We start from the raw sequence: 49887 nt of genomic DNA on the forward strand, positions 1-49887 counted from the left end.
GTAAGTCAGGTTTGCCTGATAGAAAGTCCCGAACATCCTGATTCCCTTCGCTTGGTTGCAAGGTTTGCAGGCAAGGCAGAGATTTGAAACGCGGTCGGAGCCACCCTTTGAGCGGGCAAGAATATGCTCGACTTCTAACGGTACATTCTCAGCACCACAGTATGAACATTTCCGTTCCCATTTCTCTAGAAGATATTCTCGGACTTCGTAGCCCTGCAATTCGCCTTGCTGATACTCAACCCCAGACACCTCGGGGTTCTGCATCTTTTGCATGTCAAACCGCACCAGTTCCATCGCAATTGAACCGATAGGTGCAAGCTTGCGGAGCCGATTCACCCAGGTCATCGTAGTCAAGACTCGGTGTTGCAAACTGGGTGCAAGCCAACCAGCAGGGCGTGCCCGATTCAAGAATCGTGCCTGCCGATAGCGAGTTTTGCGATTCCGTCTACCGCGCCGCAATTGACGGCGGGATAGTAATGCAGCTTTAATCTGCTGCCCTCGATGCTGCAACTGAGCACCAAAGATGATTTGATTCCCTTGTTTCAGGGCAATTCCAGTAACTTTAGAGCCTGGGTCTAACTTAAGTTCGACAGGCTCGGGGTCAGCCTCAACCTCCTTTTTCAGGATGATAGTGAATGGATAACGGCGAAATACCGCCGCTTTCCCAACCTTGAGTAGTGACCGCGCTACCCCTGGCTTACAGGGTGTGAGCGGCTTACGGTTGGTATCTAGAACAAAAACATGGTTAGACATTGTTGCGTCTCTTCTGATTGCCCGTAATGTTTGCTTCGCCAATGTTCAGAGTCGGTACTTTCCAAATTGCACGTCCTTAAACCCCTTAGAGATGTTTAACAATTCAGTTCTAGAGCCTGGAACTAGCAAGCATTCCAGGGTAGGACTTTAACTCTTGCTCTGAACGTAGCCAGTTAAGGCGATAGCTGGTCAGCTACCTGAAGGGGGGCACGAAGCCCCCGTGCTTCAGCCGGGGGTGCTGACGGTCTTTCCCTCAATTCTTTACCCAACGCGATGACGAACGTAATACCGAACGCGATCGCGTGCGTTTGCCCCGATGATACCAACGGATTCAGAAAAGAGGGAATTCGCACAAAAAACTATACAGACGAGAGTTCGCGGGGTGTTTTCAAACTCTCAAAAAAGCCGTTCCAATCCTGAATTTTGCCGCGATCTGCCGAGGTTTGTTTCACCTCAAACGTTGCGTTCGTCGCTTCAGGACGGTCTAAGGCCCGCACGCAGAGTTCGGCGATATCGTCGCGGGTACATTGTCCCTTAATCGTGTCTCCCGTGGCGGCGACGAGAGGTTTTCCCCCCGGTTCTTCTGTCAGCGCACAGGGGCGAACGATCGCATAGGGAATCCCGCTGTTACGAAGGCTGTTTTCTCCTTCGAGTTTCCACGTCAGTAGTCCCCCCAACTGGTCGTTCATCCGCACCGCTGGCGGTTCTTCCTCTAAATTCAACCCCGGTTTACCGGGACGCGTCACCCCCGCCGAACTCACAATGACGAACTGCGGCACCGTTTCGCCACCGTAAGCACTTATCGATTCGAGTTCCAAGCGAAACGAACCGGGTTTGAACTTAGGATTGAGCGCTCCGTCGAACTCGAACTTACTCAACATGATTTGAAATGCCGTGATGCGATGGGCGGGAAAGGGTTCGTCCGTCTCGAGGGTTTTGGCGCGAAAGGTGGGGACGAGGTCGGAAAACGGCACGCGTACGGTCATCGGGATGTTATACACCGTATCGAAGCCGTAAACGTAGCTGATACCGTCCCATTGGTTATCGCTGCGAAGAATGAATTTGTAGCGGTTTCCGTCTCCCTTCAGGCGCAGTTGAATGCCTTCGTATTGCGATAAGTCTAACGGCGTTTCGAGGACTTGGGTACGCACGGAGGCGAAGCCGCCAGAATTGGCAGTAGACACGTTTCCACTAAAAACTGCCGCACCGGGAATTTGGTGAATGTCGCTGTTACTGACGCCGCCCATGACCACGTCGTCTACGGCTCCCCAGAGGTCGTTGAAGCGAGGAATCGGTCGGGTGAAGTCAAAAATCGTTTTTTCGTTTTGGCGGCGGCAGAGGTAGGGTTTCGCGGCGTTGACGAGGTTTTCGATACCGCGATATTCGATATATTCGGGGGTTTCGACGACTTCGGGAAGGTAGAACTTCACTCCTTGATAGTATTTTTCGCGCGTGGGGGTGTCCCCTTCGACGGGCTGGACGCGGGTTCCGGTACAGCAGATGACGGCGCGAACGTTCTCGAACACTCGGAAATTCAAGGTTTCGGGAACGGTGATGTCGGCTTCGACGAGTTCGACGTCGGTTCCGAGGAGTTCCCGCCCCCGTCGGGCATCGCGAACGAGACCGCGAACGGGGATGTTGCGCTGTTGCAGTTGTTTGACGACGCGCTTTCCGACGCCTCCCGTCGCCCCGACGACGAGAACGAGACCGGGGGGTTTAGGGGGAGTCATGGCGGTGTCGTCGCGCATACCGAGTTTTTTCTGTATCCATCTAAAGTTGCCGAGGAAGGGAATTTCGCCGAAGAATCCGAGGGTTTGTAGAAACCGCCCGAAATCCCAGGGTTCGCGGGGTGGGTTGGCCATAATTACTGTGGTGAGGTGCGATCGACTGTGGGGTCTCGTTATGATAGCATTCTGAATAAATGGTGTTGTTTTTATTCAGAGAAAAGAGAAAGCCGTCCTTCCAGGGCGGGGCTTGTATCCCATTATTTTTGGTCATTTAATGTAGGGCTTGCTGAATAACTTCAAAAAACAGGGTATGGAAAGTTGACCAGAAATGGAACAGAGTTAAGCATAAGGGCTCTTCCGACCTTGGTATGTAGGGTAAATGCCTGTAGTCTCCATCTGGAAAGGGATTTCGCGATTTGAGTTTCCTTTTTATACAGTTTAGCAAAAACTCTTGCTCTGTAAGAGTTTCAGCGATTTCTCGCATAGTAACTTCGGAAGAGCCAGCATAAGCTGTTTTTCGAGTATAAACTAGCTTGACATAACTCATCCTAATGATTGGAGACGCTAACTCGGAGTTTTGGGAAATTTGACACAAAAAAAGACAGTAAAACTGCCTCAGCAGCTTCACCAAATTCATCACTAAAAATGTGAGGGAGATTGAGGTTTCTGATGTTTGAGCCAGTTTAGTCATGACTCGCCCCAAACCAAATCTCCGTTTTCCTTGTCCAAATTTACCCTCAATTTCGTTCCGAACTCTCTCATCTTCTCGTTCTTGTCTTTTCTGTTCTTTGCTCACCTTTTTAGGCGGTCTTCCCAAAGGCAGACCACTCAGACGAATTCCTCTTTTTCGGGCTCTTGACGTCACATCTAGACTCCTCTAAGCCCTACTCCGTAAGCTTTTCACTTCTTTTCATCAAGCCCTACATATTTGATGTGTTTTGTCAATCCCAAATCTCGAAAAATTTTCTGCACCACAGAGGCACAGAGAACACAGAGAGAGGCTTGTAGAGTTGGGCGCACAGTTTGAGATTCGGGTTCCTGCGCTGTTGACTGCTCGTCGTTCGCTGAAAAAAAGCCTGCTCTCCCGAACAGGCTTTTCTGGAATATCGGAAATTGCCAACACAAACCGTTTATCTGAAACCCACGGCGGCTTGCCAAACGAACGCTAACAGCAGGAAGAATACCGGAATAATCGGAAGAACGTCCACGAGGGGATCGAAAATTTGATACGCTTCGGGCAGTTTGGCAAAAAGCAGAGCTGCTTCCATGTTGTTAAATCCTTCGATCGACAGGTTTTCTCATAATTCAAACAAATATTAACATAAGTGCTTCCTGTCGCTGGAAATGTAACGTTACGTTAAGCCGAACTCGACAACCAAGGGGCGAACTCCGTGGCGAATCGTCCTTCTAGAATGGCTTGGCGAATATGTTGGGTAAAGCGAATCAGCTCCGTAACGTTGTGTAACGAAAGCAGCGTATACGCTAACAGTTCCTGAGAGCGCACCAAGTGGCACAGATAAGCCCGCGTGAAATTCTGACAAGTATAACAGGAACAGGTTTCGTCGAGAGGGCGATAATCTTCTCGGAACTTGGCGTTTTTGAGGTTCCACCGCTCGCCCTTGACGAACGCCGCCCCATGTCGCCCCAACCGCGTGGGAATGACGCAATCGAACAAATCGATCCCCGCTGCGATCGCCTGTGCCATTTCTCGATAGGTTCCCACCCCCATTAGATAGCGGGGTTTGTTTTCTGGCAGTAAAGGGGTCGTCGCTTTCACGATCTTCTCGATGAGTTCGGGGGGTTCCCCAACGCTGACACCGCCGATGGCGTAACCGGGTAAATCCAAGGCTTGCAGCGACTGCGCCGCTTTCGCCCGTAACTCGGGGTACACCCCACCTTGTACGATCCCGAACAACGCTTGCTCTTCTGTATTTTTGTGTGCGTCGATACAGCGTTTGAGCCAGCGTTCGGTGCGTGCGGTCGCCAGTTCCACGGCTTCGGGGGTTGCTGGGTAGGGGGGGCATTCGTCGAAGGCCATAATTACATCAGCACCGAGGGCGTTTTGGATAGCGATCGATCGTTCGGGAGTCAGGTGAATTATCGAACCGTCGCGGGGCGATCGAAACGTCACGCCGTCTTCCGTAATCGATCGCATCTCGCTGAGGCTAAATACCTGAAATCCGCCCGAATCTGTTAAAATCGGGCTGTCCCACGCCATAAACTGATGCAGCCCCCCCGCACCCGAGACAATTTGCTCTCCCGGTTGCAAGTGCAGGTGATAGGTGTTCGCCAGCACCATCTGCGCCCCCGTCGATTGCAGTTGGTCGGGCGTTAAAGTTTTGACGTTGGCCAGCGTTCCCACCGGCATAAAGCGCGGCGTTTCCACAATCCCGTGAGGCGTGACGAACACTCCGGCTCGCGCCCCCGTTTCCGGACACTGGGCTTGACAGTGATAACTAAATCGATCGCTCAAAAGTTAGCCTTTTTCTACAAAAGTTTACAAAAACGACGCCTATTCTAGCGCGAAAGCCACAGAGACCGTTTCTGCGATCGAGACTCCCCAATACGAACGAAACGGGTAGTCGCCGCTTCCCTAACGAGTTGCTATAGTTTAAGGGAGCGAACGGTAACTTCAGTTTACGTTTCTTTCATCGCTCGATTTCGGATACTTTTTCCGCGATCGCAGTATCATGATGCGATAAGCATGATAAGTTAATATCGTGGGGATTGCTGTGACCCAATCGTGCAACCGTCTCGAAAACCGACTCAGAGTAGGTCTCGTATGTTGTCCTGCTGCTGAGGTCGAAGGGGGCTAACCAAACCATGGCTAAATCCGACGATTTATACGCTTCCGAGCAAGCGCTTTACGAGCATTTGCTCGATTTAGTGAAGGTCGAGCAACCAGACCGGCTTCTCGATCGTTTTCGCTCCCTGTTCGTACAAGGGTCGGGATATCCCGATCCCGAAATTTCAGCGATCGTCCATCAAATTTCTAAAATCGACGAAGCCGAGCGAGAATTTAACAGCGTCCTCAACCGTTGCTGCCACATTCTCATCAACCACTGGCAGATGGACACGAAGTCCCAAGCTGCCATTCCTCAGCTCGTGAGCGCCATCGATCGCTCGGGAGAACGTCGGATGCAATCGCGAGACGCCCGACGGTTGCAGTTACTACTAAGTCAATTCAAACAAAGCGAAGAGTTCGTCACGCTTCAACGGCTCGTTCGCGTCGTCGATCGCACCGAAGATCGTAGCCAACCCCCCGAACAGCGACCCCTCAGCAGCTTGATCGGGCGGTATCCCTATCTCTACAACCACTCTCTGCTCAGCGACAGCAGCAGCTACGAACACCAACAAACAATCAAACAGCTTCAAGCCCAGAAACAACGACAGTACGAAATCCACCTGTCAAAGTACGTCACCTACAAGGTTCGACGGGCGCAACTCGCTCGTCAAAACCCCAAACTGCTCTACAACAAGCGCATTATCAAGCCCGTTCGCAACCCGACGTTACTCGACGATCGCGAACTCTATCTAGCGGTCAAGCAGTTCGCCGGACGCGCCGAAGGATCTTACACTTACAAAGACTTGGCGCAAAACTTCCGCACCCACACCAGCCAAACTCGCACCTACAGGGAGTTCAAAGAAGACTTGTTCGAGTATCTCATCACCACGGTCGATGAAGAATACGGCAAGCGGCAGTTTTACGAAAAACTGTACCAACATCTGATGAATACGCTACCTCAGTGCGACAACCAAAAACCGACAGACTTTTTGATTATTCGCACCTGTAGCCAGTTGTTGAACTTCTTGGTGGTGGAAAGCCCCCAAAATCCCAACCACTACGTTTTGATCGACCTGTTGTCAAACATCGGGCCGACGTTCGTGATGGCGTTACTGCTCAAAATTCTGCTGATTTGCCGAAAAGTGCGCCCTCACCTGGAAAAACGTTTTTCTATCCTGTTCGATCACTACGATCGCTCGACGCGCGAAGCCGTTCAGTGGCTCATCAAATCCCTCGAAAACCTGCAAGTGGCACTGAGTACCAACTTCGGCTCGGCAGACTTGTCGGTTCTCAGTCAGGCATCTTAAGATCGAACACAGAAACTCGATTCCAAACAGAGCCGTTCCCTCGAAGGTTAGGACTCCCCAATCTTCGATACTCTCCCCTCTCCACTCTTCCCTCTCCACTGATTATGTCGTCTCGCCGTTCATCAGACTTCGAACGAGAACTCGACGAAGCCATTTTTAGTTTTGCCGATATTCAAGCCGAACTGCACTACAAACAGGCTAAAAACGCCCTGCACGAGTTGGTCGATCGCTTGGATTTGAGCGATCGCGAACGAATGGGGTTAGAAGAACAAATTCGCGGCTTAGAATCGACCCTCGACAAACTCGAATCCGACGTGGTACAAATCGCCGCTTTCGGAATGGTGGGACGGGGAAAATCTTCGCTGCTCAACGCTCTCGTGGGAAAACCCGTTTTTGAAACCGGGCCGTTGCACGGCGTCACTCAAACCAGTCAAAGCGTGGATTGGACGCTGACGCGGGACAGCCTCGGCGATGGCTTAGACGACGTGTTACAGGTGTCGCTTCCGAGCGTGGGAACCTCCCGTATCGAACTGGTAGATACACCGGGACTCGATGAAGTCGATGGCGAAACCCGCGCCGAACTGGCCCATCGCATCGCCAAACGCGCCGATTTGATTTTGTTCGTCATTTCCGGCGATTTAACGCAAGTCGAATACGACGCCTTGGTGCAGATACGCGAGGCGGGGAAACCGTTGATTTTGGTGTTTAATAAAATCGACCAGTATCCTGAAGCCGACGCTTACGCCATTTACGAGCAAGTTCGTAACAAGCGGGTTCGCCAACTGTTAACGCGCGATCGTATCGTCATGGCCGCCGCTTCGCCGTTGGTGGCGACGGCTGTGCGTCGTCCCGATGGAAGTACGGGGGTGACGCTGCAACCGGGAACGCCTCAAGTGGACGAGTTGAAGCTGAAAATTCTCGATATTCTCGTTCGCGAAGGAAAATCGCTCGTCGCGCTCAATAGTATGCTGTACGCCGACGAAGTGAACGAACAAGTGGTACGGCGCAAAATGGACATTCGCGATCGCAGCGCCAATCAGATTATCTGGAACGCGGTCATGGCGAAATCCTTGGCGATCGCCCTCAACCCGGTGACGGTGGTAGACATCCTCACCGCCGCCACCATTGACGTGGCGTTGTTGCTCTCCCTGTCGCGGTTGTACGGACTTCCCATGACGCAAACCGGGGCGATCGACCTGCTTCAGAAAATCGCCCTGAGTATGGGGGGAATTAGCGCCAGCGAACTCCTGGCGAACTTGGGGTTAAGCGGCTTGAAGAGCGTGTTTGGCGTCGCCACTCCCATAACTGGAGGGATCGCATTCGGCGGTTACGTTTCCGTAGCCGTGACTCAAGCCAGCGTTGCGGGAGTGTCGACTTACGGAATCGGTCAAGTGGCGAAAACCTATTTCGCCAACGGCGCGTCTTGGGGGCCAGAAGGACCGAAAGCCGTGGTGCGTCAGATTTTGGATTCCCTTGACGAAACCTCGATTCTCAGCCAGATTAAGGACGAGTTACAGCAAAAATTAGTGGGGTGAGGTGCGGACAAGGAGGAGAATTGAACTTTTCATTTCCTTGATGCTGGGTTTCAACAAATCTTTCACCACAGAGACACAGAGGACACAGAGGGGGGCATCTCACTGTGGTAAAACTCTAAGTTGGGGATAGGTTGAGTAGGTGCGACCTATTCCATCAAGACAGTCGCTACGAATCGAACTCCTGTTTCAATAAGCTCACGACGCGATCGAGTAGAACCGAACGAGATGCCTTAAACAAAATGCGATCGCCCGGCTTTACGAACTCCCGCAATCGTTTCGCCAACCGCTCCCGAGCTTGCTTCGAGTCTAAATTTTCCCAATCCACGAAGGGAGTCCCCTGCGCTCCCGACACCATCGCCTCGGCTTCTGGGGCTTCCGCCAACACGAACAGCGCGTCTAGATTTAGCGCCTTGACCCGTTCTCCAACCTCTCGGTGAAACTCCAAAGCGCGATCGCCTAACTCCCGCATCGTTCCCAACACCGCAATCCGACGCGTTCCCGGTGTCTGCACCAGCATTTCCAACGACGCCAACATCGACTCCAATCCGGCGTTATAACTTTCATCGAGAAGCACGATATCGTTGGGAAGTTCGTACCGTTTCGCTCGCCCTCCCGGTAGATCTACCGTCAGTCCGTCTCGCAACGGGGCCAGATCGATCCCCAGAACTCGCGCCACCGCCAACGCGGCCAGCATATTCAAGGCGTTGTGACGGCCCGGAAGCGGTAGTCGATAGCGATCGCCCTCTAATTTCAACGTATCCATATCCACGAGGGTTCCGCACAAATCGCCTCCCTCTAAGCCAAACGTCACCGTTTTTCCCGACCAAACCCGCGAAGCCGTTTCCATCAACAACGGATTGTCGTAATTGAGAACCGCCACCCCATCCGAAGGCATTTCTGCCAACAGCTCGCATTTCGCCTCAGCGATCGCTTCCCGCGACCCCAACAAGCCGATGTGTGCCGTTCCCACGTTCGTAATTACCGCGACCGTCGGACGTGCAATGTGCGTCAGTTCGGCAATTTGTCCGCGCCCCCGCATTGCCATTTCAACGACCGCGTAATCGTGTTGGGGCGTTAGTTGCAACAGGGTTTTCGGAACGCCGATTTCGTTGTTGTAATTCGCTTGAGTTTTTAAAACCTGACCCTGCGTCTCTAAGATGGCTGCAATCAGTTCTTTCGTCGTGGTTTTTCCCACCGAACCCGTCACCGCCACCACAGGAATCGCATGAATGTCTCGCCACCAGCGTCCTAACGTTTGATAAGCGGTCAGAGTATTAGAAACGACCAGTTGAGGCAGACTCGGATCGGGATTGCGACGGCGAACCACGACGGCGATCGCGCCAAGCTCGATCGCTTTCCATACGAAATCGTGACCGTCAAAGGTTTCCCCTTCTAACGCCACGAATAGATTCCCCGGTTCGACACTGCGACTGTCGGTGGAGATTCCCGTGCATGGCGTCTCGAAGCGGGCGTTCGTTATCCCGTGCGACTTGGCGGAGAGAACGTCTGCGATTTGACAGAGGGCGATGTGCATGGTGACAGGGGAGAGGGAACGGGGAAGAGGAGAGGGTGAGCAGGGGAGAAACTGTTAACTGTTAACTGTCTTCACTGGTGACTGGTGACTGTAAAAGTGACTGCTACAGGCGATCGGACTGTTTCGGCGTTAAGATTTTAGCTTGGAGCGCGAACACGATCGACCCACCGAGGAGACAACCGAGGAGATAGTGAGGAAAATCCCACCAGGCGAAGGTACTCCCCAGAAATAGTTTACCGATAACCATCTCTCGCAACGCAGCCAGTAGCGGTGGATTCCACAGTTGCAAAAACTCTAACAGACAAGTGAGGACAAACACTGCTACGGCGATCGCCCAGGCTTCGAGTTCGGGAAACAAGAAGGAAATCAGAAAAATGAAAAACATCTCGTACACGATCGCTCCTGCAAACCCGTTTATCCAGGCTTGCCAGACTCCTCGATGGGCTTTTGTCCACAGTCCCAAGGGAACAGATACCGCTAAAGCCACAGCGAGAGCTTTGCGGTAGTTATAGAGTCTTCGGTTGCGGTCGGTACGAAATCTCATGTTGGCGACGATCTCACTGGCGATCTCCCCTCTCCATTCAAAACCAAATTCGGGATTTCCGCAGAGACCCTCTCGCACCTGAGACTACAACCGCGACAAATCGCGACAACCCCTTAGAAGGTGAAGGTCGTTCGCAGCGTCCCGATGAAAATTCCTTCATTATCGCTGTTCTGGTTCGGATTCACCAACCAGATAAATCCTGGCGTGACGGCAAGGTTTTCTGAAAGCTGAATTTTATACAACCCTTCGATATGCCAGGGTACGTCGTTCTCGAAATCCGTATCTCCCGGCACGTCCAGACTCCCGAGATAGGGTTCGGCACCGACGATAATCGCGCCCAAATTCCCCGGAAGTCCCAAATCGGGGAACGACAGCGCGAGGGCGTAGTTCCAGATTTCGGCATCTCCCAACCCCACTAAACTCGCATCGGTGAACCCTCCCCAGGCACTGATACGGAACTGCCGAGACGGGTTCCACGAGGCTTGGAGACCGTAGGAGTGGCTGACAACTCCCGTCGTCAGTTGAGATTCTGTCAGGCCCGAAACGGCTGCATCTAACGCACTCGGCGACAGGATTCCTAAATTCGTTCCCGTTCCGCCCCATCCAAACCGCCGTCCCTCCGAAACGTCGTAGGCGTGGACGTAAGTGAACCCGAATTTCAAGCGGTTTGTCGGCTCGAGGACTATTTGACCCAAGGCGGAGTAGTTCCCGTTAAAGAGTCCCGATCCCGCGTTGGGATCGTTACCGCCTCGGGCCAGATATCCCGCTGAAATTTCTAAAACATCGTTAAGGCGGTAGCGCACGCCGATCCCTTTACCGCCAGCACCGCTATTGTAGATGGCGTTGCGTTCGGCAAATCGGGAAAGCGCCCCCGTCACGCCGTTTCCGCTGTCGAGTCCTGGGTTGAAGGTATCGGAGTAAAACAGGTGTGCGCCGACGTTGGCCATGAGCGTGACGTGGAGGTCGTCGGTGACGGGGAAGGCGTAGTGCAGTCGGTGGAGAATGGCAGCGTCGTCGTTGTCGCCGTCGAAGGTCAAGCGGCCTTCGTTGGTGTGAAGTTCGTCGGCGAAGGTGTTGCCCAGGTTGCCAAATTGGATGCGGGTGGTGAGGCGATCGCGCCCCGTAAAGCTGGTGAAGAAGTTGAGACGACCCCGGTTGTAGAAGACGGTTTGGACGTCGTTGTCGTCGTCGGAAATGCCGTTTCCTCCCCAAGCGTCGGCCAGGACGAAGGCTATTTCGCCTTGCAGTTTGGTGGTGGTGGAGAAGGTATCGGACTCGAGTTGACTGATGCGGGATTCGAGACCCTCGACCCGGCCGCGCAAGGCGGACAGTTCGGCTGCGAATTCGTCTTGTAAGCGGCGTACTGTGGCGAGATCGGTCGGTGCGATCGCCTCGCCGTTTCCGACGGTTCCCACGATGCGATCGAGACAGGCGTTCAATCCGGCCGCGAATTCGTAGCGCGTTATCGCGTTGTGACCGTCATAGGTGCGATCGGGATAACCCGCGATACAACCATAGCGTTCGGCAAGGGATTGCAAGGCTTGAAATGCCCAGTCCGTCGGCTCTACGTCGGATAGTTGCGAAACTGAGGTCACTTGGGCGGCCGCCAGGTGAGTCGAGGCGAGAAGGGTAGCCGTGACGATGAAAGGCTGGGCGAGGAAACGTTTAAAACGAAAGGGGTTCACCGAATAGAGTTCTCCAATCGATCTATACTTTTTAAGTGATGTTTTGTATAACTGTATAACGAAATACAGCTAATTTGAAAGCCATTGGCATAAATCGCAACAACTGTTTACCGCCAAGCGCGAATAGCGAATTGCGTGCAGGGGGAATGGTTAACTGGGTCTTTTTTGTCGGAGTTTCACCAGTTCAAACGCAAATCCAAATTTTTAAATCGCACAATTTATAATAAAAAAATAAGCACAAAAAATATCGCATTAAATTGAATTAATGCGTCAATTTAAATAGTTTGAATGAATTTAAAATAATGTTTATAAATTAACAAAAATGTATAGCAACTCTAAATTAGTTGTATAACTAAATTGAGACAAAAAGGGAAACAAAGAATCATATTTTTTCTGGTGTTATAATTTTGATGACTCATTTGGGACTGCTATAGCAAATTAAATATTAACACAAAACGCAAAAACTCATATAAAGGACTGTTTTACAAGAATTGTCCCTCTTTTGTTAGATCGGGGTGAGTTCCGATTAGAAAAAAACTCCGAACATCTTGAAGGGTTCAAATTTGAGAGATTTTATAGCAGGGGTGCATCTCAATTTCGTAGAACGACCCCTCCGCGCCTCGACTGAGCGCTCGCCGAACGTCCTTCGGAACCTCCCCTTAGTAAGGGGAGGATGGGTGGGGTTCCGGGTGCAAAAGTGAGATGCACCGTTTTATAGCAGTCTCAAATGGGTCGTCAAAAATTAAAACACCGGAAAAAATCTGATTTCCCGTTCTCCGTTCCCGATTCCCTTTTTGTCTCAATTTTGTTACACAACTGATTTAGAGTTGCTATAGTAGCCAAAAGTCTACAAATTGTAGGATTCGAGTTGAAAGATCTCTCAAACCTCCCCTTGACAAGGATTAAACGGCTGCGATCGAAATTTTCATTCCGAAGATGACAGAAGAGGGATTAAACGTGGCGAGATGGCAATTTTAAAGCTGAAGTTCCCCAACCGACCCATGTTTTAACGAACGGGAATTTAAACCGAAACCTGTTCGACGGGAGAGGAGGCGAAAAAGTCGCCGATGAGATATAACGAACCGCACAACACGGGAAGCCGCGAAGCATCCTCACACGCCGCCACTAACGCCGTTTCTACGTTATCGTCGATCGCACCAGTGAGGTCGAGTTCGAGATCGATCGCCATCCGTCGCAAGTCTTCCGGCGGCGTGAAACTGTGGCCCGGAACGGGGACGAAACGAACGCTGTCGCGCGATCGCAACAGGGTTTTCAAAATCCCTTCCGCGTCTTTCGTCGAAAGAATTCCCATCACCCACGTTACCGGAGTGTTCAACGTCTCCACATAGCGACGCAACACCTCAGCCGACGCCAGGTTATGCGCTCCGTCTACCAAAATACGACGCTCTCGCCAGGTTATCCACTCCAACCGTCCTCGCCAACGCGCCTGTTGCATTCCCCGACAAATCGCGTCGTCGGAAATTTCCCAGCCTTGCTGTCTTAACTGCTTGATGGTGGCGATCGCTAAGGCAGAATTGAGTAACTGGACATCCCCCGGAAGCGGAAGCGGATAGCGTAATCCCTGGTAAATGGCTTCGGTTTCCGAGAGTGGCGTCGCTGGCTGAATCCAAACCGCCGGACAGTTTAATTCCTCAATTCGGGGTTCGAACACTGCAACGGCGTCGTCGGGGAGCGTTCCCAAAATGACCGGACGTTCGGGTTTGAGGATTCCCGCTTTTTCAAAGGCGATTTCAGCTAAAGTCGATCCTAACCGCTGCCAGTGATCGCGACTAATGGACGTAATAACACAAGCCAGGGGGCGATCGCAGACGTTGGTGGCGTCGAGTCGTCCGCCGAGTCCCACTTCCAACACGGCGACATCTACGTTAGACTCAGCGAAATAGAGAAAGGCGGCGGCGGTAACGATTTCAAATTGCGTCGGCGTGGGTTTAGCGGGATCGATCGCCGCTGCAACGCGTTTGACGGTAGCGATAAACTCAGATTCGGATATTGGCGTTCCGTCAATGCAAATTCGTTCGCACCAACTGGTAAGGTGAGGCGAGGTATAGCGTCCAGTTCGGTATCCGGCGGCGGTAAGAACGGAACTGAGATAGGCGCAAACTGAACCTTTTCCGTTAGTTCCCGCCACGTGAACGATAGGAACCCGGTGATGGGGATTGTCTAAGGCGGCGAGAAGTTCCCGAATGCGATCGAGTCCGAGATGAACGCCGAAGCGAGCGAACTGTTGCAGTAGCGAATCCAGCATGAAGCGATAATGGAGATCGGATAATGGGAATTGTATCCCGTTCTCCTCGACTTCTATGCGCTACGTTCTCGGGTTTCTCGGCGTTCTCTGTATCGTCATGTTGGCGATCGTACAGATTTTTTCTCATTCTTCCACAGTACGAGCGTCGGACGTTCGCCTTCCCATGTGGCAACCCTGCGATGTCTATCTGAATTCTCGCAGCTACGAGGCTTGCGTCGATTTGGTCGATCGCTACGGAATCGATATCGGACGCGCAGACGGAACGGTTCCCCAACCGGAGGAAACAGTAACGTATGAAGACTTTTTCTATATGCTCGATCGCAGTCTCGATGTGATGGTAGAACTCTTAGAAACCCTCGATGCCGATCGACTGTGATGGGGTTTTCGTATGAGATTCCCGGCATCTTGGAGATGCCGGGGATCTGGAGAGGAGATTTTTATGAAACTAAAAATAGCAGGTTGTTACCGTGAGTTACCACAGGGAGATGAAGATGGAGTTAAGCTTTCTGACCTAGTATCAGAATCCGTCCAACCTCATGAAGACGAGATTATTGCCTATCTTCAGAGTGGTATTATATTCATCACATGCTTGGGTTTCGTGGGAGATGTGCTGAATCCAGATTCTGACTTTGAGGTTGCTCCTCATCTCTTAACAGATGGTTCTTGGCTCTGGTACAACGACCTATACTACTATGTCAAGAATTATCACGTCAGACTGCCATCTGAGTTGATTAACCACATGAAATCCAAAAAGTGGAAGATTTCACCAGAAGAAATTGATTTAGAGGCTATTGAAAAAGAATATGATGAATCAGGTACTACCCCCTACTGGTAAACAGCGGGGTAAGTCTTAGATCTGTCCTGACCGAGGAACGGAACGGTTCCCCAACCGGAGGAAACAGTAACGTATGAAGACTTTTTCTATATGCTCGATCGCAGTCTCGATGTCATCGTCGAACTGATGGAAACCCTTCACCCGACACGCGATAAGCGGTGCGTTACACTACGGAAACCCAGATTGAATTTAAAAGTACGATCTCATATCCGCCTTAACCCACAGCAAACTCTGTGAAACGACGAGCATTAGGATCGTGAAAACCCAGCACGATCGATTGTTTAGGGATACCTAATTCAACCAACTCATTGGCAATCCCCACCTCAGTCCCATCATACTGAATCCAAACCTTATCACCCTTAAGATCGATATGAACTAAACAGCTAAACACTCGACGATCTCCATCCCAACCCACTGTCGCCACCTGATAGCGATCGTTCTGCGTGTCAAAAACCGTAAATTGCTCCAGTTCTCCATACGCAGGTTTAACCTTACTATGCTCTGTCAAAACTTGCTGAATCCACTGACGGTATTGGTTTAGTCGATCCATTCCAAAACCTCCTCTTGTACGGGATCGAAAACGAGCAGCCTGACCCCATATTCAGTAATACTCAATTGAGCCAACTCCCCTGTAAAAAAGTTGCGATAGACTTTTACTGGAACCGCTAAAAAGAGAACTCGCTTAGGGTCTTTCCGTTGCAAAACCACTCGATAGTTGAGAAACTGACCTAGCGCACTGTGAAACTCTGATGTCAGAGAGGGAGCTAAAAAACTCTTGATTTCAACAGCAATTTGGGTATCGTCTCGCTGTGCTGCTAGCAAATTCTCGGCACCGAGATCGATTTGAAGTCGCCCCGAGGATAGCTCCAGCACTAGGGGATCGTGGGTAACGACCCATCCGTCTTTTGTGAGAGCAACCTTGACTGTATCGTGATAGACATCCTTGGCTGACATACAGAGTAGAATTCAGCGTCGATCGGCTCAATTTTATTGTATAGCAATCCTACTTGACTACTAGGTTTGCGTCGATTTGGTCGATCGCTACGGAATCGATATCGGACGCGCAGACGGAACGGTTCCCCAACCGGAGGAAACAGTAACGTATGAAGACTTTTTCTATATGCTCGATCGCAGTCTCGATGTCATCGTCGAACTGATGGAAACCCTTCACCCCGACACGCGATAAGCGGTGCGTTACGCTGAGGTCAAAATTTTGGGTCACGACCTACCATTTATCGACGTCGCAACACATCAGCCTTGTTCGATCGCATCCCCAAAACCACTAAACCAAAATCCGTTGTAACTTGAGTACAAACCCCGGCAAAATCGCCTCTACCGACAACGTACTTGGATTTTATAAAACTTCAACCGATCGACCTGCACGATAAATTTCAACTCTCCTATTTTGCGGATCGATTAACCAACCTAACTGCGTACCATTTTCCATATACTCTTGCATCTTGGCACGTAGATCGTTAATACGATCTGTTTCCGAACGCAGTTCGATTACAAAATCAGGACAAAGCGGTGCAAACCCCTTTCTCTGCTCGGGTGTCAGAGCCTCCCACCGCTCTTTACACACCCAAGAAGCATCTGGCGATCGATTGGCCCCGTTGGGTAACTCGAATCCAGTTGAGGAGTCAAAATATTCTCCAAGTCCCTCGTTGGCTTCACCCCAAACTCCAAGTTGAGTGATAATTTTCGCATTTCGTTTCCCCGATTCGCTACCCGTTGGTGGATTCACAATGAGATGTCCGGTGGCTGTACGTTCGAGTCTCAGATCTCGATTGGCCGCAGCTAAAGCAGCAAACTGCTCCGGTGTTACCGTTAGATCGATTTCATGGGGGAGTTGGAGCAAGAGGGGTTTATGCTGAGGAGGAGCTTGCATGGTTGGTTATCGCGATCGCCGATGAATCTATATTCAGTATGGCAAAATCGAGATCGAACCCAGACAAATCGCTTTTACGATCGCGGGAATCTTCCCCCCTCGCTCCACCAGTCCGTTGAAGAGCGATCGCCTAGAGGAGTCGCATCGATGTCGAGTTGTTCCGAGACTTCCACCGAACGCATCCACCCACGCCACGCGGTGGTTCAGTATAATTAGCACATCTTAAATACGAGAAATATATTCAAGACATCGCCATTGTGAGGAAACTATGTCGAAGCATCGAGTGGGTTTGCTGTTCGGAGGTCGTTCGGGAGAACATGAAGTTTCGATTTATTCAGCCAGAGCGATCGCCAACGCTTTCGCCACCGACGACAACGCCACTCGCTACGACGTAATTCCGTTTTATATCGGGAAAGACGGACGCTGGCATCGACCCGAAATTGCCCGACAGGTGCTAGACTCGGCGCAACCGCTGAGTGAGGAAAGCGACGACAAAGCGCAATTGTGGCAGTTTCCTCCTCAAGTGACGGAGGTTGATGTTTGGTTTCCCGTCCTCCACGGACCCAATGGCGAAGACGGAACCGTTCAAGGTTTGCTGCAATTGATGCGGGTTCCTTATGTGGGTTCGGGGGTTCTCGGTTCGGCGGTGTCGATGGACAAGTTGGCGATGAAGTCGGCTTTCGCGCAGGCGGGTTTACCGCAAGTTCGGTATCGTGAAATTCTGCGATCGCAAATTTGGTCGAATCCCTGCGTGTTTCCCAAACTCTGCGACGATATTGAAGAAAGTTTGAACTATCCCTGTTTCGTGAAACCGGCGAATTTGGGATCGTCGGTGGGGATTTCTAAGGTGCGATCGCGCGACGAGTTAGAATCGGCTTTAGATAGCGCCGCCAGTTTCGATCGCCGCATCATTGTCGAAGCGGGTATCGCTAACGCTAGGGAAGTCGAATGTGCGGTTCTCGGAAACGACAATCCGAAAGCCTCAGTCGTCGGCGAAATTACCTTCGACAGCGACTTTTACGATTACGAAACTAAATATACCGAAGGACGCGCCGAGTTGTTAATTCCCGCGCCGCTTCCGGAAACGGTGTCTCGTCGAATTCGCGATTTGGCGATCGAAGCTTTTCTCGCGGTTGACGCGGCGGGATTGGCGCGAGTGGATTTCTTCTACGCCGAAGACACGGGAGAAATTTACCTCAACGAGATTAACACGCTCCCCGGTTTCACGGCCACGAGTATGTATCCCCAACTCTGGAACGCCACGGGAATTCCGTTTTCTGAGTTAGTCCGTCAGCTCGTACAATTGGCGATCGAACGTCAATCTTAGAATCATGAGAACCTATCGTGATTTTTTGATTCGGGATTGGACGCCAGGCGATCGCGATTTGGCTTCCCGCGTCATCGCCACAGTGTTAGCGGAGTACGGCTTACCCTGGGAACCGGACGATACCGATCGCGATTCCATTGAAGTCGAACGATTCTATCAAAATACCGGAGGTGCGTTTTGGGTCGTCGAACGCCACGGCGAAATTGTGGGAACGGCGGGATTTTACCCGATTTCTCGCGGCGATCGCGCCGTCGAACTCCGTAAAATGTACCTGCACCCCTCGGCTCGCGGCGTCGGATTGGGTAAATTTCTCCTTAAAGCAATCGAAACGGACATCGCCAACTGGGGATTCAAACAGATTTGGATTGAAACCGCCAGCGTTCTCGCTGAAGCAGTTAGGTTATACGAGAAATTCGGCTATCAACCGGCGACGGAAGTGGAAACACCACGCTGCGATCGCGCCTATGTGAAAACCCTCACCAACGCCGTCTCCTCGGAAGTTTAGGAATCCTATCGCCGGGACGCGATTCACCACAGAGACACAGAGAACACAGAGAATACAGAGGTTTAGGACGTTTTTCCGAAAGAACTCAAAAAAAAACGGTTCGCTCTTGCAAACGAACCGTCTCCGTTTGTTCTATCCCAAAACTTGTCTGAAAGAACCCCGTTCCACTGTTGCGATCGAAACGAGAAACTCAATCTAACGAACCCAACCGGAACGCCACGACGCCAGCATTCTGACTGAGTGGGTTAACGGACGCCAACGGTTTGACCTTGACGTTCTGGATTTCTATTTTGAAACCACGATGTTTCTTCCAACATCGGTAAAGCCACAGCTCCACCGAGTAGAAGGCTGATGAGCGTTAGCTTAAGCCAGTCAGCAGATGGACTCGTATACGTAGAATTCCCTTTCATCGAAAAATTTGGGTTGGAAACCCCGTCCTTCTAGGACGGCTTTACAGTAGAATGAAATTGGTCAATGACCCACCCGAGACGATGGAGACAGAAAGCCTAACTTCAAAGATTGCGGAATCCGCAACGGCGCAGAAAAATCGGTAGACCGGGAAAAGAGGATGGGGCAATGGGCAGTCCAACCCCTGAATCAACAAAGTACATCAAGATTTCTCCTTTGAGATTTCGACACATAAGGCGGTGGGACACACCGTTTCAGCCTGTGGAGCGAACGTAAGACTCGAAAGGCATTGCGATCTCGAGAGCTGTTGCGAAAAAACCGTTAAGGGACAGAAGCAGGAATCCAAGTCGTGAGGTTTGGGAATCACCGCACTTCTAGGGCGGTGAGGATGTCAAGACTCTTTCCTATATCCCATTGAGGACGCCAACGACGTCAATTTCAGCAATTCAGTCGTTAACCCTCCTCTCTCTTCAAAGCGGGTAGAAGTGACGCCTGAATGACAGAGCGAACCGCCTGCCGCGCTTGAGTCGTGTTGCCTGGTGGATTTCTTTACGTAGAAATACGTAAATCTCTTTACTAGCTAGATTAGCTGAGAGAGATAGCTCTGTCAAGATTATTTTACGAAAAGCGCTCTTTACTGTTTTGTATCGAAAGTGGCTTTATACGATTTTTCAACCCTTTTCAATTGATTCTTGGGGTTTTTATAATTCAATCTAATTAAAATCTTAAAAATTGATTAAAATTTCTGGTATCGTAAAATCACGGAAGCCAAAGTGTCGGAAGCGCCCTTTGACCGAACGATCGCTCGCGTCTTTCTCACTTCATTCTACGCAAAACCTCGCAAGTCGTGCGAGTGGACGCACGGAACGGAGACCGCTCGGGGATGCCGGAACCTGATATGGTAGCGATCTCCCTACTATCGACGTTGCCCGATCGAACGCTGTGAAGTTTCCCCTCTCCAACAACTCGAGCGATCGCCTCGAATCTCTCAAAGCAGGCGTTCTCTGCGCGATCGCCGTGACTCTGACCCACCTTCCCCTGGCGTACACCACCCAAACCGACGCGATCGATCTCCTGTTGCGGATGGCGATCGTCGCCTTCAGTGGCGTTCTCTTCGGAATGACCTACCGCTACGCCGTACGTCGCGATCGTAACTCCCACCTCAAATCCGGTGTCGTTCTCGCCTTTGGGTTCGTGCGCGGTTTAGCTCAAATCGAAAACGCCATCGATCCCAGAGCGATCGAACTTTCCCTATTTCTCTATCCCCTCGAAAGCTTGGGACTCTTCGCGATCGCCGGACTCCTTCTCGACATCGCCCTCCAACGCCGTTGGATCGAACCGATGGGATGATGAGACGATAATGATGGGGCAGTGCGTGACGCGGTAACAGTTCATCGAGCGGATTTCAGTCAAATTTTCCGGCTGCGTCACATAGATTATTCATCACCAACATGGAACTGCAACTCGAAAACGTCACCCTCACTGCATCCCTCGGAACGGAGACCCTCCTCGAAGATATCTCCTTCGAGGTCGATCGCGGCGATCGCGTTGCGCTGGTCGGCCCTTCAGGAGCGGGGAAATCTCTACTGTTGCGGCTTCTCAACCGCCTCAGCGATCCGAGTCGGGGAACGGTGCGCTTTCGCGATCGCGATATCCGCGAGATTCCCGTTCTCGAACTGCGGCGTCAAATCATCCTGGTTCTGCAAGAATCGAAACTGCTCGAGATGACCGTCGCCGAGGCGATCGCCTATCCCCTACAACTGCGCGGAACGAGCAAACCCCAAATCCAACAACGCGTCGATACCTGGTGTCAGCGACTCCACATCCCGAGTGACTGGATGGGTAAAACAGAGTTACAACTCTCTGTCGGCCAGCGTCAACTGGTGGCGATCGCTCGCGCCTTAGTCACCGAACCCGCCGTTCTCCTCCTCGACGAACCCACCTCAGCCCTCGATGTCGGTCGCACGCACACCCTTTTACAAGTCCTCGCTGACATGGCTTCCCAGCTCGAGATCGCGATTATCATGGCGAACCACCAACTCGACACGGCGAAATCCTTCGCCAATCGTCTCCTCTATCTCGAACGAGGAAAACTGTCACAGGATCTCGACGCCGCAACCGCCGACTGGGACGAGATTCACCGCAGACTTCTCGAGGCCGAACGTCAAGTGGCGAAAGAATGGGACGATGAGACGATGGGATGATGGGATGATGAGGCGAGATCCCCGAGATCTCTGAGGAGAGATCCCCGAGATCTTGGAGATGCTGGAGATCTCGAAAGAGCTTAAAATAACTGCCAATCGTGCGATCGCAACAGCTTTAACTGTTCCAACCGCTGCGTAAAATAACTATCGTCGAGACGGCTGTAGTTATGAAACGCCGCGTTCGTCAGCGCGATCGCCCAACTCCAAAAATGCGCCGCTTGCGTCAGCGGTTGCAACATCTCCACTTCCTTCTCTGCAAGCGGGGAAACGCTTTGATACCCTTCTAAAAACCCGTTGCGAATCCCTCTGCTAATTCCCGTCCGCAAAGCGATATGTAGGAATTTCGCCAGATCGAAGGCTCGCCAACCGTAGCCGCATTGATCGAAGTCGAACAGCGTCACGCCGCCGTCTGGGGTAAAATGCGCGTTACCGCTGTGGGGGTCGCCCCAACACACCACCCAGTACGGCTCGGTTTTCGGTAACGCCTGCAAACAGGATTTGCTGTGGGCGATCGCCTCGTTGAGATAGTCGAGATCGCGAGGGCGATGTTGTAAAAACGGCGAAATCGTCTCGAACGAGCGATCGAATAAATATTCTTCGCACAAATCGTCCCGACGAAACGGCGTTTGAAACGACAGCGAGGCACAGTGCAACTTGGCTAAAATTTCCCCTAACTGGCGACTTTGAGCGACGTCGAGATCTCCGAGCGGAACTTCACCGTCAGCATAAACGAACAACGCGGCATACCGCTGACCTTCAGGAGCGTCGATCGTTACCGCAATTTGGTTGTCTGTCGTTTGCAACGGATGAGCGACGGGCAATCCTTGCTGTCGGAAAAAGTCGAGCAAATTTAATTCAAAATAAATATCGGCGGCCGAGCGCCAGTGATGGTGAGACACTCGCAAAATATAGGGGCGTTTTTCGGTTTTGACCAAGTAAACGTCGCTCAAACCCCGATGCCAAAAACAGCAAGACACCACTGGAGCGATGGCGTATTGCGATAGCACCTGCGACACGAGCGCCTCAACGGACAACGTTGAATAAATCGTAGGAAACACACCGGAAACAGGTTTGGAATGCTGGTTTCGGAACACAGAAATATCGCGCGATCGCCTTTCTCGAGGACTTCGATCGACTGGCATCGTCTCACCTATTGGAGTTACCATAGCCCTTACCCTTTATCTTTACACTTTTTCTAGAAGCCTCCCGATCCCCTCGTTCGCATTCAACTGCGATTGCTGCCCACCTCCCCCCTCATTTGTCAAAATTTCAAGACATTGGCGATCGACGGGTTGTCTGAATGCGATCGCCTCCTTCGATCGAACCGATCGACAATTTTAATAGGTTGATTTTAGACCGTTAGCTGCCCGAACGTTCGACTTGTAGAGTGTATTTGTCAAAATTTATTAAAATTTTCGAGACGATCGAAATTCTTGACTTGAAACTGTTCGTTTTTTTACAGTTTTGGATCGCGTTTCATGCTTTATAATAGTTAGGCGCATTATCAAAAATCTCAGTCCAAGCGATCGCGTTCCCGAAAATCTGTGGAATTCTCCGATACAATGACACCGGTTAAGCGAGTTCCACCGAGGACAAGACGATCTCGAATCTTCTCCCCACCCCCTTCAACAGCAGCGAAATCCAGCAGCTGCGGCGATCGCTCCTCAACTGGTACGATCGCCATGGTCGCGATCTGCCCTGGAGACGGGAACCGACGCCCTATCGCGTCTGGATTTCCGAGATCGTGCTGCAACAAACCCAAGTCAAAACCGCTCTTCCCTACTTCGATCGCTTGTTGCAGCAGTTCCCCAATATTGAAACCCTCGCCAACGCCGACATCCAGCACGTGTTAAAAGCGTGGCAAGGATTGGGATATTACGCCCGCGCCCGCAACCTGCACCGCGCCGCCCAACACATCCGCGATCGACACAACGGCGAATTTCCCCAGCACTACGACGACGTCATCGCTCTCCCCGGAATCGGACGCAGTACCGCAGGCGGAATCCTCAGTGGCGCATTTAACCAACCCGTCGCCATTCTCGACGGAAACGTCAAACGCGTCTTAGCGCGACTGACGGCTTTACCCGTTCCCCCCTCAAAAGCCGTAAAATCCCTGTGGGCGCTATCGGAAACCCTACTCGATCGCCAACGTCCTCGGGACTTCAACCAAGCGTTTATGGACTTAGGGGCGACCCTTTGCACCCCCCAAAATCCCGCCTGTTTGCTGTGTCCCTGGCGCGAATCCTGTCAAGCGTACAACTTAGATCTGCAATCGGAACTTCCCATGCGCGAAACCCGCAACCCCATCCCCCACAAACACATCGGCGTCGCCGTCATCGTCCGCGAAGACGGAAAAATCCTGATCGATCGTCGTCCACCCAAAGGGCTACTCGGCGGAATGTGGGAATTTCCCGGCGGAAAAATCGAACCCGACGAATCCGTCACCGACTGCATTCGCCGCGAAATCAAAGAAGAACTCGACATCGACATCGAAGTAGGCGAGCATATCATCACCGTCGAACACGCCTATACTCACTTCAAAGTTTCTCTCAACGTCTACCGCTGTCGTCACCTTTCCGGCGATCCCAAACCCCTCGAATGCGACGAAATTCGCTGGGTAACGCTGGACGAACTCGACGAGTATCCTTTTCCCAAAGCCAACGTGAAAATTATCGAAGCGTTGCGTCAAGCAGCGTAACACCTTCGTCTCAAATTCCCTTCCGTAGAGGCATTTCATACAACGCCTCTACGGAGTAAAAAACATTAAAAAACTACGCGATGTCGATCGAACATTTTGCGTAGTTTTATCGAGTATTATCGAACATCCAACCCGAGAATCGTAGGGTGTGTGACGCGGGCAAAAAATGGGTCGAAGTCAGGTCAATAAACTGCTACCGCGTCACGCACCGCCCCAACCGAGAGAGGGCGATAAACTGTCAACTGTCAACTGTTCTATCTAGCGATCGACCGATCCCATAATCACGTCGATACTGCCCAAAATGGCCACGATATCCGCAACCTTAGCCCCCTTCAAAATATGAGGCAAAACCTGTAAGTTATTGAAGTCCGCCGGACGAATCTTAAAGCGCCACGGGAAGACATTATCGTTCCCCATAATAAACACGCCCAGTTCGCCTTTCCCAGACTCCAAGCGGACGTAATGTTCCCCGGACGGAATCTTAAACGTCGGCGGAATCCGTTTACCCATAAACTGGTAATCGGCATCGTTCCACTGAGACTTCGGACCTTCGGCCATCCGACGCGCTTCTAAATTCTCGAAGGGGCCGCCGGGAAGTTGCTTGAGAGCTTGACGGAGAATCTTCACCGACTCGCGCATCTCGCGAATCCGCACCAAATAGCGAGCGAAGCAATCCCCAGCCGTTTCGTAGTGAACGTCCCAATCCAGCTCGTCGTAGCACTCGTAACGATCGACTTTCCGCAAATCCCACTTCACCCCAGACGCGCGAAGCATCGGGCCCGACAGCCCCCAGTTAATGGCTTCCTCACGAGAAATAACGCCGATACCTTCAATACGGCGGCGGAAAATCGGGTTGTTGGTGATGAGTTTCTCGTACTCGTCCACCTTCGGATCGAAATAATCGCAGAAATCCTCGCACTTATCGACCCAACCGTAGGGTAAATCCGCCGCAACGCCACCGATGCGGAAATAGTTATTGTTAATCAATCGCTGACCCGTCGCCGCTTCCCAGAGGTCGTAAATCAACTCCCGTTCGCGGAAAATATAGAAAAACGGCGTTTGAGCGCCCACGTCCGCCAAAAACGGACCGAGCCAGAGCAGGTGGTTGGCGATGCGGTTCAGCTCCAGCATGATGACGCGAATGTAGCTGGCGCGTTTGGGAACCTCGACCCCCGCCAGTTGCTCCGGTGCGTTGACCGTAATCGCCTCGTTAAACATTCCCGCCGCATAGTCCCAACGGCTAACATAGGGAACGAACATAACGTTCGTGCGGTTCTCGGCAATTTTCTCCATGCCTCGGTGGAGATAGCCGATAACGGGTTCGCAGTCGAGGACGTCTTCCCCGTCGAGGGTGACGATCAAGCGCAAAACGCCGTGCATTGAGGGGTGGTGCGGCCCCATGTTCAGCACCATGGGTTCAGTTCGGGTTTCGATTTTAGGCATTTCAGCTATCGGTTATCCGTTTGATGGGTGTCAAAAAAAGCTGTTCGCTTGATGACTGAATATGTATTTTTGTTTCGCCTTCTGTACATTATAGGGAGATCGGGTTGACTGACCTAGAAATATCTACTGACACTTCAGAAAACCGAGCGCGGTTTCTTCACGTTCCGGTTCTCGAACGAGAGACGATCGCCGCCTTGGCCGTGCGTCCTGGGGGACGGTATCTCGACGCCACCGTGGGGGCGGGAGGCCACGCGCGATCGATTTTAGAAGCCGCACCAGAAACCCACGTGACCGCGATCGATCGCGACGACATGGCACTCGAGACGGCCAAAGCGAATTTAGCCGAATACGGCGATCGCGTGACCTTTTGGCGGGGCAACTTTGCCGAATTTCCATACGACGACGAACGCTTCGACGGAATTTTAGCCGACTTGGGGGTCAGCTCCGGCCAGCTCGACGTGGTCGAACGGGGGTTCAGCTTTCGTCGCGACGCCCCCCTCGACATGAGAATGGACCGACGCCAGGATTTGACCGCCGAAGAGATAATCAACCATTGGAACGAAACCGACTTGGCCGACGTGTTTTATCACTACGGCGAAGAACGTTTGTCGCGTCGTATCGCGCGAGCGATCGTCGAACGGCGGCCGTTTTATACTACCGTCGCCCTCGCCGAAGCGATCGCCCGGAGTGTCCCCCGTCGCTATCGATATGGTAGAATTCACCCGGCAACCCGCGTATTTCAAGCGTTGAGGATTGCTGTAAACCGAGAGTTAGACAGCTTGGAAACGTGGCTCGAGCGAGCGCCTCGGGCGCTGAACGTTGGGGGGCGCATCGCCGCGATCGACTTTCACAGCCTGGAAGACCGCATCGTCAAACATCGCCTTCGGAACTGTCCCGACTTAAAGGTGCTGACGAAAAAGCCCATCGTTCCGCAACCCGAAGAACGCGCCGCCAACCCTCGATCGCGTTCCGCCAAACTGCGGTTTGCCGAGCGCATTTCCCACGAGGGGCGATCGTAAGGACATAAAGGGAATATTGCTGAAAATCGATTCGCAGAAAAACCGGGGGTAAAAAATAGGGGAAGATACGGTCGATTTCTACAAAATCCTAAGGTACGATGGCAAAGACGCGATCGCCGAATCCGGCCGCATCCTCACCCCCACACGGAAGTCTAACCAACGAACTAGCCCGCGCACTGGAGATGGCATGAGTCGGGGAAAAGGAAAAAAACTCAAACTCTTAGTAGTTGACGACGAAACAGATAACCTAGACTTGCTCTATCGGACGTTTCGTCGGGAATTTCAAGTTTACAAAGCCGAAAGCGCCCTCGCCGCCCTACAAGTTCTCGAAGAACAGGGCGAAATGGCCATCATCATCTCCGACCAACGGATGCCGGAGATGAACGGTACCGAATTCCTCAGTAAAACGGTCGATCGCTATCCCGATACGATTCGCATCCTGTTGACGGGATACACCGACGTCGAAGACCTCGTCGAAGCGATCAACTCCGGACAAGTCTTCAAATACATCACCAAACCCTGGAACCCCGAAGAACTGAAAGCTGTCGTCCAGCAGGCATCAGAAACCTACAAAGTCGTCAAACAGCGCACCAACGAACTCAACCGCATCCTACGCCGCGAGTCCTTGCTCAACGCCATCATAACGGTGGTGCGCGAGTCTCTCGACTACGAAAGTATGCTGGCCACCATCGTCGAAACCGTGGGGCGCAACTTCGAGGCCACGGGAGCGAAACTCTATCCCGTCGAAGGAAGCAAACTTCGCAGTTCCGGAGCTGTCTCCTACAGCTCCAACGACTCCGACGAACTCGACGTTTCCCCCTACGACGAAGTCTTAGTCAAAACCGCCGTCGAACAACGGGAAAGTCAGCTCGTTCAAGACGAAGAGTCCAACACGACTCACCTCGTCGTTCCCTTGGTGTACCAACAGGATAGCCTCGCCGTCCTCGCCCTATACCAAAGCGGAAGCGATACCCAATGGGCGCCAGAAGAAGTCAAGCTGATCGAGCTGGTGGCCGAACAAGCCGCACTGGCACTCTCCCAAGCCCGCCTGTACCATCGCACCCAAGAACAGGCGCAGAAAATGCTGGCCGAACTGGACGTGGCGCGACAAATTCAGTCGAACCTGCTGCGTCAGAGTTTGCCCGAAACCGATACTGAAAAAGTACAAGCCTGTTGCTATCCCGCTCGGGGCGTCGGCGGCGACTTCTTCGAGGTCTACGTTCACCCGCAAGGGGATTTTTGGCTAGCCTTGGGAGACGTTTCGGGGAAAGGGGTTCCCGCCGCCTTGTTTATGGCCAGTGCCATGTCCGTGCTGCGCCGAGAACTGTCCCAGGACAACCCCCCCAATCCGGCTGAGGTCATGCAAAACCTTAACAGCAGCCTGTCCGACGACCTAATTAGCAACAACTGCTTTATTACTATGGTTTTGGCGCGGTATACCCCGTCGACGAGACAGTTAGTGTACGCCAACGCCGGCCATATTTACCCCCTCATTTGGGCGCATCGAACAGTTGTCGAACAGGTGCAACGAGGCGAGGAGGTTACAGTCGAACCGAATTTCGTGAAAACGCGGGGGATTCCACTCGGAATTTTGCCCGTTTGGAAAGCCAAAGATGATTCGGTAACGTTGAATCCCGGCGATGTCTTTTTACTGACGAGCGACGGGATCACTGAAGCCAGCGTGACGCAAGTTGATAGTAACGGACAAGAAACCACGACGATGCTCCAACAAGAAGGACTTTGGACACTCCTCCATCAAGAGGGTTCTCCCATCGATCTCTCTCATTTACTCGATCGCGTTCGAGGTAACACTCAAGAGCAGGAAGACGACCAAACCATTCTCTCTCTGGAGGTTCTGTAATCCATGAAGACGGAATTACACATTCCTAGCGAACTGAGGTTTTTAAACATCGTCGAGAACTGGCTCCTGGGGTGTTTGGAAATGGACTTGGGCGAAAGTGTAGACTGGCCGCGACAGTCGAATCGCTTGCGCTTGGTTCTCGCAGAAGCCTTTTCTAACGTCGTCCGCCACGCCCATCGCGATCGCCCTCACCTTCCGGTTCTGGTACGCCTCGAACTTAAGGAAGAAGATATCTGTTTGGAAGTCTGGGATTACGGGCGGGGATACAACCTCGACGAATATATGGCACCGACGCCGGAAGCGATGCAAGAAGGCGGCTACGGTTGGTTGATCATGAACCGCTTGATGGATCGCGTCGAGTACAGTTTGCAGGTGGATATGGAAGGCCGCAACTGTCTGAAGCTAGAAGCCAACCTCGTCGATAAAAGTAAAGTCAAATCTTGAGACTCATCGGGCTATAGCCGCGATAATTCTCGGGCTATAGAGGAGCCGGAGCTTAACCATTTCCCTGTGGAAAGCCTAGCCTCTCGCCAAGTCTCGCAGGTGTATCCCACTTCAGTTTTTTCGGGTCTATCCCCAACGCACCCAGCCGCGAAAGTGCTACGCACCGCTTCCGCGAACGGCGCTCCACACCGGGGACAAATTTCAATTCTCTGGCTTCGTTAAAGGGGAGTCAGACGAACTCGAACATCCTGTTAGGTGAAGCTAACTCAATCCTTTTCCGATAAGCTGGATTTCAAGAAGTCGGTAGTGATGAGGAGTAATGCTACTTGGATTCTTAAATCCTTTCCACGGGAGGATTTGAGCTGATCGGCATCATTAGAGTGCAGCACTACCGATACCGAGATGGGGTGACTGGGTTGAAAGTGACATTTTGTCACCTTTATAAAGTTTCTTAAAATCGGGAGTTCGATCGCGCGAACCATACCCGATCTTGCCGAAAATTCGGGTAAATTGTTTTACCGTCCTGTCCTATCGAAGATATAAATTTAATAAAAAAGAGTCGAAAATTCACAAAAACTTAAAAGAAAGACGATTTAATAATGATATATTTTGGGTATAGTGCGATGTTCGATCGCATTGAATAAAAAAAGCGTTAGCGAATTTAGCTTGTCACACTCTCGTTCGATATTGATTTCGATTTCAGATGATATCGAGAAAGTTGGGTCTTCGGAGTTTGTGGTTATAAATGTATACCATAATACAAAAAATTGAGAATTCGAGAGCCAAAACCCTTGAAATCTCGTGAAGTTAGTTTTTCTGTCACCCTAAACTCCGAAGAGCCAGAAAGTTTAAGCTGTCATCCGATTTTTTTCGGACATATAGAAGTCCCAAATGAATCGTCAAAAAGTAAAACACCAGAAAAAATCTGATTCCCCGTTCCCCGTTCCCCGTTCCCGATTTCCTTTTCGTCTCAATTTTGTTACACAACTGATTTAGGGTTGCTATATTTTCCCAATTTAAGAGTCGAACGGTCTGTTAATGTCAACTCACTTAAGAAAGCTCGCGACCGAATTCAAACTCACTTTTAATTCATAAAAACGCGATCGCCACTCGAGCGCTCCCCGATCGCATCAAAAGATTGTTTCCCCGCAAAGCTCGAGAGTTTGTGAATTCGGAAAGTATTCAGAGTATTGGAACCCGAAGTCTCGCCCGATCGTTCCTCGAACTCACAATCAGCTCGACCCATGAATAGCAAACTCACCCCCGATCGACCCCCAACTGATTTAGCCGACGATCGCCTCCTCAACCCCAGGCTCAGGCGTTGGAGCGTCTCGTTCGCCGTCACTACCGCGATCGCGATCGCCCTTCCCCAACCGGCACGATCGGTCTCGTTTCATTTCGACTACGCCCCCGACACCACCCTCGACCAAATGCTCGGCTTTGAAACGGCCGCAGCCCTGTGGTCGGACTACCTAGACGACGACGTAACCGTCAACTTGTATATCGACATCGTCGATACACTACCGAACCAGGTCATCGGCGGAGCGTTACCGGGAATCCGTGCCAACCAACGTTACGAAACCTGGCGAGAACAGCTCGAACTCGACGCCACGACTGCTGACGACGCTCTGGCGATCGCCAACCAGCAAGACGACGACGACAAATTTACCGCTTTAGTCAACGGTCACAAAGTCGATAACAACGAATATATGAAGATGACCCGTGCCAACGCCAAGGCATTGGGAATGCTCGACGGCAACGCCAGCGATCTAGACGGCTACATCCTGATGAGTGACTTGAGCAATACCAAACAGTACGACTGGAACTACGATTACTTTAGCGACATCGTTCCGAAGAAAACCATCGACTTCGCGAGCGTGGCGATTCACGAAATCGGTCACGTCTTGGGGTTTGTCAGTGGCGTTGATAAGCCTGGGTGGTTAACTCAAACAAATTTACACTCTTACGATAACGATACCTATTACGATACCCTCATTGGCAATCTCAACCACGCCACGCCGTTAGATATGTTTCGCTACTCCAATAAAAGCTTGGAGATCAGTGGCAGTGACGACGTTTGGATCGATATGTCTGTAGGCAGGAATCCCTTCTTTTCTGTCGAAGGCAACCAAGCCTTATGGACAAAACACAAAGATCGCACGTACTTTTCAACGGGCAAAAATGGCTTGTTGGGAGGAGACGGCGCTCAAGCAAGTCACTGGAAATCCCATCCCAACAAGCCCATTGGCATTATGGATCCGTACCTCAAAGCCGGACAGCGACGAGAAATTTCAGAAGTTGACTTGCTGGCCTTCGACGCGATCGGTTGGGATCGCACTGCTGGCGGTACCGATCTCGCGACCCTGTACGCCCGAGCCGAACAGAACCTCGCCGATCGCCTGGGAATCGAGGTGGGCGACCTCTCCGACGACATCGCTCGAACCCTGACTACATTTGAAGATGCAGACGACAACGGCATCGACGATCGCGTCGAGAAAATGGTCGTCGATAGCGAAATCTACGAATGGGGAGGTGGCGGAAGCGGTGGCGGAAGCGGTGGCGGTGGTTCTTGGCAAGAATTTCTCGAACAAGAACTCTCAGCGCAAACGATCGGCACGGCTAGCACATCGACCTCCGTTCCCGAACCGAGTTTCCTGTGGGGTTTGGGGTTGCTGGGAATCCATGTCGGACTCAAACGGTCGGCTCGAGAGGGAAAACGTCCGAACCGACGAGTACAACAAGTACAATAAATGCATCCATTGGCGATCGCAGCGAGATGTAGAGTCGCTCCTCTCTCCTCAGCTCGGACAACTCGTCTACCTTCTCAGGGGAAGTTCACAGGTTGCATGAAACCCCAAACCCAGTTTTACCCAACCCAGGTCAGACCCAGTGTCATTGTTGCCATCGCAACAACCGCAAGCCTTTTCGCGACTCTACCGAACCAGACTGCGGCTCAAATTGTCCCCGATACCACGCTGCCCCAAAATTCGAGGGTGACTGTCAACGGTAACACCCTCGACATTAACGGAGGCACGATCGCCGGAGACAACTTATTTCACAGCTTCGAGCAGTTTTCCGTTCCTACAGGGTCGGAAGCCGTTTTCAACAACAGCCTCGCCGTCGAAAACATCATTAGTCGCGTAACCGGAGGACGAGTCTCCAGCATCGACGGTTTAATTCGTGCCAACGGCCGCGCCAATCTCTTTTTACTCAATCCCAACGGCATTCTGTTCGGGCCGAACGCGGCCTTAAACATCGGCGGTTCGTTTGTCGGGAGTACCGCAGAGAGCCTTCACTTCAGCGACGGTCGCACCTTCGACACCACCGCACCTCAGACGAACTCTTCCCTGCTCAGCGTCAGCGTTCCCTTGGGCTTGCAATACGGCGCAAATCCCGGCCAGATCGACGTTCGGGGTTCGGGAAACAACGTCTTTTTAGACGGGCCGTTCGTCATTCGCGTTTTTCGACCGGACGGACTTCGCGTCGCCGACGGTCAGACCCTAGCATTGCTCGGGGGTAACGTGGCGATCGCCGGGGGAAACCTCACCGCCGCAGACGGACGCATCGAACTCGGCAGTCTCGGCGGCGAGAGCTTTATCGAACTCGTCGCGACGAATCCCGGTTTTCGCGTGAAGTACGACGGCATCAGTCAATTTCAAGATATCGCCTTGTCCGAAGCCGCCTCCGTCGAAACTAGTGGCAACAGCGGCGGCGCGATCGCCGTTCGGGGACGTCGCATTACCCTCACCGACGGTTCGACTCTGCTTGCCGATACCTTGGGCAACGGCGACGGAGGCACGTTACAAATAACTGCCTCGGAGTCCCTCGAACTCCGGGGAACCTCGCGCTTTACCCCACCGCCGACCGAAACAGAAACCTTTCCCGAATTCTTCTTTTCAACCCGATTATCTACAGACGTGGGGCGATTCCCCGACTCCACCGGCCGGGGGGGGACGGTAGCGATCGAAACCGATCGCTTGGTCGTGGCGGACGGAGCGCAAATTTCGAGCGGGACGTTTAGCGCGGGAAATGCCGGTCAGTTAAAGGTAACGGCTCGAGACATCCTTCTCAGCGGTGGCGCTAGAGGTATCGGACCGAGCGGTCTGTTCGTTCCCGTAGCACCAGAAGCCTCGGGAAACGGGGGAACCCTTATCGTCGAAACCCACCGGCTACAGATCGACAACGGAGCGCGGATTTTAGGCAGTACCTTCGGCTTGGGAGATGCCGGAACAGTCACCCTGCAAGCGGACGAAATCAATCTCGAGGGAACCTCCCCGAGCGGAAGTTCGAGCGGCGCGTTCGTCAACGTCGAAGAGGGTGCAGAGGGAAACGGAGGCAACATCACGGTCGAGACCGATCGCTTGCGAGTTGCCGATGGCGCTCAGATCGCAACGCTGACCTTTGGCGACGGTAATGCGGGAACCATCACCGCGATCGCGCCAGAGATAGAGTTGAACGAGACTTCGGCAGACGGTCGGTTGCCGAGCGGTTTGTTAACGAACGTCGAACCCGGTGCCTCCGGCCGGGGGGGCAATATCATCGTCGAAGCCGATCGCTTGTACGTGACGAATGGCGCGCAAATTGCAGCGACGACCCGCAGCTCGGGTAATGCCGGAACCGTACTCGTGACGGCAGGCGACATCGCATTGAGTCGCACGTCGGCAGACGGTCGGTTGCCGAGCGGCTTGTTTTCCAACGTGGCGGCCGAGGCAACGGGAAACGGCGGCAACATCATCGTCGAAGCCGATCGCCTACGCGTGACCGATGGCGCTCAGATCGCGACGCTGACCTTTGGGGTAGGCAATGCGGGAGAACTGGCGGTTCGGGCAACGAATACGGAACTGGTGGGAACGTCCCCGAACGGATTTCCCAGTAGCTTTTTAGCCGCCGTCGAGGGAGGCGCAACGGGTGACGGCGGTAACTTACGCGTTGAGAGCGATCGCCTGCGGCTCGTCGGTGGCGCTCAAATTGCCGTCAGTACCGAAGATGTCGGAAATTCAGGAACCTTGACCGTTCGCGCGAACGAAATCGAAGCGATCGGGACTTCAGAATTCGGTCGCAGCGGTTTTTTTGCCAGCGCGATCGCCGGAACGGGAAACGGCGGCAACCTGAACGTGACAGCCGACTCACTACGACTGGCAGAGGGGGCGATCGTCAGCGCCAGTAACTTCCAAAGCCAAAACCTCGCGCCCCCCGGACGCGGTGCGGCGGGAAACGTTCGCATCGATGCCCCCAACCTACGCTTGCAAGATGGAGCCGTAATTACGGCCGAAGCCAACGCAGGCGATCGCGGCAATATTTTCATTCAGTCGGAAGACTTGCGGATGCGTCGGAACAGTCAAATGACCACGAATGCCCGAGGAACCGCCACGGGAGGCAACATCGAAATCGAGACGAACACCCTCGTCGCGTTAGACAACAGCGATATCACCGCCAACGCGATCGCCAATTTCGGAGGACGGGTCGCAATCCGTGCCGATGCGATCTTCGGCATCGAGTTTCGGGACTCCCAAACCTCCGAGAGCGACATCACCGCCAGCTCGGAACTCGGCCCGGCCTTCAGCGGCATCGTCCAAATCAAAACCCCCGATGCCGACACCACAGTTGGATTAGTTCAGCTTCCCGACTCCGTCGTAGACGTTAACAACTTAATTGCTCGACGCTGTCCGATCGATCGCGGCAGCGAATTTCACGTGACCGGGCGCGGAGGGTTACCGCCCGCCCCACAAGACGGGATTTCGACCGATCTCGGTTGGCAAGATTGGCGAGATTTAGAACGACTCAGCCAACAGCTCGATCCTCGGGAAACCGAACCCGGACGCCCCCTCGACGCGTCGGAAATCGAACCCCTCATCGAAGCTACCGGTAGCATCACGACCGCCGACGGCACTGTGATGCTCGTGGCCGATCCCCCGTCCTCTCCCTCTCCACGCTTTGGGTCGAGTCCCCAATCCTGCTATGTTCGGTAACACTTCGCCCCTCCTCTCGATTTGGCGTCGGTTTTGGCCTCGGGGCAGAGTCGGCCTCGTGTTACTGGCGCTCTTCAGCTTGGCGATCGCCCTGGTTTTCGCCCGTCCCGCCACGAGTACCGACGAGTTTCGATCTCCCGAGACTCCAGCGATCGCGCAAACTGCTCCACTGGCGATCGACGATCGCCTCGAGCGGGGTCGAGATCTCTATCGAGCCGGTCAGTTTGCCGAGGCCGTCACCGTTTGGCAAGCGGCCGCGATCGCCGCCGACCGTCGGGGAGACCGTCTCGATCTCGCCTTAGTGTCGAGCTATCTGGCCTCGGCCTTCGAGCGACTGGGACAGTCGGAGCGAGCCGACCGCGCCATCGACGAGGCCATGGCCTCGATTTCGGAGGTTTTGACAGACGAGACCTCCCAGCAACCCACCTATGCTCGATTGGTGGCAGCCCGCACCTTCAACACTCGAGGTCACCTGCAACTGGGACGCGGACAGGCCGCAGACGCCCTCGAAAGCTGGCAGCAAGCCGAAGCGTACTATCGTCAGGCAGGAGACGAAGAAGGCGTTCTCGGCACTCAAGTCGATCGCGCGACGGCCTTCCGAGCCTTGGGACAATATCGACGCGCCCGAGAGATCCTCGAGGCAGTGGAGCGATCGCTCTCGGATCAACCCGACTCGTCCCTGAAGGCGGCTGGACTGCTCGATTTGGGGAATACGTTACGGGCGCTCGGGGAGTTGGAGCGATCGCAAACCGCGTTACAGCAAAGCTTGGCGATCGCCGAACGGGTACAGTCCCCGTCTCACGAACGCGCGGCGCTTTTAGGTTTAGCTAGAACTGCCCGCGTTCGAGGCGATCGCGATCGGGCTTTCGACTGGTACGATCGGGCCGACACCATGGCCTCCTCGCCGCGCGATCGGGTTCTCGTGGGGGTCGATCGCCTCAGCTTCGCCATCGAGACCGAACAGTGGGAACGGGCGCGTACCTTTTGGCAACAGGTACGACCTCAATTTTCCCAGTTGCCGAGCGATCGCACGGCCGTTGAGTTGCGGACGAACGCCGCCCACAGTTTGATGGACTGGCAGGCGGCCGGTCTCGGGGACGCGCCCCCTCCCGCCGTAGCGGCCGACCTGTTGGCGACTGCCGTGCGAGACGCCCGAAGCTTGCGCGACCGACGGGCTCAATCCTACGCCCTCGGGGAGTTGGCACGCTCGTACGAACGCACGAACCGACTACCGGAAGCACTGGACTTGACACAACGGGCGTTGGCACTGGCCGAAACCGCCGACGCCCCCGAGGTGGCTTATCAATGGCAGTGGCAGACCGGACGTCTGTTGCGAGAGCGCGACGATCGCGCGGGGGCGATCGCGGCGTATACGGAAGCTGTCAATACTTTAAATCGCCTTCGCAAAGATCTCGTGGCCACGCCCGAACTGCAATTCGGGTTTCGCGATCGCGTCGAACCGGTATATCGGGAGTTGGTAGATTTGCTGCTGGTTCCCGAGGCCGGTCGTTCGGATCTCGAACAAGCCCGGCAAACCCTCGAAGCGATGCAACTGGCCGAACTCGAAAACTTTTTTCGGGAAGCCTGTTTGGAAGGACATCCCCAGCAAATCGACGAGATCGATCGGGCGGCCGCTGCGTTCTACCCGATTATTTTGCCCGATCGCCTCGTCGTGATGCTTTCGATCCCCGGAGAGCCACTGCGCTACTACGACACCCCGATTCCCCAAGCGGAGGTCGAAGCGGTTCTCGAGGAGATGCAAACCTCCCTCAACCCGTCGTATCCCAATCAATGGCGTTTGCAACTCTCTCGCCAGGTTTACGACTGGTTGATTCGTCCGGCCGAGACCGACTTGGCCGGACACGACATCGAAACCTTGGTGTTCGTTCTCGACGGACTGCTGAGAAACCTGCCGATGGCGGCGCTTTACGACGGCGATCGCTACCTCGTCGAACAGTACGGTATCGCCTTGACTCCCGGCTTGCAACTGCTCCCGTCTGCGTCGCCAGACTCCCAACAATTGAAAGTTTTGATGGGAGGACTGACAGAAGCCCGTCAGGGATTTTCTGCCTTACCGGGGGTCAGCCTGGAACTCGAACAGATCGAATCGGAAGGGGTCTCGACCTCCGAACCGTTGTTGAACGAGCGATTTACCGAATTGAACCTCGAACGTCGGATCGGGACGACTTCGTTTCCCATCGTTCATTTGGCAACTCACGGTCAGCTCAGTTCCGAACCTGAAGAAACGTTCGTTCTCACCTGGGACGACAAAATCGACGTTAGAGAGCTGGGAAGCGTGCTGCAATCTCGCACTTTTGAAGTGGCGACTCCCATCGATTTGCTCGTTCTCAGTGCTTGTCAAACCGCTTCGGGGGACGATCTCGCGGCGTTGGGACTGGCGGGACTGGCCGTGCGATCGGGCGTTCGCAGTACGTTAGCGACCTTGTGGTCGGTCAACGATCGCTCGACGGCGATGCTCGTCGGACGCTTTTATCGAGAATTCATTCAAAACGGGACGAGCAAAGCTGAAGCACTCCGACAGTCGCAGCTGGCACTGTTACGCCAGTCTCAATACCAGCATCCTTTTTATTGGTCTGCTTTTGTCATTGTTGGAAATTGGTCTCGAACTGTTTTTTGAATGTTAAGACAAGTAACACAAGCTCTAAAAATAGACGAAATTTCGTCACTGTTTGGGGTTACTAAAAGTCACAATTCCCAACAAATTTAAACATCTTTAAAGATTTTAAAAAGATTTAAATATCGAAATCTTCAAAATTGTAAAAATTTAAATAAGATTCAATTGCAAGCGTTCTGTCGAGGAAGCAATCGGGCGACAATGAACGTGAAAACAAACTTATAATGCAAGAATTTCGCATTTGCATACCGAAATCGGTATCCTCTAGAAATAGCAAAAACCCAGAACAATTTCAAGTTACCAGAGGACTTTGTGATGACTTGGTTCGATGGTCTCCGCCCTCGAATAACGTTGGCGATCGCCTCGATTCTAGAACTCGCAATCGTGGTTAGCAGTGGAACCCCAGTGCGATCGCAACCCACATCCGATTCGAGCGACCCAACTGGCAGACCGACCCCCATTGTCAACTTCGAGCCGCCCCCAGGAAGCGGCCAACCGAGCGGAAATCGCAGCGGCGGCAACCGAGATTGCTTTGCCGGTACAGCCGACTCGAACGGGAACAGCTTTCTCACGCTGCTCGTTCCCGAAACGCTCCAAGGCTTAACCGTCAACGCTCGTCCGGCTCTCTTTGCCTACCTCCCGCCCACCCAGGCGCGATCGGTTCGTTTGAAGCTCGAAGACGAAGACGGAAATCTGTACTTTTACGACGACGACCTGCCCGTCGCCGACACTCCAGGGATTTATCAGTTCGCGTTTCCCGACGAAGCCCCCGACCTCGAAGTCGGTCGGCGATACCAGTGGACGATCGCCGTCACCTGTCGCGAAGAAGCTCGCTACGACGATCCGGCCGTGGCCGGTTGGGTCGAACGCATCGAAGCGGACTCGAGCCTCGCTCTCCCCGAGACAGAGGCGTCGATCGCACTCGCCGCGACCTATGCCGCAGAGGGACTATGGTTCGATACCCTCGCGATCTTGGCCGAACTCCGACAAGCTCGACCCAACGACCCGAACGTGCGTCGGGAATGGGAACACCTAATCGAGTCGATCGGTTTGGCAGAACTCGCCACAGAACCCTTGAAAACTCGCTCTACCCCCTAACCCCACTACACAACCCAGCCATGTGGTCAACGCTCCAGCAAGCCGTTCGGCAATGGGCAGACGTTCTCGTCATCGCTCCGAGCGTCGCGGCAGTCGTCATCGGGTGCAATCTTACCGGGGGGCTTCAACTGTTAGAGTGGGCAGCCCTCGATCGCTTTTTCCGCTTGCGCTCCCTCGAGCCGGTCGATTCCCGTATCGTCATCGTGGGCATTAACGAGGCTGACATCGCCGAATTCCAACAGTGGCCGATATCTGACGCCCAGCTCTCCCGCGCGATCGCCAACATCAAACAACAGCAACCGCGAGCGATCGGTCTCGATCTGTATCGCGACTTGCCCGTTCCCCCCGGACACGAAGAATGGCTCGACACGATACAAACGACGCCGAACCTCATCGGCATCGAAAAAGTTAACGGCAATGCCGTTGCTGCTCCCCCACTCCTCCGTCAACGCGATCGCGTCGGCGTTTCCGATCTCGTCTCGGATGCCGACGGCAAAATACGCCGCGCCCTGTTGGCCGTTCGCCCCAAGGGTCGCCCGACGCGGTTGAGTTTTGGCGCGCAGTTGGCGTTAACTTATCTGAAAGCAGAGGGCGTTACTTTAGAAACGCTCGATATGGCAAAACGGCAGTATCGTTTGGGAAAGGCGATCTTTACACCTTTTCAGTCTAACGATGGGGGTTACGTCCGCGCCGACGACGGAGGCTATCAAATTTTATTGAATTTTCGCGGTCCTTCGGGAAGTTTCGAGACGATCTCGATGACAGAGATTCTCGAAAACCGCATTCCTCCCGACCTGCTGCGCGATCGCATTGTCTTGATCGGACCGACGGCTTCGAGCCTCGAAGATGCCTTTTACAATCCTTACAGCACCGACGATTTTACAGCCCTCTACGGACTCGAAATCCACGCCCATATCGCCAGTCAGCTCGTGAGTGCGGCCTTGGACGGTCGTACTCTGATTCGCGTTTGGCCCGATCCCCTCGAATGGCTGTGGATTTTAGGCTGGTCGGGGTGCAGTGCGGCTTTAGGTTCGACCTGCCTCCGCAAACGATGGACGGCCGCCAGTATCCTGCTACTCGGCGGCATTCTGGTAGCCGTTTCCTACGGGGTTTTTCTCATGGGGTGGTGGGTTCCCATCGTCGCACCGCTGTTGGCCGTTACCGGCTCTGCCGTAACCGGAACGAGTTACGTACTGTGGAAAAACCTAAGATTGTCGCACCGACAGTTAGAAGAGTACGCTCGAACTCTCGAACAAAAGGTGGCCGAACGGGCCGAACAGTTACAGCGCTCCGAAGAAAAATTTGCCAAGATATTTCGCGTCAGTCCGAGTCCGATCGCCATCGTCTCGTTAGAGGATGAGAAATACCTCGAGGTCAACCAAAGTTTTCTCAAAATCACGGGCTACAGCCGCGAAGAAATCGTCGATCGTGCGGTTGACGAGATCGAATTGTGGGGCAGTCGGCGATCGCGATTGGAACTGCTCGCACTCCTGACCCGTCGGGAAGTTGCCAATAACTACGAACTGAAGTTTCGGACGAAAAACCGCGATAAAAGAACCGCTCTGTTTTCGACTGAAACGGTCGACCTACGCGGACAAGAGTGTTTGTTAGCGATACTCCACGATATTACTGAGCGCAAACGTGCTGAAGCCGCTCTCGAAACGGCCAACCGACAGCTCCATCACATCGCCACCTCAGACAGCTTGACCCAAATCGCCAACCGCCGACGGTTTGACGAATACTTAAACCATGAATGGCAGCGAATGGCTCGCGAACGACAACCCCTATCGTTAATTTTGTGCGATGTCGATGATTTCAAGCGCTTTAACGACACCTACGGCCATCCCACGGGAGATGTGTGTTTGAAGCAAATCGCCCAGGCCATGCGTCGCTCTGTGAAACGTCCGGCAGATTTAGTCGCTCGCTATGGCGGCGAGGAGTTTGCGGTCGTTTTACCCAACACGCACGCCAACGGAGCGCTAAAAGTCGCGCGGGCAATTCGAGAGGAAGTCTGGAAACTCGCGATTCCCCATGCCACCTCTCGCGTGAGCGATCGCGTTACCTTGAGTCTGGGGGTCGCGACTCAAATTCCCGTTTTCGCTCGTCTGCCAGAGTTACTCGTCGCCGCCTCCGATCGCGCCCTTTACGAAGCGAAAGCTCGAGGTCGAAACTGTGCCGTCGCGCAAACGATTTGAAATAAGGGGAACAAGTCTGTTGGCGGTGTACGTTGGCGGTGCGCCTCTTTCAGGGAAGAGTTAAGAGTGTAGAGTGAAGAGTTAAAGAGGAATTCCCACTCTACACTCTGCCCTCTGCACTCTTCACTGATAAACATGCACCCTACCACTCATGAAGCTCACCCCACCTGCTAGGGCGCGAGGTGGGGGTGTCGGTGCTAACCTGGAACTGTGCTAGTCCACAGATCACACAGACAAGCCCAGCTTCTAGGCGAACGTCCAGAACGTTTGCTGGAGCGTTCCTTACGGTCATTTCTGCACGTAAGCTTAAGGATGCCTCGGGCAGCAATGTTCAGCGCCCCATTGAGGTCTGCGTTGTATCGCTTGCCCGAAGAAAATTTGGCCAGTGTATAGTTTTTGGAGTCCCGTCGCACCACTCCACTCCCGTCATAAGCCAGCTTTGAGGTATAAGCGGCAACGACATCCACGACTTTACCGCCAATCTCTTGCCACTTCATTTCAGTAAAATCTCGAATCATCCCTTTGAGCCAACCATGAAAGCGCTGGCGCAGGTTAGACCGTTTTCGTCCACCTTTAGCTTTCCATCCTTTCAGGTTCTCAAAGACGATGGCATCGGCTTTGAATTGTCTGGCAATCTGGACAATACGCTTGGAGACGATCTGTCCGATTTGACGGTTGATGTTACGGCATTTCCGATAGGTATGGGAGCAGAAGCCTTTCTGGAGACTTCCACCTTTTCCCATCGTCTTACTGGCTCGTTTCGATACCGATTTCAGTCGCTTATCTCGACAGTCTATGTCTCTTCCAGGGTAAACGAACTCCCGATGGATTACAGTGCCGTCAAAATTCACGACTGCAACGGTTGCGGTGGTGTTAATACCGAGGTCAACACTCACTACATTGCCATCTACCTCCCGTTGGGGTGGATGACACTCAAACGGAACTGAGAGGTGACAGACCTTCTTCTCCTCATTAAAAATGAGTGAGGGTGACAGTAGTTTGTTGCTGTCTACCGTATGCCGTTCTCGTAGACCTGTAATCTGAACGGTTGTCCAAATCCAATCTGTTCCGTTAAATACCTTGATTTCGATGCGATCGTACCCGTGCAGTTTGTAGCACTGACCTTTGTACAAGGTGGGATAGCATCCGGTATTCGCATTCAGGACGGGTGGCTTGGCCTTGCGATGTTGGCGAATGCCACTCTGCCATTCCCGATACCGGGTCATGTAGCTACTCACCTGGCCGGCGGCGAAGACAATGGCGGCTCTTCGGTAGTAGCTGGGGAACTTGTAAAAGGTCGAGTCGAACTGAGGATATTTAGGTTGGGGATTCTGTGCGGTTTGGTGAATCAGTTTTTCAACCGCCAGTACTCGTTTTTGGCTGGACAACCCCGCCAGAGAAGACCAATGGGTAAACAGAATTCCGACCAAGTGCCGACACACACGACGATAGACCTTAACCGTCTCGTGAAACAGTCGTCGCTGTTCTTTTGTGGGGTTAAGACTCCATTTATCGGTGCGAACGATCTGGCCAGGTTTCTGGATTACCATAACGGTATGATAACTCAAGGCTTTGAGTGGTGCGGCTCCTTGACCCCCACCTGCGTCCCGCGAGGTGGGGGAGTGCGTCGCGATCTTGTTCAATCTTCCCTGTCTTCATCTTCCCAAACGATTGGGAATTCCTTCGCAGCCACCGGGAATGGTTTTACGGGTTTTTTCGCCTCCCCAGGCGCAACAGTAGTATCGCTGGGCGTCGGACATCCGCTGTACGTCGGTAAAATCGGCATCTTCGACGACTGCGCCCGTGTATTCTCCAGTTTGATAGTTCGGCGGATCGGTGCGACTGCGGGGCGTGGCACGTTCGGCGGTTCCGTAAAACAAACGGGTTCCTTTTAAATCCACCCCGGCTAAATTGGCTTCGTACAAGATCGATCGCGCGAGGTTCGCTTTGACTAAATCGCTGTGACTCAAATTCGCTCGTACCATGTTCGCGTCGCTGAGATCGGTCCAGCGTAGATCGGTGTGTTCTAAGTTGGCCGCTGCCAACATGACCCCCAAATCGATGACTCGGGTTCCGTAGGCGCGATCTTCGGCGTAACCGCCCGTGCCGTCGAGAATCGGACGCCCCAACCGACGATCGCGCTTCAACGGCGTCAACAATCGAGATTGGGAGAGAAATCGTATAATTTTGGCTTTTCCGGCTGCATCGACGCTGCTGAGAATGGCGGCGGTACGTCCTTCGGCGATCGCGCGTTCTTGGGGCCAGTCTTCGAGCAATCCTTCGTCGTTGATGGTTAAATCGGAAACCCCTTGAAAATAAGCGTCGATGGTTTGTTGTTGGGTGATGCGGTTTTGTTGAATCGTCAGATCCCGCGAAATCACGTACTGCTGCCACGCTACGTATACCGCGAGGATGGCGATCGCGATCTGTCCTAACGCCCCGACGATTTCCCCGAGGGCGCCGACGGCGTCCCAGTTGATTTGAATGGCGCGGGCTCCCTGTTGGTTGGAGGTACTCAGCATCAACAGTCCCGTGGCGGCGGCGAGTAACCCCAAAATGGCGATAATGAGTTTGCGCCAAGGTTCTGGAACGAGGTGCGTCCAAAGTTTCGTCCAACTCGGTAGCAACAACACCAACGACACCAGCAAACTCGCGAGCGATCCCGTCAAGGCTAACCAGAGGCTGTCGAAGGCGAGTCCCACGATCGCGATGACGATCGAACCTAAGACAATGGCGCTCGGGTAACGTTGTACGAATGATAAGGTTTGCGATCGCACGGCAACTTCATCGGCCGCTGGGGAAGGTGTCGGAGATGCCGACCGACTCTGGCTCGTTTGGCTCGAAACCTCTGCCTGCTCTACGGTAGACTCGTTTTTCTGCGGCGACGCAGCGGTATTGGATTCCTGGTTCATCAGCAGTTGGATTTGTCGATCGGGAGGTTAGGGAGATATACTCGTGGGTAGGAAATGTAAACGAGTATGTGTAAATCTAAAGAAAAGTTTAATTAATTAAATATTTCCGTAGTATTGCGGTAGTCTAAACCTATAGAAAGTGCTTAGCACATCTGTTTAAAGTCACTAGCCGCCGTTCCCATAATAGGGCTAGTTCATAACAAAACCATGCCCGCCCAGACTGAAACTCAAACAGCCTGGGCGGGTTAAATTTACAGATTCGATATAATCGCTCTATCAAGATCCGTCGCAGTACTCCGCCTATACCGCGAAGCGGTTAGGGGGTGGTGAAGCGGCGGTGAGTTGAGGTGCGTCCCCTGAACAATGCGATAGCGAGAGAAGGGGATAGCGCCGAAACGAGCCATCAAATATAATTGATAAGGTGGTAACACGCTGAAAACATACGGATAGCTCATCCAGTAGGCAGCCCAGAAGTAACGGTTAAGACACTGGCAACACGGACATCTCACGGTGGCGAACTCGGTTCGCCACCCGTGTCCTCCTGTATAGAGCATAAAGCCCAAAACCAAAAATCAGATCCGTCCGGCTTGGGGGCACCAAGTGGACGTAAAACAAAAAGCCTGTGGAATCGTTCTGGCGGGGACTTGAAGTTATCTGAGTTCAAGTCTAGTCAAGAGGTTGAGAAGCAGGAAATCCTTGGTGTGAACCAGGGAATCTCCCTGCATACCCGATAGGGTTGCTGGGAGAGGATGTCAAATCCAGAAGAGACGCTGGCGATGGAACATCTAGAGCAATACTATCGAGTGTTGGGGCTAGAACCGGGCGCTTCGCTCGAGGAGATCGATCGCGCCTACAGAGACTTGGCATTCGTCTGGCATCCCGATCGCATTCCTGGGGATAACTCGCGGCTCCAACATAAAGCCCAAGAAACCTTAAAATCGATCAACAACGCCCGCGATCGCCTGCGTTCCCTACACCGAAACGGCAGCCAAAACGGACACCGGAACGGAGCGCGATCGTCCGCTTCGCCGCCGAAATCGCCTCAACCGCCGCCCCATTACGACGACGATCGCCATCACCACCACCATCACCACCACCATCACCATCACCACCATCATCGCGGCTACCGACGCCCCCACACCCGCGACTACTGTAACGCCGATTTACACGGGGCGAACTTGCGAGAAAAAGACTTATCCGGGCGCAACCTCGAAGGCGCGAATCTCGTCGAAGCCAATCTCAGCGACGCCTTCATGCACCGCGTCAACCTGGCTGGGGCGAACCTGTGGGGAGCGAACTTATTTCGTGCCAACCTCCTCGAAGCCGATCTCAGTTACGCTATCTTGCGAGATACCAACCTCATCGGTGCCGATTTAAGCGGTGCCGATCTGACGGGGGCGGATTTAACCGGGGCGAAGGTGGGAACGGGAAACCGCCTCCTCGTCAAACTCACGGGGGCGAACTTAACGGGTGTCACGCTGCCAGACGGTAGAATTTACGAGTAAATCTGTTCTGTTTGTTTTCGTCCGTTCGTCCATGACTGCACTGCCATCTCTGTCGCCCGATATTACTAACCGTCTCGCCGAGGAATTGTCCCTGTCGCGTTCCCAGGTTCAAAACGCCCTCGAACTGTGGAACGAGGGGGCGACGGTTCCGTTTATCGCCCGGTATCGGAAGGAACGCACTGGGGAAATGACAGAGGTGCAGTTGCGGGAACTGTTCGATCGCGCGACGTATTTAAAGGAACTCGACGATCGCAAAACGACGATTCTCGAGGAGATCGATCGCCAAGGAAAACTGACAGACGAGTTGCGCGACAAGATTCTCGAGTGTTCTCAAAAAACCGAACTCGAAGATCTCTATCTTCCCTATCGCCCCAAACGCCGCACCCGCGCGACGATCGCTCGAGAACGGGGCTTAGATCCCCTGGCGAGGGCGATCGCAGCCTGCAATACGCCCCAAAGTCGCCAGATCGATCTGTACGCAGAAGCCGAAAAATACCTCAACCCAGACCAAAAAATCGCCACCGCTGAAGACGCGTTAAACGGAGCGTCGGACATTCTCGCCGAAGCCGTCTCCGAAGACGCCGAACTGCGATCGCACCTGCGAGACATCTTCCTCAAAGACGGGATGTTTACCGCTCGCGTTAAAAAAGACTATCCCGAAGGAACCACCAAATACGAAACCTATCGCGATTACCAAATTTCCGTTCGTAAAATCGCCCCTCACAACGTTTTAGCCCTGTTGCGCGGGGAACGGGAAGGGATTTTAGACGTGAAACTCACCGCCGACGACGATCGCGTTTTAGCCCATCTCGAATCGCGGATAATTCAGACTCGCGAGCGATCGCTGCGTCAGTTTTACCAACATCTCGTCAAAGACGCTTACACGCGACTCCTCAAACCTTCGATCGTCAACGGCGTTCTCGCCGAAGTCAAAACCCAAGCCGACGAAGCCTCCGTCAAAACCTTTGAAGCCAACCTGCGGGCGTTGTTACTAGCTGCACCGGCGGGGCGAAAACCGACGCTGGGAGTCGATCCGGGCTTCCGCACGGGATGTAAAGTCGCCGCCCTCGACGATACGGGAAAATTCCTCGAATACCAAGCGATTTTCCCTCACCAATCCCAAGCCAAACGAGAAGCGGCGGCGAAAACTCTCGCGGCGTTGATTCGACGCCACCGTATCGAACTTATCGCGATCGGAAACGGAACCGCCAGCCGAGAAACCGATCGCTTCGTCGGCGAGGTGCTGAAAGGGTTGGAAAATTCCCCGGTGAAGGTGATGGTGAACGAGTCGGGGGCGTCGGTGTATTCAGCCAGTGAGGTGGCGATCGCGGAATTTCCCGATCTCGATGTGACGGTACGAGGTGCGATTAGCATCGCACGGCGGTTACAAGATCCCCTGGCGGAGTTGGTGAAAATCGATCCCAAATCCATCGGCGTGGGACAATACCAACACGATGTAGACCAAAAGTTACTCAAACAGAAACTCGACGAAACCGTCGAAAGTTGCGTGAACTACGTCGGCGTCGATCTCAACACCGCTTCCAACGCCTTGTTAACGTCGGTGTCGGGATTGTCGGCGTCGGTAGCGAACAATATTGTGGCGTATCGCGATAAAAACGGCGCGTTTACCAACCGCCGCCAACTATTGAAAGTGCCGAAATTGGGTCCGAAAGCCTTTGAGTTATCAGCGGGATTTTTACGAATTCGCGATGGCGAGAATCCGTTGGATAACACGGCGGTTCACCCGGAAAGTTACAAGGTCGTGGAGACGATCGCCCAAGATTTAGAAGTATCGTTAGAACGACCGGAAGCGATCGCCAAACGGTTGAAGGCGATCGATCTCAAGAAATACACCACCGACCGCGTTGGCGAACCGACACTGCGCGATATTTTAGCTGAATTGGAAAAACCGGGACGCGATCCCCGCGACGAGTTTACTTATGCGACTTTTAAAGAAGGAATTAACGAACTTTCCGATTTAAAAGTAGGACTAATATTAGAAGGGGTGGTCACGAACGTTGCTAACTTCGGGGCGTTCGTGGATATCGGCGTTCATCAAGACGGCTTAGTTCACATTTCCCAACTCGCCAATCGTTTCGTGAAAGACCCGAATACAGTGGTCAAAGTTGGGGAAGTGGTGAAAGTCAAAGTGTTGGAGGTTAACGAGAAATTGAAGCGAATTAGTTTGTCGATAAAAGCCGTCGATTGAAGCGATCGTCGAGATGAAACAGACACTTACCGGACGCGCTGATACTCCAAAATTCACAAGTTTTCAGGAAGGGTGTATCTCACTTTTGTAAAAATATGAGTCTGGAGTAGGTTGGACTTCGGCAACGCTGCCGTCCAGGGGGGTAGCGATCGCGAAACCCAAAAACAGATCGATTCAGTGCAGAGACTCCGATCTGATAAATTTGCATTTTTGAGATGCACCCTTTCAGGAATACCTCTTACTGAGTTTGTAGTGGCTGCTGTTCTTCAGTTACAACGAGCGAGGAGGTTTTTGTATGAGCTGTCTCGGGTTTAAATTCGGCAGTTGGGTCGTGTTAGGTTTGATGGTAAGTTTAACGTGGCCGGTATTGGCGGAGTCGGGAGTGGAGTTCACTTCTCAACCCGTCGCGAACGCCTCAGATGAAACGAACGTGGACTTTTCAGCGCAGTTTCAAACGCTGGGGGTAGACGGTTCGATCGTGGTATACGACTTCAATCGCGATCGCACGTACCAACATAACCCCGAACGCAACGCGACGCCGTTTTTACCTGCTTCGACGTTCAAAATTCTCAATTCGCTCGTCGCACTCGAAACCCGCGCGATCGCCAACGATCTGGCAATTTTAACCTGGGATGGCGTCGAGCGGAGTTTTCCGGCTTGGAACCGCGATCTTAATATGCGGACTGCTTTTCGTATTTCGGCGGTTTGGTTCTATCAGGTGTTAGCACGTCGGATCGGTTACGATCGCATGAGAGAGTGGGTCGCCCAAGCAGATTACGGGAATCAAAACATTGGAAACGCTGAGGCGATCGATCGTTTTTGGCTCGATGGTGATTTACGCATTACGCCTCGAGAGCAAATTCAGTTTTTGCAACGTTTGTATCTCGACGATCTGCCATTTTCTGAGGAGGTTATGGCGACCGTAAAAGACATTGCAATCGTCGAGCAAACACCAGAGTATACGATTCGTGCAAAAACAGGTTGGGTGACGTTCGAACGCAGCGGTCAGACTGATGTCGGTTGGTATGTGGGATACGTGGAGCAAAACGATAACGTCTATTTTTTTGCAACGAATATCGATATTCGAGATGATGACGACCTTCAAGCGAGAATTGAGTTGACTCGTCGCTGCTTGGAAACACTTCAGTTACTATAAAGATGGTGACGTAAGATGTTTAAAACTACTGTTGGGACGATCTTCCAATGGGTGCATCTCACTTTTGCAAAAACATCAGTTTGGGGTGGCAAAATTCCCGATTAGCACTTCCGGTATAAGATCCCCGGCATCTTGGAGATGCCGGGGATCTGGAAATTGAGTGCGCCCAATTCGATGAATTTACATTTTTGAGATGCACCCCTTCCAATCTTCATGACTGTCTCGATCGAGGTCTTTTAGCGGTACTTAAACAAATTTCAAGCCCAAACCAAGCCAAAACGCGCTTTGTGAGCGGCAAACAGGTCTCGATTCTCGTTCAGCCATGCCACAAAACGAAAAGACATGGCTGTCCGAAAAGCCTCTAAAGCATCTACAAAAGTTTCCAAAGGTTGGTTCGCCCACTTCCTTCGTAAACCGCCCGTCAACTTATGCCAAAGGATAAAAGTGTAGGCACAAAATACCAAAATTAAATGCCGCTGTAAACTCTTCAAACCTCTCGCCTGGCATTCCCTCCAACCCAACCATCCTTTGGCTTCCCGATAGAAGACTTCTACCCAGTTTCGCCCTGAGTAAGTGTTCACGACCCATTCGGCAGTCACTTTTTCGGAGTCTTCATTCGTGATAAAATAATCAATTTCTGTCGCGTCCGCATAAGAACTTGCATTCATGACGATAGCAAAGGTTCTTTCTCCTTGTAGACGTGACAGCTCTGCCGTACCCGTCGCCACCCACAGGGTTTTTGGGCTTGTTTGAATTTAGAGAAACTGGCGTAAAGTCCTCTTCTGGTAAGCTTTTTGGCATATTCATCAAGGCGAATCTTTTGCCAATTTTCTCCCGATTGATTCAGCCAGATTTTCCGATTTTTGGCGACGGCTCCTAGATACTTCAGTCGGCGAGATTCGAGTCCCTTTAAAAAATTTGTGTTGTTACCATAGCCGGCATCCATGAGGGGTCTTCGGAGTTTGAGGTGATAATAGTATAATAGAAAACAAATGCAGGCGGATCTAAAGATGAACTTTTTTGTAGAAGACTTAATCAACTTACCCAAAGTAAGAGTGAGAAGCGTGGTCAGGGAACGCGAAGCAATATTTTTGCAGCTAGGCTTTAGAGAAGAGGAAGTTGCCTGTCCTCATTGTGGCAAAAAGACGGGCGAACTTAACCAAACACGAACCGTTAGAGTTCGAGACTTGCCCATTTCGGGTCAACTCGTATATTTGCAGGTAGTGCTGCACTCTAATGATGCTGTTCGGTCAGAATTCTTGCCACGGAGGGATTTAAGAATCCAAATAGCATTACTCCTCATCACTACCCACAAACTCAGGAGATCCACTCGACTTCAAAGTCAAGCCTAGATACCATAAGCATAGCTAGCTTGAAGACAAGCCTCACCAGTCTCTACATTGTAGAGTAAGAAAAAACTATCGAAGATACCAGCACTGT

Annotated in this window: 38 protein-coding genes and 4 pseudogenes; 23 read left to right on the forward strand and 19 right to left on the reverse strand. The window is 52.7% G+C overall.

The window, feature by feature from the left end; all coding sequences use genetic code 11:
• From iscB to tgt, 5 genes and pseudogenes are all read right to left on the reverse strand, one after another.
• A pseudogene (iscB, locus tag GEI7105_RS29585) lies at positions 1 to 753 on the reverse strand (RNA-guided endonuclease IscB); the annotation flags it as partial.
• Between the two features lie 359 nt (positions 754 to 1112).
• Positions 1113 to 2615 carry a CIA30 family protein gene (locus tag GEI7105_RS0107770; RefSeq protein ID WP_017659907.1) on the reverse strand — a complete coding sequence of 501 codons (1503 nt, stop codon included), beginning with the start codon at positions 2613 to 2615 and terminating at the stop codon, positions 1113 to 1115.
• A gap of 457 nt (positions 2616 to 3072) precedes the next feature.
• Positions 3073 to 3330 (reverse strand): annotated as a pseudogene (locus tag GEI7105_RS36925) (transposase); the annotation flags it as partial.
• Positions 3331 to 3610: 280 nt separating this feature from the next.
• The gene (locus GEI7105_RS0107780) at positions 3611 to 3748 is read right to left on the reverse strand and encodes a photosystem II reaction center protein K (RefSeq protein WP_017659909.1); all 138 of its coding nucleotides are present in this window, start codon (positions 3746 to 3748) and stop codon (positions 3611 to 3613) included.
• An 89-nt stretch (positions 3749 to 3837) separates the two neighbouring features.
• A complete protein-coding gene (gene tgt / locus GEI7105_RS0107785; RefSeq protein ID WP_017659910.1) occupies positions 3838 to 4953 on the reverse strand; it encodes a tRNA guanosine(34) transglycosylase Tgt in 1116 nt (371 codons plus the stop codon).
• A 350-nt stretch (positions 4954 to 5303) separates the two neighbouring features.
• On the opposite strand from tgt, the gene GEI7105_RS0107790 reads away from it, so the two are divergent.
• Both GEI7105_RS0107790 and GEI7105_RS0107795 read left to right on the forward strand, forming a co-directional pair.
• Complete coding sequence (locus GEI7105_RS0107790; RefSeq protein WP_017659911.1) at positions 5304 to 6572, forward strand: Sll1247 family protein; 1269 nt, start codon at positions 5304 to 5306, stop codon at positions 6570 to 6572.
• Positions 6573 to 6676: 104 nt separating this feature from the next.
• Complete coding sequence (locus tag GEI7105_RS0107795; RefSeq protein ID WP_017659912.1) at positions 6677 to 8107, forward strand: GTP-binding protein; 1431 nt, start codon at positions 6677 to 6679, stop codon at positions 8105 to 8107.
• Between the two features lie 166 nt (positions 8108 to 8273).
• Here the strand turns inward: GEI7105_RS0107795 and GEI7105_RS0107800 are convergent, their stop codons facing one another.
• The 4 genes from GEI7105_RS0107800 to GEI7105_RS0107815 all read right to left on the reverse strand — a co-directional run bounded on the left by GEI7105_RS0107800 (position 8274) and on the right by GEI7105_RS0107815 (position 14136).
• A complete protein-coding gene (locus GEI7105_RS0107800) occupies positions 8274 to 9641 on the reverse strand; it encodes a UDP-N-acetylmuramoyl-tripeptide--D-alanyl-D-alanine ligase (protein WP_017659913.1) in 1368 nt (455 codons plus the stop codon).
• Between the two features lie 103 nt (positions 9642 to 9744).
• The gene (locus tag GEI7105_RS0107805) at positions 9745 to 10185 is read right to left on the reverse strand and encodes a ribosomal maturation YjgA family protein (protein ID WP_017659914.1); all 441 of its coding nucleotides are present in this window, start codon (positions 10183 to 10185) and stop codon (positions 9745 to 9747) included.
• A 113-nt stretch (positions 10186 to 10298) separates the two neighbouring features.
• Entirely contained in the window at positions 10299 to 11870 is a 1572-nt protein-coding gene (locus GEI7105_RS0107810) for an iron uptake porin (protein ID WP_017659915.1), read from the reverse strand.
• A 1021-nt stretch (positions 11871 to 12891) separates the two neighbouring features.
• A complete protein-coding gene (locus GEI7105_RS0107815; RefSeq protein ID WP_017659916.1) occupies positions 12892 to 14136 on the reverse strand; it encodes a bifunctional folylpolyglutamate synthase/dihydrofolate synthase in 1245 nt (414 codons plus the stop codon).
• Between the two features lie 55 nt (positions 14137 to 14191).
• Here GEI7105_RS0107815 and GEI7105_RS0107820 point away from each other — a divergent pair, with 55 nt between their 5' ends.
• Both GEI7105_RS0107820 and GEI7105_RS29595 read left to right on the forward strand, forming a co-directional pair.
• Positions 14192 to 14512: a hypothetical protein gene (locus GEI7105_RS0107820; protein WP_017659917.1), complete on the forward strand. Its 321-nt coding sequence runs from the start codon at positions 14192 to 14194 to the stop codon at positions 14510 to 14512.
• A 63-nt stretch (positions 14513 to 14575) separates the two neighbouring features.
• Positions 14576 to 14971, forward strand: coding sequence for a hypothetical protein (locus GEI7105_RS29595; protein WP_144053712.1), 396 nt, complete (start codon positions 14576 to 14578; stop codon positions 14969 to 14971).
• Between the two features lie 214 nt (positions 14972 to 15185).
• Here the strand turns inward: GEI7105_RS29595 and GEI7105_RS0107830 are convergent, their stop codons facing one another.
• Together GEI7105_RS0107830 and GEI7105_RS0107835 are read right to left on the reverse strand one after the other, a co-directional pair.
• Complete coding sequence (locus GEI7105_RS0107830; RefSeq protein ID WP_017659919.1) at positions 15186 to 15521, reverse strand: XisI protein; 336 nt, start codon at positions 15519 to 15521, stop codon at positions 15186 to 15188.
• Entirely contained in the window at positions 15509 to 15925 is a 417-nt protein-coding gene (locus GEI7105_RS0107835; protein WP_017659920.1) for an element excision factor XisH family protein, read from the reverse strand. The genes GEI7105_RS0107830 and GEI7105_RS0107835 overlap by 13 nt, the downstream gene beginning before the upstream one ends.
• A gap of 76 nt (positions 15926 to 16001) precedes the next feature.
• On the opposite strand from GEI7105_RS0107835, the gene GEI7105_RS38330 reads away from it, so the two are divergent.
• Positions 16002 to 16157, forward strand: a complete 156-nt coding sequence (locus GEI7105_RS38330) for a hypothetical protein (RefSeq protein WP_017659921.1) — start codon at positions 16002 to 16004, stop codon at positions 16155 to 16157.
• Positions 16158 to 16253: 96 nt separating this feature from the next.
• Here the strand turns inward: GEI7105_RS38330 and GEI7105_RS29600 are convergent.
• A pseudogene (locus tag GEI7105_RS29600) lies at positions 16254 to 16859 on the reverse strand (Uma2 family endonuclease).
• Positions 16860 to 16880: 21 nt separating this feature from the next.
• Here GEI7105_RS29600 and GEI7105_RS36930 point away from each other — a divergent pair.
• The 3 genes from GEI7105_RS36930 to GEI7105_RS0107855 are packed head-to-tail and all read left to right on the forward strand — an operon-like array spanning position 16881 to position 18691.
• Positions 16881 to 17075 (forward strand): hypothetical protein, encoded by a 195-nt coding sequence (locus GEI7105_RS36930; RefSeq protein ID WP_144053713.1) that lies wholly within the window; start codon positions 16881 to 16883, stop codon positions 17073 to 17075.
• A gap of 52 nt (positions 17076 to 17127) precedes the next feature.
• Positions 17128 to 18186: a D-alanine--D-alanine ligase family protein gene (locus tag GEI7105_RS0107850; RefSeq protein ID WP_017659923.1), complete on the forward strand. Its 1059-nt coding sequence runs from the start codon at positions 17128 to 17130 to the stop codon at positions 18184 to 18186.
• A gap of 4 nt (positions 18187 to 18190) precedes the next feature.
• Entirely contained in the window at positions 18191 to 18691 is a 501-nt protein-coding gene (locus tag GEI7105_RS0107855) for a GNAT family N-acetyltransferase (protein WP_017659924.1), read from the forward strand.
• Positions 18692 to 18936: 245 nt separating this feature from the next.
• On the opposite strand, the gene GEI7105_RS38335 is transcribed toward GEI7105_RS0107855, so the two are convergent.
• Positions 18937 to 19101 carry a hypothetical protein gene (locus GEI7105_RS38335; protein ID WP_158413182.1) on the reverse strand — a complete coding sequence of 55 codons (165 nt, stop codon included), beginning with the start codon at positions 19099 to 19101 and terminating at the stop codon, positions 18937 to 18939.
• A gap of 940 nt (positions 19102 to 20041) precedes the next feature.
• On the opposite strand from GEI7105_RS38335, the gene GEI7105_RS0107860 reads away from it, so the two are divergent.
• Together GEI7105_RS0107860 and GEI7105_RS0107865 are read left to right on the forward strand one after the other, a co-directional pair.
• Positions 20042 to 20449 carry a hypothetical protein gene (locus tag GEI7105_RS0107860; RefSeq protein WP_017659925.1) on the forward strand — a complete coding sequence of 136 codons (408 nt, stop codon included), beginning with the start codon at positions 20042 to 20044 and terminating at the stop codon, positions 20447 to 20449.
• Between the two features lie 101 nt (positions 20450 to 20550).
• Positions 20551 to 21303 carry an ABC transporter ATP-binding protein gene (locus GEI7105_RS0107865; RefSeq protein ID WP_017659926.1) on the forward strand — a complete coding sequence of 251 codons (753 nt, stop codon included), beginning with the start codon at positions 20551 to 20553 and terminating at the stop codon, positions 21301 to 21303.
• An 80-nt stretch (positions 21304 to 21383) separates the two neighbouring features.
• Here the strand turns inward: GEI7105_RS0107865 and GEI7105_RS0107870 are convergent, their stop codons facing one another.
• Positions 21384 to 22445, reverse strand: coding sequence for a phosphotransferase (locus GEI7105_RS0107870; protein ID WP_017659927.1), 1062 nt, complete (start codon positions 22443 to 22445; stop codon positions 21384 to 21386).
• A 371-nt stretch (positions 22446 to 22816) separates the two neighbouring features.
• The gene (locus GEI7105_RS38340) at positions 22817 to 22987 is read right to left on the reverse strand and encodes a hypothetical protein (protein ID WP_017659929.1); all 171 of its coding nucleotides are present in this window, start codon (positions 22985 to 22987) and stop codon (positions 22817 to 22819) included.
• Between GEI7105_RS38340 and mutY the strand changes: the two genes are divergently transcribed.
• Positions 22952 to 24001, forward strand: coding sequence for an A/G-specific adenine glycosylase (gene mutY, locus GEI7105_RS0107885; RefSeq protein WP_245555450.1), 1050 nt, complete (start codon positions 22952 to 22954; stop codon positions 23999 to 24001). The genes GEI7105_RS38340 and mutY overlap by 36 nt on opposite strands.
• 258 nt (positions 24002 to 24259) lie before the next feature.
• Here the strand turns inward: mutY and GEI7105_RS0107890 are convergent, their stop codons facing one another.
• On the reverse strand, positions 24260 to 25444 hold the full coding sequence (locus GEI7105_RS0107890; protein ID WP_017659931.1) for an NAD(P)H-quinone oxidoreductase subunit H: 1185 nt from the start codon (positions 25442 to 25444) through the stop codon (positions 24260 to 24262).
• Positions 25445 to 25548: 104 nt separating this feature from the next.
• Between GEI7105_RS0107890 and rsmH the strand changes: the two genes are divergently transcribed.
• From rsmH to GEI7105_RS33250, 8 genes are all read left to right on the forward strand, one after another.
• Positions 25549 to 26463 (forward strand): 16S rRNA (cytosine(1402)-N(4))-methyltransferase RsmH, encoded by a 915-nt coding sequence (rsmH, locus tag GEI7105_RS0107895; protein ID WP_017659932.1) that lies wholly within the window; start codon positions 25549 to 25551, stop codon positions 26461 to 26463.
• A gap of 187 nt (positions 26464 to 26650) precedes the next feature.
• Positions 26651 to 28324 (forward strand): SpoIIE family protein phosphatase, encoded by a 1674-nt coding sequence (locus GEI7105_RS0107900; protein ID WP_017659933.1) that lies wholly within the window; start codon positions 26651 to 26653, stop codon positions 28322 to 28324.
• 3 nt (positions 28325 to 28327) lie between these two features.
• Positions 28328 to 28768 (forward strand): ATP-binding protein, encoded by a 441-nt coding sequence (locus tag GEI7105_RS0107905; RefSeq protein ID WP_017659934.1) that lies wholly within the window; start codon positions 28328 to 28330, stop codon positions 28766 to 28768.
• Between the two features lie 1244 nt (positions 28769 to 30012).
• Complete coding sequence (locus GEI7105_RS0107920; protein ID WP_017659937.1) at positions 30013 to 31518, forward strand: NF038122 family metalloprotease; 1506 nt, start codon at positions 30013 to 30015, stop codon at positions 31516 to 31518.
• Positions 31519 to 31614: 96 nt separating this feature from the next.
• The gene (locus tag GEI7105_RS29605) at positions 31615 to 34737 is read left to right on the forward strand and encodes a two-partner secretion domain-containing protein (protein WP_017659938.1); all 3123 of its coding nucleotides are present in this window, start codon (positions 31615 to 31617) and stop codon (positions 34735 to 34737) included.
• Complete coding sequence (locus GEI7105_RS0107930; RefSeq protein WP_017659939.1) at positions 34727 to 37375, forward strand: CHAT domain-containing protein; 2649 nt, start codon at positions 34727 to 34729, stop codon at positions 37373 to 37375. The genes GEI7105_RS29605 and GEI7105_RS0107930 overlap by 11 nt, the downstream gene beginning before the upstream one ends.
• A gap of 312 nt (positions 37376 to 37687) precedes the next feature.
• On the forward strand, positions 37688 to 38470 hold the full coding sequence (locus GEI7105_RS29610) for a DUF928 domain-containing protein (RefSeq protein WP_017659940.1): 783 nt from the start codon (positions 37688 to 37690) through the stop codon (positions 38468 to 38470).
• Between the two features lie 20 nt (positions 38471 to 38490).
• Positions 38491 to 40665, forward strand: a complete 2175-nt coding sequence (locus tag GEI7105_RS33250) for a CHASE2 domain-containing protein (protein WP_017659941.1) — start codon at positions 38491 to 38493, stop codon at positions 40663 to 40665.
• Between the two features lie 197 nt (positions 40666 to 40862).
• Here GEI7105_RS33250 and GEI7105_RS0107945 read toward each other — a convergent pair whose 3' ends face one another.
• Both GEI7105_RS0107945 and GEI7105_RS0107950 read right to left on the reverse strand, forming a co-directional pair.
• Complete coding sequence (locus tag GEI7105_RS0107945) at positions 40863 to 42308, reverse strand: IS200/IS605 family accessory protein TnpB-related protein (RefSeq protein WP_017659942.1); 1446 nt, start codon at positions 42306 to 42308, stop codon at positions 40863 to 40865.
• A gap of 12 nt (positions 42309 to 42320) precedes the next feature.
• Positions 42321 to 43577 carry a pentapeptide repeat-containing protein gene (locus GEI7105_RS0107950; protein ID WP_017659943.1) on the reverse strand — a complete coding sequence of 419 codons (1257 nt, stop codon included), beginning with the start codon at positions 43575 to 43577 and terminating at the stop codon, positions 42321 to 42323.
• Positions 43578 to 44326: 749 nt separating this feature from the next.
• Here GEI7105_RS0107950 and GEI7105_RS0107955 point away from each other — a divergent pair.
• From GEI7105_RS0107955 to blaOXA, 3 genes are all read left to right on the forward strand, one after another.
• Positions 44327 to 45082, forward strand: a complete 756-nt coding sequence (locus GEI7105_RS0107955) for a pentapeptide repeat-containing protein (RefSeq protein ID WP_017659944.1) — start codon at positions 44327 to 44329, stop codon at positions 45080 to 45082.
• Between the two features lie 31 nt (positions 45083 to 45113).
• Complete coding sequence (locus GEI7105_RS0107960) at positions 45114 to 47291, forward strand: Tex family protein (protein WP_017659945.1); 2178 nt, start codon at positions 45114 to 45116, stop codon at positions 47289 to 47291.
• Between the two features lie 295 nt (positions 47292 to 47586).
• Positions 47587 to 48447, forward strand: a complete 861-nt coding sequence (gene blaOXA, locus GEI7105_RS0107965) for a class D beta-lactamase (protein ID WP_017659946.1) — start codon at positions 47587 to 47589, stop codon at positions 48445 to 48447.
• 257 nt (positions 48448 to 48704) lie between these two features.
• On the opposite strand, the pseudogene GEI7105_RS29620 reads toward blaOXA, so the two are convergent.
• Positions 48705 to 49396 (reverse strand): annotated as a pseudogene (locus GEI7105_RS29620) (transposase); the annotation flags it as partial.
• 61 nt (positions 49397 to 49457) lie between these two features.
• Here GEI7105_RS29620 and GEI7105_RS38990 point away from each other — a divergent pair.
• Entirely contained in the window at positions 49458 to 49799 is a 342-nt protein-coding gene (locus tag GEI7105_RS38990) for a transposase family protein (protein ID WP_071591988.1), read from the forward strand.
• Positions 49800 to 49887 lie beyond the last annotated feature (88 nt).

Origin of the sequence: Baaleninema simplex PCC 7105, from assembly GCF_000332355.1 — a bacterium.
GTDB classification, from domain to species: domain Bacteria; phylum Cyanobacteriota; class Cyanobacteriia; order Cyanobacteriales; family Geitlerinemataceae; genus Baaleninema; species Baaleninema simplex.

Bases quoted from the DNA above. Each gene is read 5' to 3' on its own strand.
- GEI7105_RS0107770 (WP_017659907.1), bottom strand. From the start codon at position 2,615: ATGGCCAACCCACCCCGCGAACCCTGGGATTTCGGGCGGTTTCTACAA.
- GEI7105_RS0107780 (WP_017659909.1), bottom strand. From the start codon at position 3,748: ATGGAAGCAGCTCTGCTTTTTGCCAAACTGCCCGAAGCGTATCAAATT.
- GEI7105_RS0107790 (WP_017659911.1), top strand. From the start codon at position 5,304: ATGGCTAAATCCGACGATTTATACGCTTCCGAGCAAGCGCTTTACGAG.
- GEI7105_RS0107795 (WP_017659912.1), top strand. From the start codon at position 6,677: ATGTCGTCTCGCCGTTCATCAGACTTCGAACGAGAACTCGACGAAGCC.
- GEI7105_RS0107800 (WP_017659913.1), bottom strand. From the start codon at position 9,641: ATGCACATCGCCCTCTGTCAAATCGCAGACGTTCTCTCCGCCAAGTCG.
- GEI7105_RS0107805 (WP_017659914.1), bottom strand. From the start codon at position 10,185: ATGAGATTTCGTACCGACCGCAACCGAAGACTCTATAACTACCGCAAA.
- GEI7105_RS0107815 (WP_017659916.1), bottom strand. From the start codon at position 14,136: ATGCTGGATTCGCTACTGCAACAGTTCGCTCGCTTCGGCGTTCATCTC.
- GEI7105_RS0107820 (WP_017659917.1), top strand. From the start codon at position 14,192: ATGCGCTACGTTCTCGGGTTTCTCGGCGTTCTCTGTATCGTCATGTTG.
- GEI7105_RS29595 (WP_144053712.1), top strand. From the start codon at position 14,576: ATGAAACTAAAAATAGCAGGTTGTTACCGTGAGTTACCACAGGGAGAT.
- GEI7105_RS0107830 (WP_017659919.1), bottom strand. From the start codon at position 15,521: ATGGATCGACTAAACCAATACCGTCAGTGGATTCAGCAAGTTTTGACA.
- GEI7105_RS0107835 (WP_017659920.1), bottom strand. From the start codon at position 15,925: ATGTCAGCCAAGGATGTCTATCACGATACAGTCAAGGTTGCTCTCACA.
- GEI7105_RS36930 (WP_144053713.1), top strand. From the start codon at position 16,881: ATGAATCTATATTCAGTATGGCAAAATCGAGATCGAACCCAGACAAAT.
- GEI7105_RS0107850 (WP_017659923.1), top strand. From the start codon at position 17,128: ATGTCGAAGCATCGAGTGGGTTTGCTGTTCGGAGGTCGTTCGGGAGAA.
- GEI7105_RS0107855 (WP_017659924.1), top strand. From the start codon at position 18,191: ATGAGAACCTATCGTGATTTTTTGATTCGGGATTGGACGCCAGGCGAT.
- GEI7105_RS38335 (WP_158413182.1), bottom strand. From the start codon at position 19,101: ATGAAAGGGAATTCTACGTATACGAGTCCATCTGCTGACTGGCTTAAG.
- GEI7105_RS0107865 (WP_017659926.1), top strand. From the start codon at position 20,551: ATGGAACTGCAACTCGAAAACGTCACCCTCACTGCATCCCTCGGAACG.
- GEI7105_RS0107870 (WP_017659927.1), bottom strand. From the start codon at position 22,445: ATGCCAGTCGATCGAAGTCCTCGAGAAAGGCGATCGCGCGATATTTCT.
- GEI7105_RS38340 (WP_017659929.1), bottom strand. From the start codon at position 22,987: ATGGCGATCGTACCAGTTGAGGAGCGATCGCCGCAGCTGCTGGATTTC.
- GEI7105_RS0107890 (WP_017659931.1), bottom strand. From the start codon at position 25,444: ATGCCTAAAATCGAAACCCGAACTGAACCCATGGTGCTGAACATGGGG.
- GEI7105_RS0107900 (WP_017659933.1), top strand. From the start codon at position 26,651: ATGAGTCGGGGAAAAGGAAAAAAACTCAAACTCTTAGTAGTTGACGAC.
- GEI7105_RS0107905 (WP_017659934.1), top strand. From the start codon at position 28,328: ATGAAGACGGAATTACACATTCCTAGCGAACTGAGGTTTTTAAACATC.
- GEI7105_RS0107920 (WP_017659937.1), top strand. From the start codon at position 30,013: ATGAATAGCAAACTCACCCCCGATCGACCCCCAACTGATTTAGCCGAC.
- GEI7105_RS29605 (WP_017659938.1), top strand. From the start codon at position 31,615: ATGAAACCCCAAACCCAGTTTTACCCAACCCAGGTCAGACCCAGTGTC.
- GEI7105_RS0107930 (WP_017659939.1), top strand. From the start codon at position 34,727: ATGTTCGGTAACACTTCGCCCCTCCTCTCGATTTGGCGTCGGTTTTGG.
- GEI7105_RS29610 (WP_017659940.1), top strand. From the start codon at position 37,688: ATGACTTGGTTCGATGGTCTCCGCCCTCGAATAACGTTGGCGATCGCC.
- GEI7105_RS33250 (WP_017659941.1), top strand. From the start codon at position 38,491: ATGTGGTCAACGCTCCAGCAAGCCGTTCGGCAATGGGCAGACGTTCTC.
- GEI7105_RS0107950 (WP_017659943.1), bottom strand. From the start codon at position 43,577: ATGAACCAGGAATCCAATACCGCTGCGTCGCCGCAGAAAAACGAGTCT.
- GEI7105_RS0107955 (WP_017659944.1), top strand. From the start codon at position 44,327: ATGTCAAATCCAGAAGAGACGCTGGCGATGGAACATCTAGAGCAATAC.
- GEI7105_RS0107960 (WP_017659945.1), top strand. From the start codon at position 45,114: ATGACTGCACTGCCATCTCTGTCGCCCGATATTACTAACCGTCTCGCC.
- blaOXA (WP_017659946.1), top strand. From the start codon at position 47,587: ATGAGCTGTCTCGGGTTTAAATTCGGCAGTTGGGTCGTGTTAGGTTTG.
- GEI7105_RS38990 (WP_071591988.1), top strand. From the start codon at position 49,458: ATGAACTTTTTTGTAGAAGACTTAATCAACTTACCCAAAGTAAGAGTG.